We start from the raw sequence: 56,107 nt of genomic DNA on the forward strand, positions 1-56,107 counted from the left end.
CCCGCGCTTGCCGAAGAAGCGATGCGCTCCGTCGATGCGTCGGGAAATCTTGTCGTCCAGATGCCGGATAATGGCGCCAAGATCATCCGGGTCGGCGCGGCGCAGAAGCCAGTTTTGCCTTCGCCGCAACGCATGAAGGTGATTACCGCGTCGCGGGATCGCACGGTTGCCTATATCGTCGCCAAGCCCAACAGCAATTGCGAGAGCGCAGTCGTGCTGCACGGACGCTCTTTCATGTATGGGATCGACCGCGGGGAAACGCCGGTCCTCGACCATGCAGGCTGCGGCTATCAATAGGATTCGTTCAACGCCCGGCCTTTGAGCGGAATTCCACCACGTTTTCGTCCACCAATATCGGCAGAGCGCTGCGGACGCAGTTGCGCCCGCCCTTCTTCGCTTCATAAAGCGCCCCGTCGGCCCGCTTGTAGAGATCGGAAAACACATCGTCGAATTCCATTTCCGCGATACCGAAGCTCACGGTGAATTCAATCCCGCCGTTCCTGCCCGGAATATGGATATCGCGACAGACAAGCCGGGTCTTGTCCGCAAATCTCCATGCGGACTGGATCGTATTGCCCGGCAGAATGATCGCGAATTCCTCGCCGCCAATACGCGCGGCAATCCCACCCTTGGCATTGGCTGCCTTGCGCAATTCGGCGGAGAAAGCGGCGATGACGCGATCTCCCAGCGCATGACCATGTGTATCGTTGATTGCCTTGAAGTGGTCGATGTCGCACAGAACAAGCGACAGAGCCTGCCGCATGCGTTTCGACTTTTCAATTGCAGCCTCGGCGCGAAACTCAAAACCGCGCCGATTGAGCAACGTCGATAGCTGGTCCGTTTCCGAGCGGATCAGCATATTGGCGATCAGCTCCCGCATCAGGCTCAAGAGCAGAAGCAGCCCGCCTGCGACGGAAAGAGCAGCACCGATTGACTGCGAGAACATTGCATAGGTCGTATCGATATAATCAGCCGGTTCAGCACCCGCGCCTCCCGACAGCACGGCGATGACCGGCTTGAACAGGAAGTGGACGGCACTGATACCAAACAGCATCGCCATCAAGGTATCGATACCGTTGCGTTCCACCCGCAGGATCAGCCACACTGCCAGAAGGAGTACGAGGAAATAGGGCGCCTGATAAAGCAGCATGCCGATCATCTGGCTGCGGGCAATGTCATATATGCTGTAGACCGCGGCGAGAGATGCAATGGTCAGCAGACCGAGCGCAATCCACGGCACCGGTCGGGCATACATCCGCGCCAGACCGACGACCAGACAGGACAATGTCAGGTAATAGGTCGAAAAGGCGAGCATATAGCCGAGGCGGGGATTGGGAATGGAAGGCATGGCAAGCTCTGTCAGGAAATAGAGCATTGCGAAAATAAAGCCGAAGGCGAAGACAGGCGCGGCCGCATTATCCCGCGCATAAACGGCAATGCCGAGAAATGCGAAAGCAAACAGACCGGAAACGGTCATGTTGATCAGGAGGATAAAGTCGGCTCCATTCATCGATGCTCTTCCCCGTGCTGGCTGTCAAAGGCTCCCAGACGCCAGCCACCCCATTCCTCCTTACAATCAAAGCGTGAAAAAGCTGCTAATATACAGCCAAAGAAAAACCGCCGGGATGAACCGGCGGTTTGATCTTTCCAGAAGCGCTTCAAAAACGCTTCGTCAGGTGTGAAACCTCAGTTCCACTCGCGAATGTCGACGAAATGTCCGGCAATTGCCGCAGCGGCAGCCATGGCTGGTGACACGAGATGCGTGCGGCCCTTAAAGCCCTGACGTCCTTCGAAGTTACGGTTCGAGGTCGAAGCGCAACGTTCGCCCGGCTTCAGGCGGTCGTCGTTCATGGCCAGGCACATGGAGCAACCCGGCTCGCGCCAGTCAAAACCGGCTTCGATGAAGATCTTGTCCAGACCTTCAGCTTCCGCCTGTTCCTTCACGAGACCCGAGCCCGGCACGATCATGGCATTGACGCCAGCCGCAACCTTCTTGCCAGCGGCCATGCGTGCCGCATCGCGCAGATCTTCGATACGACCATTGGTGCAGGAACCGATGAAGACGCGATCGATCTTGATGTCGGTCATCTTGGTGCCCGGCTTCAGGCCCATATAGTCCAGAGCACGCCACTTGGATGCACGCTTGGTTTCGTCCTTGATCTCGTCCGGGTTCGGAACGATGTCGGTGACGAAGACCACGTCTTCCGGTGAGGAACCCCAGGAAACGACCGGCGAAATCTTAGCGGCATCCAGTTCGACGATCTTGTCGAAATGTGCACCCTCATCCGAATGCAGCGTCTTCCAGTACGAAATCGCCTGTTCCAGCGCTTCGCCCTTCGGCGCGCGCGGCTTGTCCTGCACATAGGCAAAGGTCGTTTCGTCCGGTGCGATCAGACCAGCGCGTGCGCCGCCTTCAATCGACATGTTGCAGACGGTCATGCGACCTTCCATTGACAGCGAGCGAATGGCGCTGCCTGCATATTCGATCACATAACCGGTGCCGCCCGCCGTGCCGATTTCGCCGATGATGGCAAGCGTGATGTCCTTGGCGGTGACGCCGGGAGCCAGTTCGCCCTCGACACGCACCAGCATGTTCTTGGCTTTCTTCTGGATCAGCGTCTGGGTAGCCAGAACGTGTTCCACCTCGGAGGTGCCAATACCATGCGCCAGCGAACCGAAAGCGCCATGCGTGGAGGTGTGGCTATCGCCGCAGACGATGGTCATGCCCGGCAGGGTGAAGCCCTGTTCCGGTCCGACGATGTGCACGACACCCTGACGGCGATCACGCTCGGAATAATATTCAACGTTGAAATCCGCAGCATTCTTGGCCAGAGCTTCGACCTGAATGCGGCTTTCCTCGTTCTTGATACCGTTGATGCGGTCCGGTGAGGTCGGAACATTGTGATCGACCACGGCCAGCGTCTTTTCAGGATGACGCACCTTGCGGCCAGCCATGCGCAGGCCTTCAAAAGCCTGCGGACTCGTCACTTCGTGCACAAGATGGCGATCAATATAAAGGAGGCAGGTTCCGTCTTCCTGCTGATCCACTACATGGTCGTCCCAGATCTTGTCGTAAAGTGTACGCGGCGCGCTCATTGCGAGAGGTCCTTTGAATAGTTCTTAACTTTGGCTGTCATATGCACCCGCCATCACGGTTCGTCAAGAAACTGAAACCGCAACAGGGTGTCGCAGTAACAATCTTGCGAGATATGGGCGGAATTATGCAATATGTTACGCAGCCCGTCGCATTTGGCAAATAAAAAAGGCGACCCGAGGCCGCCTTTTTCAAACAGATTGCTGTGAAGCTTATTCAGCAGCAGCCTTGGCGGCTTCGGCCTTGGCAGCGGCAGCCTTGTCGGCTTCGCGCTCGGCCTTGGTACGGTTGTCTTTCTTTTCAGCAATACGGGCAGCCTTACCGGTAAGGCCACGCAGGTAGTAAAGCTTCGCGCGACGAACCTTGCCGCGGCGAACGAGTTCAACGCCTTCGACGATCGGCGAGTAAACCGGGAATACGCGCTCTACGCCTTCGCCGTACGAAATCTTGCGAACGGTGAAGTTTTCGTTGAGGCCAGCGCCGGAACGGGCAATGCAGACGCCTTCATAGGCCTGCACGCGGGTACGCGTACCTTCGGTAACGCGAACCTGAACGCGAACCGTATCGCCCGGCTGGAAATCTGGAAGCTTGCGCTTTTCTTCGATCTTTGCTGCCTGTTCGGCTTCAAGCTGACGAATGATATCGGTCATCGTCTCTCTCCTTCTTGAATTCTTCTCAAACAGTCAGAGCGCTCTGCACTTGCCGCCAAGCAATCCTTGGCCCTGCGGCTATGCCCTCAATTTCAGGCAGGAGCGGTACACCATTTATTGGTTTAGGACGTTTCGGGCTTTGCCCGAACGAGATATTACAATGTCGGTACTAGCCCGAACTCGCGCGGCAATACACCATTGCCGCCAATGAATCAATATCAGGACAAGAAAATCGCCTCAGATACGGCCCAGATGCGTGTCCTTGAAACCGGTTCCATATTTGAGACCGAAGCCAAGCGCGCGGTCGACGCCGATATGCACGGCCCAGATCAGTGCCATAGCGATGCAGATCTGCCAGTTCATCGCCCAGCCCAGAACTGCGAGAAGCACAACGCCGATCCAGCTATGGGCGATATTATAGACCACCGCGCCGGTGCGCGGCCCCTTCATATAGCCGAAGAAAGACAGATCGGGCGCCAGAATGAGCAGGGCGAAAAGCCACCAGCTTGCACCGCTGACCCAATAGGCTCCCAGCGCCAGCAGCGCGAGGGAAAGACTTTCGAGCCGCTGGATCAGGTTCATTTGCGTTTGCCCTCGCTATAGGCTTCCCAAAGATCGGGACGCCGTTCCTTCGTGATCCGTTCGGCCTGCTCATGCCGCCATTTATCGATTGCGCCATGATTGCCAGAGGTCAGGATTTCGGGAATGGGCCTATCTTCCCAAACCTGCGGACGGGTATAATGCGGATGTTCGAGCAAGCCGGTCTCAAAACTTTCGGTCTCTCCGGATTCGCGATTGCCCATCACGCCCGGCAAAAGCCGCACGATTGCATCAAGCAAAACGATTGCCGCGGTTTCTCCACCCGACAGGATGTAATCGCCGATCGATACTTCCTCGAGATTGCGCGCCTCGATGACGCGCTCGTCCACACCCTCGAAACGACCACAAAGAATGATCGCGCCCGGTCCGTCGGCCAGTTCGCGCACGCGCTTCTGCGTTAGCGGCTTTCCGCGCGGGCTCATCAGCAGCGTCGGACGGCGGCCGTCGGCAACCGAATCCAGCGCGCGGGCGATCACATCCGGCTTCATCACCATGCCAGCGCCACCACCGGATGGCGTGTCATCGACCATACGATGCTTGCCTTCCGCAAAATCGCGAATCTGCACCGCATCGAGCTGCCATTTGGCCTCGCTGAGTGCCTTACCTGCAAGCGAAGTGCCAAGGGGGCCGGGAAACATTTCCGGATAAAGCGTCAGCACCGATGCATGAAAGAAGCCGGGCTCATCATCGACCCTTGAAACGTCGGTCATGACTTCTTCGGCTTTTTCTTTTCGTTCTGCGGGCGTTCATCCTCATCGTCGGCGATCAGTCCGGCGGCATAGGGCTCGACCAGCAGCGTGCCCTTGTCCAGATCGATTTCCGGTACGGCTGCCTCCGTGAAAGGAATAAGCATCGGGCGCTTGCCCTTTTCGCTGAGCTCGATGAGGTCGCCGCCACCGAAATCGAACAGGGCGCTCACCACGCCATAGGTCTTGCCTTCGGCATCCACCGCCAGCAAGCCGATCAGGTCGGTCTGGAAGAACTCATCTTCGTCCAGTTCGTCGTCCGGCAGCTGCGAACGATCAATGAAAAGTTCGGTCCCGTTCAGCGCTTCGGCAGCATTACGATCATTGATGCCCTTGAAGCGCACGACCACAACCGTCTTTGCAGGACGAGCTTCCAGAACCTCGTAACTCTTGCCCTGTTCGTCATAGAGCAGGCCGTATTCGGCAATTGCCAGCGGGTCGCCGGTAAAGGTCTTTACTCTCACTTCGCCACGCGTGCCATGGGCGGCACCAATGACGGCAAGCTGGATCGGGTTTTCTGGACGCGGCATTGCCAACCTTGTTTCTGCTGCTCGAATAGAACTATTTTTCGTTCAATAACCCTTTCGTCAGCGCAATTCACCTCAATTCGTAAGAATAGTGCTTTTCGTCCCGCGAACAACCAGCCGGTAACCTATCGCTGGCAGACTGTCCGTCCATCCAGAATGAACGACCGGCTTGATTATGACAACGAACAGCGAATTTCTGATCCCTGCCCGCGCCGACCTCGCAGCGGCGCGTGAAGAATGGTTGAAGACGCTGAAGGATGCGCGCCGCCTGTCGGAAAACACACTCGAAGCCTATGAGCGCGACACGCGACAGTTCCTCAATTTTCTGACTGGGCATCTGGGCGAACCGCCATCGCTGAAAGATGTTGGCAATCTACGGATCGCCGACCTGCGTTCGTTTCTGGCCAGCCGTCGCAATGAAGGCGTCGGTGCCCGCACGCTGGGCCGCGGGCTTGCCGGTGTGCGCTCGCTTTTACGCCATCTGGAAAAACGCGGCCTGGCCAATGCGGCAGGCGCAAGCGCCATGCGTGCGCCACGCCAGCCGAAATCACTGCCGAAACCATTGACCGTCGAAGACGCCCGGCGCGTGGTTGCAGCCGATGGGCAAATGGCGGAGGAGCCATGGATTGCCGCGCGCAACGCAGCCGTCCTGACCTTGCTCTACGGTTGCGGCCTGCGCATTTCGGAAGCGCTCGGCCTGATGGGTGATGCGCTGTCTGACAGCACTGCCCGTTCGATCACCATTACGGGCAAGGGCAGCAAAGCGCGCCTCGTCCCGCTTCTGTCCATCGTGCATCGCGCCGTTGCACAATATCGAACGCTTTGTCCGTTCGACCTTTCCGCCGACAAACCGCTTTTTCGAGGCGCCAAGGGCGGCGTGCTGCATGCTGCGATCATCCAGCGTGAAATGCAGAAACTGCGTGCTGGTCTCGGCCTGCCCGACAGCGCGACGCCGCATGCGCTGCGCCATTCCTTCGCCACCCATCTTCTGGGGCGAGGCGGTGATCTCAGGACCATCCAGGAGCTGCTTGGCCATGCAAGCCTCTCGACCACACAGGTCTATACCGGCGTGGATACCGAGCGACTGCTGGAAGTCTATGACAAGGCGCATCCGCGCGCTTGAGAAGTCGCTGGCATCGGCAAAAACCGCCCCTATATTACTCTCATGAAAAAGCTGCTTCTCGTTCTCCTCTATGCCTGTCTGGCAGGCACTGTCTCGGCCCGCGCCGACGATGCACCTGCTGCTTGCGCCGTGCACGGCATCAATCTCATTGACGGGTTGGAGGCAAAAGACCCGGCAAGTTGGCAGGAAATACAGCGCGAAGCCGATGCTGTACCCAATCGCAAAGGGCTTCTCTGGAAAATCGATAAAGACGGCGTCGAACCGTCCTATCTCTTTGGCACGATCCATCTTTCCGATCCGCGTGTTTTGACATTGCCGAAAGCTGCCGACGAGGCCTATCGGTCAGCAAGCACTGTCGTCATCGAAACGACGGATATTCTGGACCCGAAGGCTTTCCTGCGTCTCAAGCTCGAACAGCCCGACCTGCTGCTCTTCACTGATGGCAGCACCTTGAAGTCGCATATTCCGCCCGAGCGGCGGGAGGAGATCGAACAGAAGCTTGCAGAACGCGGTATCGTTCTCGACGCGGTTGCAAAAATGAAGCCGTGGGTGCTGACCAGCCTGCTCGCACTTCCAAAATGCGAGAGGGAGCGCAAAAACGATGGCGAGAAATCGCTTGATGAAAGGCTGGCTCTCGACGCACAGGCCGAGGGCCGCAATGTTTTGGGCCTGGAAAGTGCAGCAGAACAACTGGTCGCGATGAACCGGATGCCGCTCGACTTCCATCTCCGCAATCTGGTGGCTACCGTCGACTATGGCGACAAGGTCGAGGATGCCATGGAGACCACGACCGCGCTCTACCTCAAGGGCGAGATTGGCATGATCATGCCGTCGCTCCGAAAGATCGTTCCCGACAGTCTTTCCGAAGCAGACTATGAACTATTTCTAAAATATCTCATTTCCGACCGTAATCAGGTCATGACGGATCGTGCCGTTCCGATCATCGACAAGGGAAATGCCTTTATTGCCGTCGGCGCCCTGCATCTGCCGGGCAAGGACGGAATAATTGAACTGTTACGCGCAAAAGGCTATCGGGTGAGCTCACTATAAAACCTCTAAGCTAGAATATCGCTAGTCGGCTTTCAGATCGGTGATGCTGTTTTCAATGGCCGTTATATTGAGCTCGAGTTCGGCAATCTGTCTCAGTATCGATTTTCCCGGAAGCGCCTCTTCCCGTGCCGCTTCGTCGAGAAGCTTGAACTGTTCATCGCGCAGAAGCGAAGAGAGCTTTTCGAAGCGCTCAATGGTTTTCAGGTTCTCTTTCGACGGCATTATGTCATTCCTCAAATTTCGGCGTGGTTTACGATCGCTCTCAACGACCCGACCTCATCAATGATTTACAGTGATAAAGCCAAGATGGCCAGTTGATCGACCATAGTCCCTATTACCGGATCGCTTCCGTGATTGAATATATATATCAATGTGCAGTTTCGCTTGGGTTAATAGAATCCTCGCCGAATTGCATTGTATAGCTATTAATTCATAGCTCCTCTTATATTAGATTTCTTGGAACTAAGCGCTCTTTCTCGCATTGATATACACCGGGTTTGTTATCGCAACGCATGACAACACACATTTGAGGTGGTCGGAGCACAGATTGGCTCATGTATGACCGCAGTTGCCCGGCCAACCGTCATTTCCCAAACGTCGCTTCGATGACGAAAGGGACCATTGGAGGAGCCCGTTATGGTTGATCCCCTTGATCCACGAAATAGCGACCCGCGCACAACTTCCGATCCGCGCCTGTCAGACCCTCCGGAATGCCGCCACCTCCGCCCCCGCGCGGCGGAAGTGGCTATCTGCTTGGTGCGGTGCTTCTGGCAGCGATCATTATCCTCGCTTACTTCTTCTACCGGAATGGCAGTGGAACGGATACTGCGGCTCCACCTCCTCCGCCGCCGACGACACAGAGTGAGCCTGCCACACCGGCTCCAGCCCCACCGGCACAAAATTAAGCATTAACGAAAAAGGCCCGCATCAGCGGGCCTTTTTATAATCATATGGTTGCAGCCAATTACATATGGATCGGCTTGGCAAAGGTCGCCAATGCGGATTCGCGCACAGCTTCCGACATGGTCGGGTGGGCATGGCAGGTGCGTGCCAGATCTTCCGACGAGCCGCCAAACTCCATCAGAACAGCCAGTTCGTGGATCATTTCACCGGCATTATAGCCGAGGATATGAGCGCCCAGAACGCGGTCCGTTGCCTTGTCAGCAAGGATTTTCACGAAGCCGTCGGTGTGCTGCATGGCGCGTGCACGACCATTGGCCGTGAACGGGAACTTGCCAACCTTGTAGTCGATACCGGCAGCTTTCAGCTCTTCTTCGGTCTTGCCGACCGAAGCGACTTCCGGCTGCGTGTAGACGACGCTCGGAATGACATCGAAATTCACGTGACCGGCCTGACCGGCAATGATTTCGGCAACCGCAATGCCTTCGTCTTCGGCCTTGTGCGCCAGCATCGGACCCTGCACCACGTCGCCGATGGCATAGATGCCTTCGACATTGGTGCGCCAATGGTCGTCGATTGCAACACGGCCGCGATCATCGACATTCACGCCCGCTTCCTGAAGGCCAAGACCATCCGTGTAAGGACGACGGCCGGTCGCGATCAGAACTGCATCAGCTTCAAGCGTTTCAGCCGCGCCACCCTTCACCGGTTCGAAGGTCACCTTCGCGCCCCCGGAATTGGCCTTGCCGGCTTTCTCGACGCCTGTAACCTTGGCGCCGAGCTTGAAGGCAATGCCCTGCTTTTCGAGCAGGCGCTGGAACTGCTTCGACACTTCGCCATCCATGGGCCCGAGCACTTTGTCGAGATACTCGACGACCGTGACCTTCGCACCAAGACGCGCCCAGACGGAACCAAGCTCCAGACCGATCACGCCGCCGCCGACAACGATCAGGCTGCCCGGAACCTTGTCGAAGGAAAGCGCGCCAGTCGAGGAAACGATGACCTTCTCGTCAATATCGACCTTGACGCCCGGAATGCCCGCAACATCGGAACCGGTGGCAATGATGATGTTCTTTGCTTCGATTTCCTCGACCTTGCCGTCTTCAGCGGTCACGGAAACCTTGCCCTTGCCAACGATCTTGCCAGTGCCGATGAAGGCCGTGATCTTGTTCTTCTTGAACAGGAATTCAACGCCCGTGACATTGGCCTTTACGGTCGTGTCCTTGTGCGCCAGCATCTTTCCCAGATTGAGCTTCGGCGTCACTTCCACGCCGAGCGTGTCGAAGGAGTGACCGGCTTCAGCGAAAACTTCCGACGCATGCAGAAGCGCCTTGGAGGGAATGCAGCCGATATTCAGGCAGGTGCCACCGAAGGTCTTGCGCTTCTCCACAACAGCAACGGAAAGACCAAGCTGTGCAGCCTTGATCGCGGCGACATAACCGCCAGGGCCCGTACCGATGACAACCACATCGTATGACATTGAACTATCCTTCTTCAGTCTGTCCTGAACGTTTTTCGAACGCCCCGTTCATCCGGGCCCGTTCTCTCATTCGAAATTATTCACATGCAACCGGTGCCTACAGGGTGCCGGTTATTCCTCGTCTGGTGAACATCCCTGAAAGCGGAATGCTTCCCACTGAAGCGGCTTTTCAGGTTTCGCCGCTCCAAAATCATAACCATCAAGCGCCGTCACCAGATCAGGCAGCAGGATTGCCTGCGCCGCCGGTTCTTCCGCCTTGGGCAGGACATCGGCTTCCGCGCCTTCCTTCAGCGCATAGATGACACTCTGCCAGATACTGCAATCGTCGAGATCTTCCGGATTGGAACCATCGCCCTTGCAGTTGAAGGTCAGCAAGGCATAGGGACGCGCCACGCCTTCTTCCGGCCAGATCACCATGCCGCTCAGCTTGAACTCGGGCTTGTCATTGGCCGTAATGGTGAACTCGTTCGTCGGCGCCGGTGACATTTTCAGGTCGTTCGGCTGCTCCGGGCGGAAGGTCAGCGTATAAGCATCGTCGCGATCGCGATAAATCGCCCGATTCTGGGTGCAGGCCGCCTGAACCGCAGTTGAGAACACGGTGAGCGCAAGCACCGAAACGGCGGCGGTCCTGAAAAGCTTGTTTGCAGCGTGCATCTGTCGGTTCTCCCTGAATGTTCCGGTTGAGTGTTTCCGGCAGCGAATCGAGGTTCAGTAAAACTGAACCTGTTGCTTCTTACATAGCCTTTTCGGTGGCAAGTTTAAGTCCCAGCGCAATGAAGACAACACCGCTGGCCCGATCAATCCATTTCGAGGCGCGCGAGAAGGCCGCCCGCATCTTCGGCGTCGTCATGAAAAGGCTGACGCCGACAAACCAGGAGATGAGCGCAGTCGCCATTACGACACCGTAACCGAGCTTCACCTCAGTTGGCGTATGGGCATGAACGACCGTCGAGAAAATCGACAGAAAGAAGAACACGGCCTTCGGGTTCAGCGCATTGGCGGCAAAGCCGAGGCCGAATGCCTTGGCAAAGCTCTGCTGCTTAGCCGGTTCCTTCGGCGTTGCGTCCACGTCGATCTTTGTGGTTCCAGCCCGCAGCGCCTTGATGCCGATATAGACCAGATAGGCCACACCGCACCATTTGACGATATTGAACAGATAGATCGACTTGGAAATGATGAGCCCGAGGCCCAAAACCGTGTAAGTCACATGCATCATCAGGGCGGCGCCGATGCCGAAGCTCGTGATGATCGCCTCGCGGCGGCCATGCAGCAGCGATTGCCGGATGACCATGGCGAGATCGGCGCCGGGGGAAACAATGGCAAAGACGAAAATCGCCATCAGGGATGCAAGTTCGAACAGATAGGGATGCATCGTGTTTCCTTCATTGCGCGTGTTTCACGCGCAGGCTGTCATCACAGAACCAAAGCCAGAAGCATGATACCGAGCCCCACCAGACTAATGAGCCAGACGAAGGAACGGAAATAGGGAATGCCCGCCAGATAAAGCGGGATATAGACGATGCGGCCGAAAAACCAGAGCCACGCGCCGACAATCCCCCATCCGGACGGATCGCCTTTCAGCACGAGCGCCAGCGCCAGACCGATGAAAGCCGGATAGGTCTCACGGAAATTGGCAGAGGCCCGCTCCGCGCGCCCGGCAAATTTACCGGAGGGTTTCAAACCCTCGTCGCGCGGACCGGCATTCCATCGAGAGCCGAGTTCCTTCGTCGCCGCAAAGCCCTGCAGGAGGATATGAACCACCAGCAGGACAACGCTCAAGCCGACCAACGGCAGAAACGGAGATGCGGAGAAGACGCCCGGCTCCATCGTTCGTCCTTAGAGATCGAGAACCAGACGTTCCGGATCTTCCAGGCTTTCCTTGACGCGCACGAGGAAGGTCACGGCTTCCTTGCCGTCCACGATGCGGTGATCGTAGGACAGGGCAAGATACATCATCGGACGGATCACGATCTGACCGCCGACGACAACCGGACGTTCCTGAATCTTGTGCATGCCAAGGATACCCGACTGCGGAGCGTTCAGGATCGGCGAGGACATCAGCGAACCGTACACGCCGCCATTGGTGATGGTGAACGTGCCGCCCTGCATGTCAGCGACCGAAAGCGTACCGTCGCGTGCTGCCTTGGCAAGACGTCCCAGTTCCTTTTCAACGCCTGCAATCGAAAGCTGGTCGGCGTCACGGATGACCGGAACCACAAGGCCCTTGTCCGTGCCGACGGCCATGCCGACATGGGCGAAGTTCTTGTAAATGATGTCCGTGCCGTCGATCTCGGCGTTAACAGCCGGGATTTCCTTCAGCGCATGGGTCACGGCCTTGGTGAAGAAGCCCATGAAGCCGAGCTTCACGCCATGCTTCTTCTCGAAGACGTCCTTGTACTTGGTGCGCAGTTCCATGACCGCAGACATGTCGACTTCGTTATAGGTCGTCAGCATGGCGGCGGTGTTCTGGGCATCCTTCAGACGCTTGGCGATGGTCTGGCGCAGACGGGTCATCTTCACGCGTTCTTCGCGCGATGCGTCGTCAGCCGACGATGCCGGACGGGCAGCGGCCGGTGCGGCCGGAGCCGGAGCAGCGGAAACACCCTTGGCGATAGCGTCGAGCACGTCGCCCTTCAGCACCTGACCGCGCTTGCCGGAACCGTCCACCTGATCGGCGGAGAGGTTATTTTCAGCAAGCAGCTTGGAGGCAGCCGGGGCAGGCTGCATAGCCGGGCCCGACGAAGCCGAAGCGACAGGTGCTGCTGCCGGTGCGGCAGCAGGCTTGGCTTCTTCCTTCTTCGCAGCAGGAGCCGCAGCGACGGCAGCGCCATCGGTGGAAATCTGGCCGAGAAGCGCATTGACCTCGACAGTGTCGCCTTCCTTGGCCGTGATTTCAGCCAATACGCCAGCAGCAGCAGCCGGAACTTCCACTGTCACCTTGTCGGTTTCCAGTTCCACCAGCGGTTCATCGATGGCGATGGCGTCGCCGACCTTCTTGAACCATTTTCCGATGGTTGCCTCAGTAACGGACTCCCCAAGCGTGGGAACGCGAATTTCGGTGGCCATGGTTTCTTCTTCCGTTGATCTTCAAACTTTAGATTTTGTGTTCAATTCAGGTTGGAGCAGTTCCGAAAAACTGCTCCAGAACTCTAACCCGGATCAGTTACCGAGCGCATCCTCAAGGAAAGCGGCGAGCTGCGCAAGATGCTTCGACATCAGACCCGTTGCAGGCGATGCTGCCGCCGGACGGCCTGCATAGCGCACGCGCTGATGCTTGGCGTCGATATGAGCCAGCACCCATTCCAGATACGGGTCGATGAACGACCATGCGCCCATGTTCTTCGGCTCTTCCTGACACCAGACCATTTCCGCATGGCGGAAGCGTGACAGCTCATTGATGAGTGCCTTGGCCGGAAACGGATAAAGCTGTTCGACACGCAGCAGGTAGACGTCATCGATGCCACGCTTTTCACGCTCTTCGTAAAGATCGTAATAGACCTTGCCCGAGCAGAGAACGACGCGACGGATCTTTGCATCCTTCTGGAGCTTGATGCCTTCGTCCTTGTTGTACTGCGCATCGTCCCACAGCAGACGGTGGAACGAGGATTCGCCCGACAGTTCGTTGAGGGTCGAAACGGCACGCTTGTGACGCAGCAGCGACTTCGGCGTCATCATGATGAGCGGCTTGCGGAAGTCGCGCTTCATCTGGCGGCGCAGAATATGGAAGTAGTTAGCCGGCGTCGTAACGTTGGCCACCTGCATGTTGTCTTCCGCACACATCTGCAACCAGCGTTCCAGACGAGCCGAGGAGTGTTCCGGACCCTGACCTTCATAGCCGTGCGGCAGAAGGCAGACGAGACCGGACATGCGCAGCCACTTGCGTTCGCCCGACGAGATGAACTGGTCGAACACGACCTGTGCACCATTGGCGAAATCGCCGAACTGGGCTTCCCACAGAACCAGAGCGCGCGGGTCGGACAGCGAATAGCCGTATTCGTAGCCCAGCACTGCTTCTTCCGAGAGCATCGAGTTGATGGCCTCGTAGATCGCCTGACCCTTCTGGATATTGTTGAGCGGAATGTAGCGGTTCTGGGTTTCCTGATCGTAGAGAACCGTGTGACGCTGCGAGAAGGTGCCGCGTTCGACGTCCTGACCGGACAGGCGGATCGGGCTGCCTTCAGCAACCAGCGAACCGAATGCCAGCGATTCAGCCGTCGCCCAATCGATCCCTTCGCCCGTTTCCATCATCTTGGCACGGTTGTCGAGGAAGCGCTGGATCGTGCGATGGACGTGGAAGTCCTTCGGTACTTCAACCAGCTTCTTGCCGATTTCCTTGAGCGTCTTCATCGGTACGGCAGTCTTGCCGCGACGCTGTTCGTCGGCATTGTCCGCGGTGCGCAGGCCAGCCCAAGCGCCGTCCAGCCAGTCGGCCTTGTTTGGCTTGTAGCTCTGTCCGGCGTCGAATTCGGTTTCCAGATTTTCGCGCCACTGCGCTTTCATCTGGTCGATTTCTTCCTGCTTGATCAGTCCTTCAGCAATCAGCTTGTCGCTGTAGAGCTGAACCGTGGTCTTGTGTGCACGGATCGCCTTGTACATCAACGGCTGGGTGAAGGACGGCTCGTCGCCTTCGTTGTGACCGAAGCGGCGATAGCAGAACATGTCGATGACCACCGGCTTGTGGAAGGTCATGCGGAATTCGGTCGCAACCTTGGCAGCGAACACCACGGCTTCCGGATCGTCGCCATTGACGTGGAAGATCGGCGCTTCGATCATCTTCGCAACATCCGACGGATAAGGCGACGAACGCGAGAAGGCCGGATTGGTGGTGAAACCGATCTGGTTGTTGATGATGAAATGCAGCGTACCGGCGACGCGGTGCCCCTTCAGGCCCGAAAGGCCGAGGCACTCGGCCACAACACCCTGACCGGCAAAGGCAGCATCGCCATGCAGGAGCAGCGGCAAAACCTTGGCGCGCGTTGCAAGCGGAACCATGTCGTCACGGGTGCGACCAGCCAGCAGGTCCTGCTTGGCACGGGCCTTGCCCATCACGACGGGGTTGACGATTTCGAGGTGCGACGGGTTGGCGGTCAGCGACAGGTGGACCTTGTTGCCGTCGAATTCACGGTCCGACGAAGCGCCCAGATGGTACTTCACGTCGCCCGAGCCTTCCACGTCGTCCGGCGCATAGGAGCCGCCCTTGAATTCGTGGAAGATGGCGCGGTGCGGCTTGCCCATGACCTGGCTAAGCACGTTCAGACGGCCACGATGGGCCATGCCGAAGATGATTTCCTTGACGCCCATGGCGCCGCCGCGCTTGACGATCTGCTCAAGGGCCGGGATCAGCGATTCACCGCCATCGAGGCCGAAACGCTTGGTGCCCTTGTATTTGACGTCGATGAACTGCTCGAAGCCTTCCGCTTCGATCAGCTTCGACAGGATGGCCTTCTTGCCTTCCGGCGTGAAAGCAACCTTTTTATCCGGACCTTCGATGCGTTCCTGAATCCAGGCTTTTTCAGCCGGATCGGAGATATGCATGAATTCGACGCCGATCGTGCCACAGTAGGTACGCTTCAGAATGTCGAGCATTTCCGGCACGGTCGCATATTCGAGGCCGAGCACGTTGTCGATAAAGATCTTGCGGTTGTAGTCGGCAGGCGTGAAACCGTAGTTTTCCGGCTCCAGCTCATTATAGTCGTTCGGCTTTTCGGAGAGACCGAGCGGATCGAGATTGGCGTGCAGATGGCCACGCATGCGGTAGGCGCGGATCATCATGATGGCGCGAACGCTGTCGCGTGCAGCCTGCGTAATCTCTTCGCTGGTAAGAGCCGCGCCGGTAGCACCCTTCGCTTCGCCCTTTGCAGCCTTACCTTTCAGCTTGTCGGTGACGTGCTTTTCAACTTCAGCCCAGTTGCCATCGAGCGCGGAAATCAGTTCGCCATTGGCTGCAATCGGCCAGTTTTTCCTGGTCCAGGACGCGCCTTCAGCGTTTTTCTTCACATCGTCGGCATTGTCGCCCAGCTTCGCGAAGAAATCGCGCCACTGCGGATCGACCGAATTCGGATCGTCCTCATACTTGGCGTACAGCTCCTCGATATAGTCGGCATTGCCGCCATAGAGGAATGAGGTAAGGGCGAAAACGTCGTTGGCTTGTTCTTGCCTTGCCATAGCCTATCCGGAGCAGCGCTCCGTCTCCTTGTCAGTGGCTCATCTTGCGCGGGCCGGAAGTTCGAAACTTCATCCCTCACGCCGCCGGGGAGGAACCGCTACAGACCCCGGCATGACTAAACTCTACGCGTCGGAACGGATATCCGTCCCTCTAAGCCGGATCACATGACCCGTTGTTATGCTAAACCCGGCAGCGGCTTTCGCCGCCGCCGGGATATTCAGACCGATACGCGATCTCAGCCCTTGAGGACTTCGACCAGCGTCTTGCCGAGCTGCGCCGGCGACGGCGACACGCGAATGCCAGCCGATTCCATGGCAGCAATCTTGTCTTCCGCGCCGCCCTTGCCGCCGGAGATCACGGCGCCAGCATGGCCCATGGTGCGTCCGGCAGGAGCCGTACGGCCAGCGATGAAGCCGACCATCGGCTTCTTGCGACCGCGCTTGGCTTCGTCCTTGAGGAACTGGGCCGCATCTTCTTCAGCCGAACCGCCGATTTCACCGATCATGACGATCGACTTGGTTTCGTCGTCGGCCAGGAACATTTCCAGCACGTCGATGAACTCGGTGCCCTTGACCGGATCACCGCCGATACCGACAGCAGTGGTCTGGCCGAGGCCTTCGTTCGAGGTCTGGAACACTGCTTCATAGGTAAGCGTGCCGGAACGGGAAACAACACCCACCGAACCCTTCTTGAAGATATTGCCCGGCATGATGCCGATCTTGCATTCTTCAGGGGTCAGGATGCCTGGGCAGTTTGGTCCGAGCAGGCGCGACTTCGAGCGTTCCAGACGCTCCTTGACGCGAACCATGTCCATGACCGGAATACCTTCGGTGATGCAGACGATGAACGGGATTTCAGCTTCGATGGCTTCGATGATCGCATCGGCAGCACCTGCTGGCGGAACGTAGATCACCGATGCGTCTGCACCTGTGCGTTCCTTGGCTTCGGCAACGGTTGCGAAGATCGGAAGCTTTTCGCCCTTCTGACCTTCCCAGGTTTCGCCACCCTTCTTCGGATGGATACCGCCGACCATCTGCGTGCCGTAGTAGGCAAGCGCCTGTTCGGTGTGGAAGGTGCCGGTCTTGCCGGTCAGGCCCTGTACGAGAACCTTGGTGTCCTTGTTGACGAGAATGGACATGCCTTAATTCCCCTTCACTGCAGCGACGATCTTCTGCGCCGCATCGTCGAGATCGTCGGCCGAAATGACGTTCAGGCCGCTCTCGTTGATGATCTTCTTGCCGAGTTCGACATTGGTGCCTTCGAGACGGACAACCAGAGGAACCTTGAGGCCGACTTCCTTGACCGCAGCGATCACGCCTTCGGCAATGACGTCGCACTTCATGATGCCACCGAAGATGTTGACCAGAATGCCCTGGACAGCCGGATCAGCGGTGATGATCTTGAACGCAGCCGTCACCTTCTCCTTGGAAGCGCCGCCACCAACGTCGAGGAAGTTGGCAGGTTCTGCACCGTAGAGCTTGATGATGTCCATCGTTGCCATGGCAAGGCCTGCGCCGTTGACCATGCAGCCGATATTGCCGTCGAGAGCCACGTAAGCGAGATCGTACTTGGAAGCTTCGATCTCTTTTTCGTCTTCTTCCGACAGATCGCGCAGTTCCTGAATGTCAGGATGACGGAACAGCGCATTGCCGTCGAACGATACCTTGGCGTCGAGAACGCGCACGCGGCCATCGGTCATGACGATCAGCGGGTTGATCTCGAGAAGGCTCATGTCCTTTTCGGTGAACGCCTTGTAGAGGATCGGGAACAGCTTGACGCCGTCTTCGCGAGCCTGACCTTCAAGCTTCAGCGCGTCGGCGAGCTTGCTGGCGTCTTCGTCCGTTACGCCCTTGGCCGGATCGATGGCGACAGTCACGATCTTTTCAGGGGTTTCTTCGGCAACGGCTTCGATGTCCATGCCACCTTCGGTCGAAACGACGAAAGCCGGACGACCAACGGTGCGGTCGATCAGGATCGAGAGATAGAGTTCGCGATCGATGTCGGCGCCGTCCTCGATGTAAAGACGGTTGACCTGCTTGCCGGCAGGGCCGGTCTGCTTGGTGACGAGCGTGTTGCCGAGCATTTCCTTCGCATTGGCAACCACTTCCTCAACCGACTTGGCGAGGCGCACGCCGCCCTTTGCATCGGCTGGCAGTTCCTTGAACTTGCCCTTGCCGCGTCCACCAGCATGGATCTGGCTCTTGACGACATAAAGCGGTCCGGGAAGCGTCTTTGCCCATTCTTCCGCCTGTTCGACGGAATAGACAGCCACACCATTGGCGATCGGTGCGCCGTAGGTGTGAAGCAGGCGCTTGGCCTGGTATTCGTGAATATTCATCTGGTTGTCCTCTACGGATTCCCGACCGATTCAGCGAGCCGGTACGGCCCGAATCTTCGACCGATAATTGACAGCCGGAAAAGGCCGGAGCCGCACAAATGCGACAATCCGGCCTTGTCTGGAATTTTACTTCAGCGACGGAGCGATGCCGATGCAGGCTTCGCAAAGACCGGCGACCGAAGCCACCGACTTGTCGAATTCAGCCTTTTCGTTCTTGTCGAGATCAATTTCAATGATGCGCTCGACGCCATTGGCACCGATCACGGTCGGCACGCCGACATACATGTCCTTGACGCCGTACTGGCCCGTAAGCTGGGCAGCAACTGGCAGGACGCGCTTCTTGTCCTTGAGGTAGGATTCAGCCATCTGGATGGCCGATGCAGCCGGAGCGTAGAAAGCCGAGCCGGTCTTGAGCAGGCCGACGATTTCCGCGCCGCCGTCACGGGTGCGCTGGATGATCTTGTCGAGCTTGTCCTGGCTGGTCCAGCCCATCTTGACGAGATCCGGCAGCGGGATACCGGCAACGGTCGAGTAACGGGCCAGCGGAACCATGCTGTCGCCGTGGCCGCCCAGCACGAATGCCGTGACGTCTTCAACCGAAACGTTGAACTCTTCCGAGAGGAAATAACGGAAGCGGGCGCTGTCGAGAACGCCAGCCATGCCGACAACCTTGTGCGCCGGAAGACCGGAGAACTTCTGCAGCGCCCAGACCATGGCGTCCAGCGGGTTGGTGATGCAGATGACGAAAGCTTCAGGGGCGTATTTCTTGATACCTGCGCCAACCTGTTCCATCACCTTGAGGTTGATGCCCAGAAGGTCGTCGCGGCTCATGCCCGGCTTGCGCGGCACGCCTGCGGTCACGATGACAACGTCTGCGCCTTCAATTGCTGCGTAGTCGTTGGCGCCGGTGTATTTCGCATCAAAACCGTCAACCGGAGAAGATTCGGCGATATCCAGTCCCTTACCCTGCGGGATGCCTTCCGCAATGTCGAAAAGGACGACGTCGCCGAGTTCCTTCAGACCAGCCAGATGGGCGAGCGTGCCGCCGATCATGCCGGAGCCGATGAGGGCAATCTTGTTGCGTGCCATGATTGTTTCTTTCCTCACTTTTGATCCAGAGACGCATCAAGCCATCCGGAATCCTCGCCGGAAACGCTCAAGCGTTGGAACTGCGAGATAGGACTCTTTGGCGATAAACTCAACTCATTATTTTGCGACTAATGTTTTCAATCGGTTAGAATTAATGGTTCTTACGTAAACGTAAGATAATTTGTCAATATCAAGGCAAAACCACCCTCTCCTACCGCCGCGAACCATCCCCGGCGAAGCGGTGAAGGAGCGACTGGCAAGCTGCCAATTCCAACAACGTTGTGCACCTGTTCAAAACCGGCCCCGATTTAAAACTGATGCCGTATCAGAAGTCCGGCACGAACGCGCCACCGCCTTCCGCATGAATTGCGTGAGCAACATAGCCCACCGGGCTTATAAGTCCAGTCTGTGGCAGTCTGATGATGGGGCAGTCTGATGATGATAGCTGGAAGGGTCGACTTCAACCGGCCTTGCCGGGTGGCTCCGCCAGATAGTCCGCGCTCTGCATCTCGAAAAGACGGGAAGCGGTACGATCGAACTCGAAGGCCTCCGTGCCCTTGCTGGCGAGATAGAGCTTTTCCGGTTGGGCTTCAGCCGAAATGAACACCCGCGCGTGGTGATCGTAGAGTACGTCGACCAGCAGAATGAAGCGCTTGGCCTCGTTGCGGCGTGAATAGTCCAACACCGGAACATCATCGATGAACAAGGTCGGATAGTGCTTCACGATGGCGATATAGTCCGAGGCACCAAGCGGCTTCGAACAGAGCGCATCGAAAGTGAAACGCGCCGCACCATGCACGGCACGGGCGACCTCGATGTCGCGTCCCTTGATGCGGATGACGTCGGGCTTTTCGTGCGCGCCGTCCTTTTGCGCCGTCCAGGCCGCATCCATGCGCTTGGCCGTCTCGGAACCAAGCGGCGACAGATAGACCGGCTGGCGATCGAGTTTCTCGAGACGATAATCGGTGCGCGAATCGAGGTTGATCACATCGACATGCTGCTTGAGAATATCGATGAAGGGCAGGAAAAGCTGCCGGTTCAGCCCATCGCGATAAAGATTGTCCGGCGCGACGTTGGACGTCGCCACCAGCACCACCCCACGGGTGAACAAGGCGCTGAACAGGCGCGACAGGATCATCGCATCGGCAATATCCGTCACGGTGAATTCGTCGAAACACAGCACCCACGCCTGTTGGCTCAAGGCATCGGCGACCGGCGGGATCGGATCGTCCTGCTTGGTCTCGCCACGCTTCAACGCCTGACGATGCGCATAGATGCGCTCGTGCACATCGGCCATAAAATCATTGAAATGCGCGCGACGTTTGCGTTCCACCGGAAGAAGCGAAAAGAACATGTCCATCAGCATGGTCTTGCCGCGCCCGACCTCGCCGTGCACGTAAAGCCCCTTGATGACGCTCGTTGCCTCCTTGCGCTTGCCGAACAGCCAGCCGAGCGCGCTCGACTTGCGTGACAGGCGTTTGGTGCAGATTTCCTCGATCAGCCGGTCATAACGGACGGTGAGTTCGAGTTGAGCAGGATCGGCTTCCACATCACCCGCCACGACCATCGCATCGTAATGTTCGCGGACGGAGGGGAAGGCTTTCAGATTACCGTCGAAAGACATGATTGCTTCCGTTCAACCTTTCAATTGCAAAAACGGCGGACCATCTCGCGATGATCCGCCTGTCTTTAAGCGAAAGAATGTCTTAGCGCGAAAGCGACACGGCCTGCCCGCCTGAAGTCTGTCCGTCGAAGCGGCTCTGTCCCGAAGAATAGAGCGACGCGACGGTGCCGCCATTCGCATCATAGAGAACGAGTTGCTTGCCGTTGACGGCCCAGGAAGCGAGATTGCCGAGTTCGCCCGGGCAACGCAGCGGACCAGCGCGATAGCCCTGACCATACTTGGTCTGCGGCGTCGCGATCTTGCAGCTCTGGCCGCCAAGCGATGCGTTCCAGACACCGGCGACGGAGCCTGGCGTCAGATCAGGCGCGGATGCCGGCGGCAGGCTTGCAACCTGTGTGCCGGGCTGTGCATTCGGATCCGTGGTCGGAGCCGTCGGGAACTGCGAAGCATTAGGAGAATTAAGGTTGCCCTTCTGCACCGAGCCTGCCGGAGCCGCATTCACGGGCGGCGGTGGCGGTGGTGGCGAAACCGTATCGAGATTGCCGAACCGGGAGCTCTGGCACCCGGCCAGGACAATGCCAGCCGCCGCGAGGCTGAGCAGACTTGCTTTCGAAATTCCCATCTGGTTCTCCATTTCCGCATTTCTCATCAGGGGTGGGGATGCCCCGGACTTCCTACCGAAGCCCTGCAATGTGACAATATTGGACCGATAAAATGGCTATATGGTTAAAAAAGCAACACCGGCACCTGTCATTTTTGCCCCCAAACCCTTCAAGAATGCTTGAAACCGCTTAATAATCTTGAAACTGGGACAGGAAGGCCACAGTTTCTCCGATATTGGCGCCTCTCCTGCGCGAACATCCGAGCCGCAACTTTTCGCAATCTGTCGCGGGTACTGGCAATTTGCGGGCTTTTCCGCCATATAGACGCTAATTGTCCCATAGGCTTTATCGACCAAAGCCACAGGAAAACGGAACCACGATAGTTATGGCCACCAAGGCAGCCTTCGCCAAGATGAACGGGCTCGGCAATCAGATCATCGTTGCCGACATGCGCGGTCGCGCGGACCGGATAACGCCTGAAGCTGCGATCCGTCTTGCAGGCGACAGCGAAACCGCCTTCGATCAGATCATGGCGATCCACGATCCGCGCACGGCGGGAACCGACAACTATATTGCGATCATCAATTGCGACGGCACGGAAGCGCAGGCTTGCGGCAACGGCACACGCTGCGTCGTTCAGGCGCTGGCCGCCGAGACCGGTCGGCAGGCCTTTACTTTTGAGACCCGCGCCGGAATTCTGACCGCGACCGAACACGAAGACGGCCTGATATCAGTCGATATGGGCAAGCCGCGCTTCGATTGGCAGGACATTCCGCTTGCCGAGGAATTTCGCGATACGCGCATGATCGAACTGCAGGTCGGCCCCATCGACGCGCCGGTTCTGCATTCGCCGTCGGTTGCATCCATGGGCAACCCGCATGCAATCTTCTGGGTCGACCGTGATGTCTGGTCCTATGAGCTGGAAAAATTCGGACCGCTTCTGGAACATCATCCGATCTTTCCGGAGCGCGCCAATATCTCCATAGCCCATGTCACCTCGCCCGAGACAATGGATCTGCGCACATGGGAGCGCGGTGCAGGTCTGACCCGCGCCTGTGGTTCCGCCGCCTGCGCCGCCGCCGTATCGGCAGTGCGCACGCGCCGCACCGGGCGCACAGTCACTGTCAATGTTCCTGGTGGCCCGCTCAAGATCGAATGGCGCGACGACGATCATGTCATGATGACCGGCCCCGCCGAATGGGAATTTTCAGGCACTTTCGATCCTGCAACCGGCGAATGGAGCCGCGACGCCCAGAATGACAAGCCAACTGACAGGGGTGCAGCCTGATGTCGGTGGAAGTCGTAACATTCGGATGCCGTCTCAACACCTATGAATCAGAGGTGATGAAACGCGAAGCCGATGCCGCCGGACTTGGCGAATTGAAGGATGGCGCGATCATCTTCAACACCTGCGCCGTGACGGCGGAAGCCGTGCGACAGGCGCGTCAGGCGATCCGCAAGGCACGCCGCGAAAACCCGGAAGCGCGCATCATCGTCACCGGCTGCGCCGCACAGACCGAAGCGGACAATTTTGCCGCCATGGACGAAGTCGACCTCATTCTTGGCAATGAGGAAAAACTGAAATCCAATTCCTACCGGATGCTGCCGGATTTCGGCGTCAACCAGTTCGAAAAGGTACGCGTCAACGACATTATGGAAGTGCGCGAAACCGCAAGCCATATGGTCGATGCCATCGAAGGTCGCGCGCGCGCTTTCGTGCAGGTGCAGAATGGCTGCGATCATCGCTGCACCTTCTGCATCATTCCTTATGGTCGTGGTAATTCCCGCTCCGTTCCGATGGGCGCGGTGGTGGATCAGGTCAAGCGCCTTGTCGGCAACGGTTATGCCGAAGTGGTGCTGACCGGCGTGGACATGACCTCCTACGGTCCCGATCTTCCGGGAAGCCTGCGTCTCGGCAAGCTGGTGAAGACTGTTCTCAACCAGGTGCCGGATTTGCGGCGCCTGCGTCTTTCCTCCATCGATTCCATCGAAGCCGATGACGATCTGATGGATGCGATTGCCAATGAAAAGCGCCTGATGCCTCATCTGCATCTGTCGCTACAGGCGGGCGACGACATGATCCTGAAGCGCATGAAGCGCCGCCACTTACGCGACGATTCGATCCGCTTCTGCGAAACAGTACGTGGGCTTCGTCCTGACATCGTCTTCGGCGCGGACATCATCGCCGGTTTCCCCACCGAAACCGAAGACATGTTCCGGAATTCGCTGAAGATCGTCGAGGAATGCGGACTGTCCCACCTGCACGTCTTCCCCTACAGCGCACGCGAAGGCACCCCCGCCGCCCGTATGCCGCAGGTGCGGCGCGAAATCGTCAAGGAACGTGCGGCACGCCTGCGCGCGGAAGGCGACCGCGCTTATGAAAAACACCTCGGCGCGCTGAATGGCACCTTGCAGCGCCTTCTCGTCGAGAAGGAAGGTATTGCGCGCACCGAAGGCTTTACACTGGCATCGGTGGACAGCGGTGCACCGGGCGAAATCATCGAACGTATCGTGACAGGGCATGACGGTGAAAAACTCCTCACCCGTCAGGCAGAGCCGCAAGCGGCTTAAAGCTTAAGGGCATCAGATTTCATGGCAATGGGTTTCATCAAGAAAATGTTCTCCTTCGGCAAGAAGGAGGTCGAAGAAAAACCAGTCGAACAACCGGCTCCCGATGCCGTGGAAACGGCTTTAGAAACACAACTTCCTGAAACCGTCGAAGCGCCCAAAGAAATCGAAACAGCCGTCGTTGAAGTGGTCGTTTCCGAACCGGAAGTGCCAGTGATCGCCAGCGAGCCTGAGCCGATTGATGCGCCTGCGTCTGAAACGGTTGAGGAAGAAAAGACTGAACCGGAGCATCCGGTTGCCGAGATCGAAATCCCGATTGAACAGCCTCCGGTGATGGAACCAATCGCGGTCGAAGCACCTGCGCCAGAGCCTGCTATTGAACCCGTTGTCGAACCCGAGTCGGAACCTGCTGTCGAACTCGAACAGCCCGAAGTCGCAAAAGCTCCTGATGCACCTGTGGTAGAGGAAGCGGTCGAACCTGCACCTCAGCCGGAACCAGTGAAGCCCAAGAAGGTCAAAGTCGCCAAGGCCGTCGAGGAACATAAGGAAGAAGCGCCGGTTGAGGCAGCGCCTGAGCCAAAGCTGTCCTGGTTCGAGCGTCTGCGTCGCGGCCTGCTCCGTTCATCGAATTCATTGAGCGAATCCATCGGCGGCATTTTCACCAAGCGCAAGCTCGATGATGACACGCTGCAGGATCTCGAAGACGTGCTGATCCAGGCTGATCTCGGGCTTGAAACCGCCATGCGCGTGACCGATGCACTTGCCTCGGGTCGCTACGGCAAGGACGTGACGGGCGAGGAAGTGCGCACCATCATGGGCGCGGAAATCGAAAAGGTTCTAGGCCCGGTGGCAAAGCCGCTGGAGCTTGACCTGTCACACAAGCCGCATGTCATCCTCGTGGTCGGCGTCAACGGCACCGGCAAAACCACCACCATCGGCAAGCTTGCCGCAAAGCTTACCGCAGGCGGCCTCAAGGTCATGCTGGCGGCAGGCGACACATTCCGCGCAGCAGCAATCGAGCAGTTGCATATCTGGGGCGAACGCACCGGTTCGCCGGTCGTGTCCTCCAAGCTCGGCGCCGATGCGGCAGGGCTTGCCTATGATGCATGGGAAAAGGCCAAGGAAGCCGGCAGCGACGTCCTTATCATCGATACGGCAGGACGGTTGCAGAACAAGGCCGAACTGATGGACGAGCTTGCAAAGATCGTGCGCGTGCTGGGCAAGCATGATCCGGAAGCACCGCATACGGTGCTGCAGACACTTGATGCCACCACCGGCCAGAATGCCCTTAATCAGGTCGAAATCTTCAAGAATATTGCCGGTGTCAACGGTCTGGTCATGACCAAGCTTGACGGCACGGCACGGGGCGGCATTCTTGTCGCCATCTCGGCCAAGCATAAACTGCCGATCTATTTCATCGGCGTCGGCGAAGGTGTCGACGATCTGGAACCCTTTGCGGCCAAGGATTTTGCCCGCGCCATCGCAGGAGTTGCCTGATGGAGCATCCCGTTTTCGAACGCGATCCGTCACAGAAAAGCGAAGCCGAACGCCGAGAAGTCCCGCCGCTGCTCAAGCTGGCGCTGGAACTGGGACCGCTTCTGGTGTTCTTCTTTGCCAATGCGCGTGGCGAAATGCTGATCGAGCGTTTTCCGGTGCTGGCGTCCATCGGCGCACCGATCTTTCTGGCAACGGCACTATTCATGGGCGCGACCGTAATCGCGCTCGCCATTTCATGGACAATGACGCGCACCCTGCCCATCATGCCGCTTGTCTCCGGCATCGTCGTGCTGGTGTTCGGAGCGCTGACGCTCTGGCTGCACAACGAAACCTTCATCAAGATGAAGCCCACCATCGTCAACACGCTGTTTGGTGCGATCCTGCTCGGCGGGCTCTTCTTCGGCAAGTCCCTGCTCGGCTATGTGTTTGATTCGGCCTTCCGTCTCGATGCCGAAGGCTGGCGAAAACTGACGCTGCGTTGGGGGCTGTTCTTCATCTTCCTCGCCGTGGTCAACGAGGTTGTCTGGCGGAATTTCACGACCGATGCCTGGGTATCGTTCAAGGTGTGGGGCATTATGCCCATCACCATTGTCTTCACGCTTTTACAAATGCCGCTTATCCAGAAGCATTCACTGACGGAAGACAACAAGACCGCATCATAACGGGAGGACAGACACCATGAACGGGATCGCAGCACGGCTTGAAATCGAACAGTTCATCTGCCGCAGCGACAATTACGGCGTCCTCATCCACGATCCCCAAAGTGCACTGACAGCATCCATCGATGCGCCCGATGCAGCGGCGATCGAGGCCGCGCTGAAACGGCGCGGCTGGACGCTCGATTTCATCTTCACAACGCATCACCATCTCGATCACGTCGAGGGCAATGATGCGCTGAAGGCGAAATACGGCGTCAGCATCATCGGCCCCAAGGCCGAAGAAACAAAGATTCCCGGCATCGACCGCACGGTGAAGGACGGGGACGAATTCACCTTCGGTCTCTTCCGGGTGAAGGTCATCGCGACGCCCGGCCATACGGCGGGCGAAGTGTCCTATTACCTTCCCGATGCGAAAGCCGTCTTCACGGGTGATACACTGTTCGCTCTCGGCTGCGGACGGCTTTTCGAGGGAACGCCGCTCACCATGTTCCAGTCATTGCAGAAGCTGGTTGCGCTTCCCGGCGACACGGCGGTTTATTGCGGCCACGAATATACCGAAAGCAATGCCCGCTTTGCGCTGACCATCGACCCGGCCAATTCCGCACTCAAGGAGCGCGCCGCCGAGATCGCGCGGCTTCGTGCCGCCGATCGCATGACATTGCCGTCAAGCATCGCGCTTGAAATGGCGACCAATCCCTTCCTGCGCTGGCATGATGCAGGCATTCGCAGCCGCCTCGGCCTGCAGGATGCACCCGACGAAGCCGTGTTTGCCGAAATCCGAAAGCGTAAGGATATGTTCTGACATATGCTATTGCTATTTGAGAGCGCGAATCGTTCCACAGTTCGAGGATAGAAGAATGACGGTGTTTTCCCGTTTCAAGATTGCAGGCTGCGCCGTTTTCCTCGGCCTTTTCCCCATTGGCCTTTCTCTTTTCGCCGTGCCCGTTTCCACAAGCGTCGCGTTTGCCGACGACCTGCTTGATGTCGCACCGAAGCAGACGCCTGCCGAAATCAACAATTTCAAGCTGAGCGAAGATTTCCTGTCGCGCATGGAAAAAGTGCAGGAACAGCTGGGTGGCATGGAACTTTCAGCGACCGAAGAAGAAGGACAGGATGCCACGCCTTCCTTCGACAAGATGGTGAAGAGCGTCGAATCCCGTCCGCAGGTCGTGGAAGTGCTCAAGGCCCAGAACATCACGCCGTCCGATTATATCCTCGGCTATTTCGCCCTGATGAGCAGCCTTGCAGCAGCTGATGCCGAAAGCGAGCCGCAGTTGGTTGATGAGTTGAAGGACATCAATCCCGAGCACCTCGCTTTTGGCAAGCAATATAGCGAACGCATCCGCGTTCTGATCGGCGAGTAACACGGCTCGAAGGAAGAGACACGAACCGGCGGTTTCGCCGGTTCTTTTGTTTTATCGCACCGGTTGCCTCAGAAGCCGCAAAGCATTGATTGTCACAAGAACGGTGGCACCGGTATCGGCCAGAATTGCGGGCCAGAGGCCTGTAATACCCAGCACGGTGGTCACCAGAAAGACAGCCTTCAATCCGAGCGCTATGGCAATATTCTGATGGATATTACGCATGGTTCGCTTGGAAAGGTCGACCATCGCTGCCACATCGCCAACCCGGCCATGCAGAACCGCAGCGTCGGCTGTTTCCAGCGCCACGTCGGTGCCGCCACCCATGGCGATGCCGACATCGGCGGCAGCAAGTGCTGGTGCATCGTTGATGCCATCGCCGACCTTGGCGACGATTAGACCTTCTTTACGCAACTCGCCGACAATACGCTGCTTATCTTCCGGCAGAAGCTCAGCCCGCACTTCGATCCCAAGATCGCGTCCGATTGCTTCCGCCGTGCGGCGATTGTCACCGGTCAGCATGACGGTGCGAATATTGGCCGCTTTCAATTCCTGCAAACCGGCAATGGCATCAGCGCGCGGTTCATCACGCATGGCGATTGCACCGGCAATCTTGCCATTAGCGACAAGGACAGAAACGGTCTTGCCTTCGTCGTTGCAGGCGGCAATGCGGCTCGCCAGTGCATCCGGAATGGCCGCAATATCATTGGCGGCGCGGCGCGACCCCAGAAACAGGTCCATTTCGCCAACCGCCCCAGACACACCCTTGCCGCCATGAGCCTTGCCCTGCGTGATGACAGACAGTTTCAGGCTGCGCTGTTCTGCAGCACCGACAATCGCCAGCGCCAGCGGATGGCTTGAGCCCGCATCCAGAGACGCGGCAAGACGCAGCACTTCATCCTCGGACAAGTCGCCTGCAAGAACATCTGTCACCTTCGGCTTGCCTTCGGTCAGCGTGCCGGTCTTGTCGAAACAGGCCGCCGTGATCTTGCCGATGGTTTCCAGCACAGCGCCCCCCTTCATGAGAAGGCCGCGCCGGGCACCCGACGACAGAGCCGCTGCAATTGCAGCGGGCGTGGAAATGACCAGCGCACAGGGGCAACCGATCAGAAGGATCGCAAGACCCTTGTAAACCCATTCATTCCAGTCACCACCCGCAACAAGCGGCGGCAGAATGGCGACGAGCGCCGCCACAACCACAACGCCCGGCGTGTAATAGGTCGAGAAACGATTGATGAAACGTTCGGTCGGCGCCTTGGCTTCCTGCGCTTCCTCGACCAGCCGCACAACCCGGGCGATGGTATTGTCCTGCGCGGCAGCCGTGACCCGGACCCGCAACACACCATCACCATTGATCGTGCCAGCAAAAACCGTGTCGCCTTCGGCCTTCCCGACCGGGGTGCTTTCACCAGTAACCGGCGCTTCATCGACAGCGCTCTCGCCCGTCAGGATTTCACCATCCGCAGGCATACGGTCGCCGGGGCGCACGGAAATCACATCGCCGACCGCCAGACTGTCGGCGGCAACTTCCGTGGTCGCACCATTTCTCTCAAGGAAGGCAGTCTTCGGCACCAGCGCAGTCAGGGATTGAATGCTGGCACGCGCCTTACCTGCAGCAACGCCTTCCAGAAGCTCACCGACCAGAAACAGAAAAACGACGGCTGCAGCTTCCTCGGTTGCGCCGATAAACATTGCGCCGATGGCGGCAATCGTCATCAGCATCTCGATGGAGAATGGCGTGCCGTTGATGGCCGCCATATAGGCACGCTTGGCAATCGGCACGAGACCGATCAGCATCGCAGCCGTGAAGGCCCAAAGCGCGATGGACGGATAAAGATGTCCGACAATATAGGCCGCGACCAGCCCGCCGCCACAGGCCAGCATCATCTGGCCCTTTTTCGAACGCCACCACGGCTGTGGCTTTGTCGGCCCGGTCGCCTTTGGTGCAGAACCGGCACCGGGGACAACGGTTTTGGCAAGGGCAGTCTTGTAGCCCAGCGCCGTCACTTTGCCCGCGATTTCGTCGCTCTTCGCCGTTCCATCATGATTGACGGTCATTGCGCCATTGGTCACGGAAACGGACACATCCGTCACGCCGGACAGGCGCCGTACGGCAGTATCGATCTTGGCCGCACAGGATGCACAATCCATGCCATCGACCTGAAAGCGGAAACTGTTGGAGGTTACGGCAATAACCTCGTCGTGGGCTTCATGATTGTGTTCATGGGCGTGATCGTGATGATCATGATGGCCGCCGCACGCACTGTGGTCGTGGTCGTGGTCGTGGTCGTGGTCGTGGTCGTGGCGAGAATGATCGTGCGAATGCTCATGCTTCGCCAGAGCTTTTTCCTTGACGGTTTTTTCGGGGGCCATCGGCTCCACACCATAGCCGAGGCTGCGCACCTTGCTTGCGATCTTGTCGAGATCGCCTGTTCCATCATGGCTGACGGTCATCGTGCCTGCCGTGACAGAGACGGACACATCCTCGATACCGCGCACGCGCCGCACGGCAGTATCGATCTTGGTTGCGCAGGATGCGCAATCCATACCGTCGATGCGAAAGCGAATCTGGTTCAATGTTTCACTCATGATCTGCTCTTTTCAGCACTGCTCTTGAATTGTGTTGAGCAAGGTCTACATCCTCTAGTGACTAGAGGAGCAAGCGGAAAATGATCATGAATGTATCGATCGGAGAAGCATCAAAAGCGAGCGGCGTCAAAGTGCCGACGATTCGTTATTACGAGCAGATCGGCCTGCTACCCTCACCGCCGCGCACTGATGGCAATCGCCGCCTCTATGACCGGCAGGATGTCCAGCGGCTGCTTTTCATTCGCCACGCACGCGATCTGGGTTTCGAGGTAGATGCGATCCGCACGCTTCTTGATCTTCAGGATAATCCCGACCAGTCATGTTCGGCGGCCGACGCCATTGCACGCGCACGCTTGAGCGATGTCGAACACCGCATCGCAAAACTGCTATCGCTTAAAACCGAATTGCAGCGCATGCTGGAATGCACTGCACATGGCCGCATCGACCAGTGCCGCGTGATCGAAATCCTCGGCAACCATGAGGAATGCGTGCACCCGAAGCATTAACTGGGACCGGCTGCCGGTCAGTTCACCTTGGAAAAACGGGTGGCTTCGATCTTGAGCGTGCCGATCTGCGTGCCGATTCGCGCCACGACGGGCGCATAGATGCCCGAATTGCCGAGCGATGCGAAGGAAATCGTGATCCGGCTGCGATTGCTCAGATAATCGATAGCCTTCTTGCCCTTCTGATATCCGGAAATCGGAACGAACTTTGCCGAGCAGACGACCGATTCGCCGGTAAAGCCGTCGGTCGTGAACGATTCGGTGCCATTGAAGGAAAGCTTGATCTCCGCGCGGGTCTGACCGTCGAAAACGCTCAGCGACCGGTCACAGACCGCCCGACCGCTCTTTGCAGGTATCATGAGCGCGCTCAGCGGATCGCTCACATTGAGAAGGTCCTGCGGTGATGTTTCCACCCACGGGTCACGCTTTTTCACCGGAGGCTGGTTTTCCGCCGCGACGACATTGCCATTGGCGAAGCGGATCGTCGTGCTCTTGTTCTTGCGGCCATGCTTATAGGCGAGATCGAAGCTCTTCGGCACGACCTTGCCCCCAACGGCGCTCCCGGTAACGTGCACGGTACCGTCCGTATCGTCGAACACACGCGCCAGACCGGAAGTCAGAAAACGGCCATTGAGATTGTAATTGGCGCCATTGACCGTGGTTTCTATGGCAGACCGCGCAATCGAAAGTCCGAAAATGGAAATATCGTATTCGGTCCGATAAAGATCGTTGGCCCTGGCCGGCCCGCTAGCAATCGTTAATCCCGCAAAGATCAGGCCCGTAAAGGTCAACACACCATAATGCGCCAGCCGCTGCCAGACGGGCTTCAACTCATGCGACGGTTCGATCATGCGCGCATTCCTTTCGCTAAAGCACGTCGTGGAAGAGAGAGACCGTTTTCCATAAAGACATGCGTAAAGACAAAAACTCAAAGCAAATTCGCTTTATCCTATCTTGCGACCTGTTTTTCGCCTGGTCGTCTCCTGATGGTTTTCAACCACATTGAAACGCCCAAAAGTTGCGTGGGATTCTTCGATACAGTATCTGTGTAAGCCAAGCAAAACTGGCGAAGTTATGATCGCAAGCTTTCGTGAAGACCGTGCGAAAGCCGGAAAACCGCGTCTTTGCGCGATGGATACGGAATCTCACTTGACTGCAACGGCTGCTGTCACTATAGAAACGCGACTTTCCCAATAGGCCGCCTGTCCGAGATCGCGCGCCAGCAGCATCAAACTGCGTTGATTGCTTGAATTCGGACATTCGGGTCGGGGCCTGAAGAACGTAATTGAAGGTGAGACCAAAATGTCCCGCGCTTGTGAATTGACCGGCAAGTCGGTCCAGTACGGCAACAATGTCAGCCACGCGAACAACAAGACGCGTCGCCGCTTTCTGCCGAACCTCTGCAATGTTACGCTGATGTCCGAAACGCTCGGCCAGAGCTATCGCCTGCGCGTTTCCGCCAACGCTCTGCGTTCGGTTGAACATCGCGGCGGTCTCGATGCGTTCCTCGTCAAGTCTGACGACAAGGAACTTTCGCAGCGCGCTCGCCTGCTGAAGCGTCAGATCGCAAAGAAGCAGGCTGAAGCAGCAGTCGCTGCCTAAGCTTCCGGCCAAAAATTTCGACAAAAAAGGCCGGCTTTTGTCGGCCTTTTTTGCTGGTTCCATCACCCAGGATAAAAAAATGTCAATCGAGACACCTTCTTATTCCCGGCTTATGCCTGCGATACTGGCAATGTGCGTGGCGGTTGCCGCGTCGAACATACTTGTCCAATATCCATTCCAGCATTTTGGCCTCGGTGAAGTGCTGACCTACGGCGCCTTCACCTACCCCATCGCCTTTCTGGTCAATGACCTGACGAATCGCCGCTTCGGCCCCGCTGCCGCGCGCAAGGTCGTCTATGCCGGTTTCGTGCTTGGCGTCATCATGTCGGTCTGGCTCGCCACGCCGCGTATCGCGATTGCCTCCGGCTCCGCTTTCCTTCTCGCACAGCTGATGGACATCACAGTCTTCGACCGCCTGCGTCGCAAGACCTGGTGGAAGGCTCCCTTTGCTGCCGCCATGTTCGGTTCGGTGCTCGATACAATCCTGTTCTTCTCGATTGCCTTCGCAGCCGGCTTCGCCTGGATCGACAAGCTGACCGGAATGCCCGATTCGTCGCTTGCCGAACCAGCATCCTTCCTCGGCCTTGGCGTGCCGCTCTGGGCATCGCTTGCTTTCGGCGACTTCTTCGTGAAGGTCATTATGGGAACGCTGATGCTAATCCCCTATGGCGCAATCCTCGCCGTCTTTGCCCCGACGCTTTACGCGCCAAACCGGACAAACGCTGGCTGATATTCTCGAGGATTCACGATCCGTTGAACGCAACGAAAACCGGTTTTCCTCAATAAATATCCCCTGTATGAACCGCTCTCCGACAGACCGCAGGTTTTTCCTGCGGTCTTTCTTTATCGGAACGGATTTCTATATTACGTATAGAAAGCAAAAGACGCCTGAAATTATTCAAGCGTCGGCTTTCCTATTTCGGTTTGACTATATTTATATTTAGGTAAGGATTGATTAGATGTCCTTGAATAAGGAAAAACTTCCACTCGTCATTGTTACCGGCGCAAGCTCGGGCATTGGCCTTGCCACTGCAAAAATGTTTGCCCATCGCGGTCATCCATTGTTGCTTCTGGCGCGCCGCCTGGACGCGATGGAAAAGCTCAACCTGCCAGACACGCTCTGCAAATCCGTCGACGTCACTGACCGGAAGGCGCTTGTGGCAGCCGTCCGGGAAGCCGAAGCCAAGTTCGGTCCTGCCGATGCTATCATCAATAATGCCGGTGTGATGTTGCTGGGTGAAGTGAACAAGCAGAACCCGGATGAATGGGACCGGATGCTGGAGGTCAATGTCAAAGGCCTTCTCAACGGCATTCATGCTGTCTCGGCTGGCATGGCTGCGCGCAAGCACGGCACAATCATCAACATCAGCTCGGTGGCTGGCCGCAAGACCTTCGCCAATCATGTCGCCTATGTTGGCACGAAGTTCGCCGTGCACGGCATGTCGGAAAACCTGCGCGAAGAACTTTCGCCACATAATGTCCGTGTCGTGACGATCGCGCCGGGCGCCGTGGAAACGGAACTTCTGAGCCATACCAGCGACGCCGGTATCAAGGCCGGTTACGAAGCATGGAAGAAAGAAATGGGCGCGCCTGTGCTTTCAGCCGACGATGTGGCTCGCGCCATTCTCTAAACCTATGAACAGCCCCAGGGCGTGTGCATACGCGAAATCGTTCTGGCTGCAACCAAACAGCAGGCATGAAAAAGGGCGCTTCAAGCGCCCTTTTTCATGCCTGATTTTTATCGTCCGCCAGCGTGGCGCTGTCCCCTGCCCGAGGCTGCAGCACCCTGCTCCTCGAACAGCGAGGCGAGCTGCTCCGTCATCGCGCCTGCCAGTTCTTCCGCATCAACGATGGTGACGGCACGCTGATAATAGCGCGTGACATCATGGCCGATACCGATTGCAATCAACTCCACCGGAGAGCGTGTTTCGATCTCTTCAATCACGGCGCGCAGATGGCGTTCGAGATAGTTGCCCGGATTGACGGAAAGCGTCGAATCGTCGACGGGAGCGCCGTCCGAGATCATCATCAGGATCTTGCGTTGCTCGGGACGCGCCAGCAGCCGCTGATGCGCCCAGATCAGCGCCTCACCGTCGATATTTTCCTTGAGCAGGCCTTCGCGCATCATCAAGCCGAGATTGCGCCGTGCCCGCCGCCAGGGCGCATCGGCGCTCTTGTAGACGATATGGCGCAGATCATTGAGGCGACCCGGATTGGCAGGCTTGCCGCGTCCAAGCCACGCTTCGCGTGACTGGCCACCCTTCCACGCCTTGGTGGTGAAACCGAGAATCTCCACCTTCACGCCGCAACGCTCCAGCGTGCGGGCCAGAATGTCCGCGCAAGTCGCGGCGACCGTGATCGGACGACCACGCATGGAGCCGGAATTGTCCAGAACCAGCGTCACGACCGTATCGCGAAAATCCGTATCGCGCTCCTGCTTATAGGAAAGCGGCTGCGTCGGATCAATGACGATGCGCACCAGACGGGCCGAATCGAGATAGCCCTCTTCCAGATCGAAATCCCAGGAGCGATTCTGCTGCGCCATCAGGCGGCGCTGCAAGCGGTTGGCCAGACGCCCCACCACGCCCTGCAGATTGGCAAGCTGCTTGTCGAGGAAGCTGCGAAGGCGGTCTAGTTCCGCCTCGTCGCAAAGATCAACCGCTTCAACCTCTTCATCGAACTCTCGCGTGAAGACCTTGTAGTCGACATGTTCGGCAAAATTGGCAAAAGGCTGGTTCGGACGGCGTGTATCGCCCGGCGTTTCCGCGTCGATATCGTCGCTGTCATCCATGTCGTCGGCAGAAGCATCGGCGGCATCCATTTCGCCCTGCTCGCCTTCATCGCTCGAACTGTCGGATTCTTCGCTTTCAGCGGAATCGGAACCTTCCTGGCTCTCGTCGCCACCTTCCTCGTTCTCGTCGGAATCCGGCGTCTGCTCGTCGTTCTGCTCTTCTTCGTCGCTCGGTTCTTCCTGCGACAGCTCCTCCGCCATATCCATGGAGGCGAGCATGTCACGCACCGTGCGCGCAAAGGCCTGCTGGTCTTCGAGATTGTCGCCAAGCCGCGCAATGTCGGCTGCGGCCTTCTGCTCGATCCACTCGCGCCACAGCTCGAGCACCTGTCCGGCTTCGGCAGGGGCGGACCGTCCGGTCAGCTTTTCACGCAGCAGAAGCGATACGGCTTCCTCAAGCGGCGCATCTTCCTTGGCGGTAACTGCGGAGAAATTGGCTTTCGAATATTTGTCCGCAAGCATGGTGGTGAGATTATCCGCCATGCCTGCCATGGCGCGGGCGCCGATGGCTTCTACGCGCGCCTGCTCGACAGCGTCGTAAATCGCGCGCGCCTGCTTTCCTTCCGGGGCAAGGGCCGCGTGAATGCGCGGATTGTGACGTGCCTGACGCAGCGCCATGGAATCGCCGAGGCCACGGGTGACGGCGATATCGTGCGCAGTCGGGCGCTTCGGCAGATCGGGAAGACGGGCGCGATTGGCGCTCAACGCCGGGCGGTCGTTGGTGAACGCCACTTCCAGCTCATGCTCACCGGAAATGGCACGGACACAAGCCGTTAGAGCGCGCTTGAATGGTTCGGAATCCACCGGCCCCGGTTTACGCTCGCGCGAATTATCGCCTATTCCTGACTTCTGGCCCGACATATGCCTATCCTGACTTCGCTTTCAAGCAAGGGCGAAGCTCATCGCCCCCGCATCAGACAGTGCGCTGCCGCCGGACATGCTCAGGCGGCAGGCTTCTTCCGCATCAAGCGAGAACGATATTCGCTGCCGATTCGGGCAGCTCTACGCCGAAAGCGCGCTGATAGAACTCGGCCACGATCGGGCGTTCCAGTTCGTCGCACTTGTTGAGGAAGGTCAGGCGGAAGGCAAAGCCGACATCGTTGAAGATCGCGGCGTTTTCGGACCATGTGATGACCGTACGCGGGCTCATGACGGTCGAGAGATCGCCATTGATGAAGGCCTGACGGGTCATGTCGGCCACGCGCACCATCTTGTTCACAATCTCGCGGCCTTCGGCATTCTGGTAATGCTTGGCCTTGGCGAGAACGATATTCACTTCATTGTCGTGCGGCAGATAGTTCAGCGTCGTCACGATGGACCAGCGGTCCATCTGCGCCTGGTTGATCTGCTGGGTGCCGTGATAGAGGCCGGTCGTGTCACCGAGGCCGACGGTGTTGGCAGTGGCGAACAGACGGAAAGCCGGATGCGGATGGATAACGCGGCTCTGGTCGAGCAGGGTCAGACGGCCCGAAGTTTCCAGAATGCGCTGGATCACGAACATCACGTCCGGACGACCCGCATCATATTCGTCGAAAACGAGAGCCACATTGTGCTGATAGGCCCAGGGCAGGATGCCGTCCTTGAATTCGGTGACCTGCATGCCGTCTTTCACGACGATGGCATCCTTGCCGACGAGATCGATACGGCTGACATGGCTGTCGAGGTTGACGCGCACACAAGGCCAGTTGAGGCGGGCTGCGACCTGTTCAATATGGGTCGACTTGCCGGTGCCGTGATAACCGGAAACCATCACGCGGCGGTTATAGGCAAAGCCTGCAAGGATCGCGAGCGTCGTCTGACGGTCGAAAAGATAATCCGGATCAAGCTCCGGCACATAGGAATCGCCTGCCGCATAGGCTGGCACCGTCATGTCGGAATCGATCCCGAACACTTCGCGCACCGAAACCGTTGTATCCGGCAAATTGGCTATATCCCGCTCAACCTTGTTCATCATGCCTCCAGAGCGGCAGGCAGCGACCGGCCGCGAATTAATACCGGCAAGCTACCGACCGGCAACTTTCACCCGTGGGCATGTTTTTCCGGCGAGCCGGACGGTATGCCCCTTCCGTAATTCGTTGCGGGCATCCGTGCTTGCGTCCACGCAATCGCGCGGCAGAAGAATGTCCGTCGGAGCTGTCGGCGACAGCCCCATAGTCGGCCTTTCAGACCCAAACAGGCTTTAGCAAAAACCTGCCTGCTTGAGCAATTGATAAGCCTGAATAACATCGCGAAATCTTTCTTCCGATCCGCGATCACCACCATTCGCATCGGGATGGTGCTGTTTTACCAGCTCTTTATAGCGCGCCTTGATCTTATCGCCAGTCGAATTTGGTTCAAGACCGAGTGTCGCCAGCGCCTTTATCTCGAGCGTACGCGGCTTGCGCTGCGCTTTCTGGCCCGGCGCATGTCCCTTGGCTTCCTTGAAAAGGTTGAAGGGATCGCGGATGCGGTTGTGATAGGAAGCCGAACCGGAACGTACCTTCGCCATGTCCGGCGACGTGCGCGGCTTGGCGGTGGAGTTCGCCGTCGTCGACCATGTCGGCCTATGACCCGTGATCGCATCCTTCTGGAATTTCGCGATATCGCCATCCGAAAGACCAGAGAAGTAATTGAAATTCTTGTTATATTCCCGCACGTGATCAACACAGAAGCGGAAATATTCACCTTCGCGCATGCGTCCGACAGGCGCGCGATGCGTGCCTGGCTTGTCGCACCCGTCCCACTGGCAGCAAGGCCCCGAAGCCTTCGCTTCCGCGGTCTTCTTGGGCTTGATGCGGATACTGTCGAAAAATTTTGAGTTCGTTGTCATCGAATCGAATTATGCGGATTATGAGTTGCTGAACAAGAATTGACATTTCGTCCGGTCTGGCTTTTGGCCATTTCAACTGGGCGAAATTTTGAAGCAGGTTGCTTTCCTGTGCGGATTTGCCCCACCTTTTGCTGCCGAAGCAACGTTATATGAGGCACAGCGTCTATATGGGGAGAAGTGGTCCAAATGTCCATTCACAATAGCAAACAAAGCGCGATGGAAGCGAAACTGACCACGGCTTTCGCTCCCGAACGGCTTGAAGTCATTAATGAAAGCCATCTCCACGCCGGGCATCATCATGAAGAGCGCGGACATCATGAAGTCTATGACGGCACCGGCGAAACACACTTTCGCATCCGTATCGTTGCCCAAGCTTTTGACGGAATGAGTCGCATTCAGCGCCACCGCGCCATTAATGAACTTTTGAAGGAAGAACTGGATAGCGGCGTCCATGCACTTGCACTGGAGCCTTCCGCTCCTGGCGAAGCAACACGGCGCTGAGCAGCTTCACGACTACCCATCACTTGGCATCCGGCCTCGACATGACGTCCCAGACGGGAACGTCTCTTCCCCTGATCAGATCCGGCGTAAACCATGGTCTATATTACAAAGGCGCCCTTTCGGGCGCCTTTGTAATATAGACCAGATAGATCGAACTTTGCGGAGAAAAGAAATTCCAGGATAGTATCTAGTGCAAGTACCAATAGACCAGGACTGTATTTCTCTAATTATAAAGTAGGCCGTAGGCGATTTTCTCCGTAGTTTTCGTATCCAAACATAAGTCATATATAATGAATGCTACCGGATTATTAGCAACCTTATTGTTGCGAAAAACAATTTTATAGAAGCGTATATTCTCAATAATTTCAAATGAATTTTTTTCTATTACTAGTAGTTGTATCCGAGATATATTAGACTAGAATAATATTATAGTATTATGTCGTTTTATTATTACTTATATTTAATACTGAAACGCGCACAAGAAATCGGAAAAAACAACGCCAGCCCGGCCAGATTTTCCGGCCGAAAACTGGCTTTAATCTGGGATTAAAATATTCAGAAACAAAGTGTTAGGTGGAAACTGCTCCCGTGATAGCTTTCAGCGCGGCAGCGCGGCAACTATGGGCGCAGGCTTTCCATCGGCATCAAGTGGCACGATGCGCAGCCGTGTCAGGCGATTCTTTTCCTTCTTCAGGACGGAAAAGCGCTTCCCGTAAAAGGTGAAAGCCTGTTTCACTTCGGGAATGGTCTGGGTCTCATGAATGACCAGACCGGCAATCGTTGTCGCTTCCTCATCCGGCAAAGACCAGTCAAGCGCGCGGTTAATATCGCGAATCGGCAGCGATCCGTCGACAATCACCGAACCATCCGGCTGCAGGCGGACACCCTGGATTTCGATGTCGTGTTCGTCGGCAATATCGCCGACGATTTCTTCCAGAATATCTTCAAGCGTCACCAGCCCCTGCACGTCACCATACTCGTCGACGACGATGGCAATATGCGCCTTCCGGCGGAGAAACGCGTCGAGCTGGTCCTGCAACGTGGTCGTGTCGGGCACGAACCACGGCTTGCGCGCGACCTTCATGATGTCGATGCGCTTGAAATCATTGTCGACGTCGTAAAGCGCGCGCAGCAGGTCCTTGGTGTGGATAATGCCGACAATATTATCGATATCGTCGCGCCAGAGCGGCATACGTGTATGCGGGCTGGCCAGAATATCGCGCACGATCTCATCCGCCGGAGCATCGGCATTGACGGTGCCCATCGAGGTTCGGTGCACCATGACGTCGCTGACTTCCAGCTCCTTGAGGTCGAGCAGGCCGCCCAGCTGGTCACGATCTTCCTTGATGAGCGACTTGTCGCGATGCAGCACCTCGACCGCGCCGCGCAATTCCTCCTGCGGGCTCAACATGGACCGACCGGCGGCAAGATTGATGCCGCAAAGCTTCAAGATCGCGCGCACAATGCGGTTCACCGCACTGGAAATCGGTCCGAGGATCAGGACGACCAGCGACACGCCGCGTGCAACGGCAAGCGAAAACCGGTCTGGACCGGAAATCGCCCAGGATTTCGGCAGCACTTCCGCGAAGATGACCAGAATGACCGTCATTGCCAGCGTGGCATAAGCAACGCCCGCATCGCCGAACAGGTTCAAAAAGATGCTGGTGGCAATGGAGGACGCCAGAATATTGGCGAGGTTGTTGCCGATCAGAAGCGCACCGATCAGCCGGTCGCGGCGACTGATGAGGCGCTGGACCAACCCTGCCCGCTCGTCGCCATTATGTTCGAGCGTGTGCATCCGGGCTCGAGACGCCGCCGTCAGCGCCGTTTCGGACCCGGAAAAGAATGCTGAGAGAATGACGCAGAGCAGGATGATGCCGCACATAACCCAGAGCTCGAAAGCCATCCGCCTTATCCTCTTATTTCGTTTCCAGACGTTCTTTCAAAAATTCCAGCACGGCGGCCGGTGGCACGTCCTTGGCAATAAAGGACTGGCCGATGCCGCGCGTCAGGATGAAGGTGAGCGCACCACGCGCCACTTTCTTGTCCTGCGCAATATAATCCATCAGCTTTTCCGCCGGTGGCAACCCGCCCGGAACATCCGACAGCCTGTATGGCAGCCCGACGGCTTTCAGATGCGCCTCAACGCGCTCCGCATCCTCGATGCCGCACAGGTTCATCTTGACCGAGAAGCGATGGGCCAGCGCCATGCCGATAGCGACACCTTCACCATGCACAAGACGGGTCGAATCGTAGCCCGTTGCCGTTTCCAGCGCGTGGCCGAAAGTATGGCCGAGATTGAGAAGCGCCCGGTCACCGGTTTCGCGCTCGTCGCGCGCAACAACGGCTGCCTTGCAGCGGCAGGATTCAGCGATGGCTTGCGTCCGTGCCGCCCCGCCGGAGAAGACCTCCTGCCAGTTCTGTTCCAGCCATTCAAAAAAGTCCGGACGGTCGATCAGACCATATTTTGCAACTTCGGCATAACCGGCGCGGAATTCACGCGGGCTCAGCGTGTCGAGAACCTCCGTATCGGCCAGAACCAGCTGCGGCTGATAAAAGACACCGACGAGATTTTTACCGTGTGCCGTGTTGATCCCGGTCTTGCCACCGACCGAGGAATCCACCTGCGACAGGAGCGAGGTCGGCATCTGAACGAAATTCATACCACGCCGCACGATACCGGCGACGAAGCCCGAAAGATCGCCAACCACACCGCCGCCAAATGCCACGACCGCGTCGCCGCGCTCCAGCCGCGCCGCCAGTACGGCATTGGTGACGGTTTCCAGCGTACCGAAGGATTTGGACTTTTCGCCCGGCGCAACAATCACCGGCGTCACATCGATACTGGCCTTGGCGAAGCTTGCTGTCAGGCGCTCCAGATGAGCCTTGGCAACATTTTCGTCCGTCACCACCGCCACGCGCACGCCTTTCAGACGCTTCGCCAACTCCTCGCCTGCACGATCCACCAGCCCCTTGCCGATCAGAATATCGTAGGAGCGGTCGCCAAGCGACACGGGAACAGTCGTAACATCCTGGGCGATGGAAGGCGCGTTCATGCGTAGTCTCCAATACATGCGGCGAAGACATCGGCGGCTTGTTCTACCGGACCGATTATGCCTCTAATCTTTCAAGATGATCCGCCAGAACATCGAGCAGTTCCGCAGCGATCACTTCCTTCTTGTCATCCCGCGTCATCAGCTGAAGGTCGGCCAGTGCATAGACAGGATAACGTTCATTCATCAGCCGCAGCATGACGCCGCGCGGATCGCTGTTTTTCAGCAGCGGGCGGTTCTGGCGGCGCGATACGCGCTCCATCAGAATATCGATTTCCGCATTGAGCCAGACGGAAACACCTGCACGACCGATTGCCGTGCGTGTTTCGGCATTCATATAGGCCCCGCCGCCGGTGGCCAGAACCATCGGTCCGTCTTCGAGCAGGCGCATGATGACGCGACGTTCGAGATCGCGGAACTCGACCTCGCCATATGCTTCAAACAATTCAGGAATGGTCATGCGGGAAACCGCTTCGATCTCCGTATCGGCATCGCGAAACGGCAGGCCGAGCAAGGCTGCAGCCTTGCGTCCGACGGTGGATTTGCCTGCACCCATCAGCCCCACGAGCACCACGACTTTCGAACCGAGAAGATCGCGGATCAGCTCCGCTTTCTCATGTAGATTGTTTTGTTTTGTCGTGCTGCTCATTGACCTCGTCCATTTGCTCCGGTTCCACATGAAAAACAGGACGACGTCAATTGCTTTGATTGGTTTTCAGGGCGTGCATGGCCGCAAGCAAGGCTTTTTTGCATGATTGGGCTCTTGTCTCCTCTTTCATTCCTTCTCCTTGCTTTCATTCCTCCTCCTTGCTTTCGTCCCCCCTCCTTGCTTTCGTCCCAATGCCACAGCATAAAAGATGGATGCCTACGCTAACGCGCCTCGTTCTCTTTCTCGCCCTTGTCGCCGCCGTCGTTTATGGCGCGATGTATACACTTGCCAATTTCGTTGAGCCGGACACACGCGAGATCACCGTCGAAATACCGGCTTCGAAGCTGAAACCGGTCACGATTGCGCCTCCGCCAGCTCCCGCAGCCGAGCTTGCCCCTGCGGAGACCGCCGATACGGCGCCCCAATCGCCGCAGACACCGCAGGAATGACAATGCGCGCATCGCTGGCGATCGAGAACTTTCTGGAAATGATGAGCGCCGAACGCGGCGCGGCGGAAAACACGCTTGAATCCTACCGGCGCGATCTTGAGGCGGTGGCAGAGGCGCTGTCGGCCCGAGGCGTCAATCTTGCCGAAGCGGGTGCGGACCATATTCGCAGCGCCATTGATGCCATGGCAACGGAAGGTTTTGCCGCGACATCGCAAGCCCGGCGTCTGTCGGCGCTACGCCAGTTCTTCCGCTTTCTCTATTCGGAAGGTTATCGGCAGGACGATCCAACCGGTACGGTCGATGCGCCGAAAAAGCAGAAGCCTTTGCCGAAAATCATGAGCGTTGAGAACGTCACAAAACTACTCGACCGCGCAGCACTTGAAACCAGCGAAGAAGCGGAACCGGCAGAGCGCTTCAAGGCGCTGCGCCTTCACGCTCTCATTGAAACACTTTATGCCACTGGCATGCGCGTTTCCGAACTTGTTGGTCTGCCGGTCGGCGTCGCGCGCACCGACCACCGCTTCCTACTGGTTCGCGGCAAGGGCTCCAAGGAACGCATGGTCCCGCTTTCGCCCAAGGCACGTGAGGCGTTGCAGCGCTTTCTCGCCTTGCGGGATTCCCTGCCTGGCAGCGACGACAATCCGTGGCTTTTTCCGGCTTTTTCGGAAAGCGGCCACCTGGCGCGCCAGGTTTTTGCACGCGAACTGAAAGGGCTTGCCGCGCGGGCGGGATTGTCGGCGGCAGCCGTTTCACCGCACGTGCTCCGCCATGCCTTTGCCAGCCATCTGCTGCAGAACGGTGCCGATCTGCGTACCGTGCAGCAATTGCTCGGCCACGCCGACATTTCAACGACGCAAATCTATACGCATGTGCTGGAGGAAAGACTGCATAAGCTTGTCAGCGAGCATCATCCGCTTGCCGATTAGCCTCTGTCCGGTTATGAGAAAGTCGAAAATTTGCAAGATGAGCCAGTAGTGAATATGTAAAGCGCCGTAAAACAGCCTTTTTCAGGCTCGCAATAGCGCTAATCCCTTTGGAAAAAGCACGAACAGTCAGGCCCGATGTACAACTATCTCGACTTTGAAAAACCCGTCGCCGACCTTGAAGGCCAGATTCTTGAGCTCAAGAAGCTCGCGCAGGAACAAGGCAGCGTCGAGATGAGCGACGAGATTCGTCGCCTCGAGAAGCGTTCGGCCGATGCGCTGAAGGACATCTATCGCAAGCTGACCCCGTGGCAGAAGACACAGATCGCCCGCCATCCGGACCGTCCGCATTGCCTGGAATATATTGACCGGCTGTTCACCGAATTCACTCCGCTCGCCGGTGACCGCAAGTTTGCCAATGACGAAGCTCTCCAGACTGGTTTTGGCCGCTTCAACGGTCAGGCCGTTGCGATCATCGGGCAGGAAAAAGGCTCTGACACCAAGACGCGCCTGAAGCACAATTTCGGCTCGGCCCGTCCGGAAGGCTATCGCAAGGCCGTCCGCATCATGGAAATGGCAGACCGTTTCCAACTGCCGCTCATCACTTTCGTCGACACGGCAGGCGCCTATCCGGGTGTCAGCGCCGAAGAACGCGGCCAGGCTGAAGCCATTGCGCGCTCGACGGCAGAATGCCTCCGGCTGCGCGTCCCGGTCATCTCGATCATCATCGGTGAAGGCGGTTCGGGTGGCGCAATCGCCATCGCCGTTGCAAACCGCGTCTATATGCTTGAGCATTCAATCTATTCGGTGATCTCGCCCGAAGGTGCTGCGTCGATCCTCTGGCACGATTCCACCCGCGCCAAGGATGCCGCCTCAAGCATGCGTATCACCGCACAGGACCTGTTTGACCTGAAGGTCATTGACGGTGTCATTCCTGAACCTATGGGTGGTGCGCATCGCGGCAAGGAAGCCGTCATCGATGCAGCTGGCGATATCATCACAGCATCGCTGCGCTCGATGAAGGATATCGACGGCGAAACGCTGAAACAGGAACGCCGCCAGAAATTCCTCGAAATCGGTCGCAACATCTGATTTTCACCGCGAATTGGAGCGCATCCCGAAAAGTGTAATACGGTTTTCGGAGTAAGATGCGCGGTTCAGAACAAAAAGAAGACCCGTCCGGGAGGCCTCGCGCCTCCCGGATTTGCATCATGCTGCAAATTCGGCCATATTGCCGACGCGCTGGATTTCAAAGCATGTCGCGGAAAAGTGGAAACCGGTTTTCCGGAACCGACATGCTCCAGAAAATAAACAGCTAAAGCGCATCGCAAAGATATGATAGAACGCGACGCGCTTTAGCTATCTGAGCAAGGATTTATAAACGATACCGTAAGGTTTCAGTTTTAAAATTCAACGTTCAGGAAATTGGCTTTTGCTCATAAAGTCTCTGGCGTAGCTCTAACAGACTCGATGCGACATGAAGATCAGAACCGCAATTCTAGGCTCCGTAATGGCAACCGCGCTCCTCGCGGGCTGTCAGGGTTCGTCCGTATCCGATCTAAGCCTCCGGGCTGAGAAACCACTTCCCGAGAAAGTCGTTGCCAAGATGAAGGCGAAAGGCATGAACCGCACCTCGCCAATCATGGTACGCATTTTCAAGGAAGAAGGCACGCTCGAGGTCTGGAAGCAGAAGAACAACGGCAAGTACGACCAGATCGCGTCCTACGACATCTGCAAATGGTCGGGCAAGCTCGGGCCGAAATATATCGAGGGTGACCGTCAGGCGCCGGAAGGTTTCTACAACGTCCGCCCCGCCCAGATGAACCCGAATTCGAGCTATTATCTCTCGTTCAACATCGGTTTCCCCAACGCCTATGACCGCGCCAATGGCCGCACGGGCCAGCACCTGATGGTGCATGGCGCATGCTCGTCGTCGGGCTGTTACTCGATGACCGACGAACAGGTTGCCGAGATTTACGCCTTCGGTCGCGACGCCTTCAAGGGCGGCCAGCGCGACTTCCAGATTCAGGCATTTCCGTTCCGTATGACGGCTGCCAACATGGCGCGTTACAAGAGCGACCCGAATTATTCCTTCTGGAAGATGCTGAAGCAGGGCTACGACTCTTTCGAGGTCACCAAGGTGCCACCGAAGGTCGATGTTTGCGAAAAGCGCTATGTGTTCAACGTCGCGACACCGGACGGCCAGCCTCTGTCCGCAACGGACGCCTGCCCACCATCGGCTGGCGGCGAGGCCATGTCCTATGCGTCTTACGAAAAGACCTACCAGTCGGCATTCAGCGCCAGCCAGAAGGCACCGGCACCGTCCATTCAGGGCATCGCCGAAGCCAAGCTCGTCTCCGCCTGGAGCGCTGCCCGTGCACGCGGCGAAAAGGTAACACGGGAACCGCCGTCACTCACCGCTTCTTCCGCTGAAAAGGCGGGCGCACCGGACATTCGCCCGGCAACGCCAGCCGCACAGCCGACAGCCATTGCTGCAACGCCGCAACCGGCTGCTGTTCCGGCTCAGCCGACGACACAGACCGCAGCTGTGCCCGCACCACAGCCAAACCCGGCTGCAGCGCAGGCTGCTCAGTCTGTTTCACCCCAGGTCTCTCCAATGACGACCGCCAGCACGGTGGCGCAGAATGTCGAACAGCCGGCAGCTGTCGCAGCCCCCGAGCCGAAGAAGCCATGGTGGAAGATCATCGGGAACTGATGGCCTTGCAGGATGACATTCCTGTCTACGACCTGAGGGGGCTTAAATGCCCCCTTCCGGTTTTGAAAACCCGCAATCGCCTGGAAAAAATGCCGAGCGAAGCGCTTCTCTGGGTGGAAGCGACCGATCCGCTGTCCGGCATCGACATCCCGCATTTCTGCACGCAGGAAGGCCACGCCCTGGTCGCGCAGGAGCACCAAGGGACGTTGCATCGCTTCCTTATTCGCAAGAAATAAGTATCAGCTCCGGGGCGAAAAACCCGGAATAGCCAGCGGATTTTCCATCAGCGCGGCACGGTCTGGCCTATCGAGCGCAGGGCGCCCCAAAAACGCATCAAAAAGCTCGCGAACATAGGTTTCCGGCAGATCCTTCACGATCATCACCAGAAGCGTTTCGCGTTTATCCTGCGGCCATTGCGGCAGGCGCGCTGGCGGATGGAAAATCTTCTGCACCCCATGAATGACGACAGGGCGATCCGGGTCTTCGGCAATCTGCACGATCCCTTTCACACGCAGAAGCTTCTCCCCATGCGTTGAACGCAGAAGATCCAGAAACATGTCGAAGGTCGATAGCGGGATCGGCGCATCGTGACGAAGCGAAAAGGACCGGATCGCATCGTCATGGTGATGGTGTTCGTGGTGATGATGATGGTCGTGATCGCAATCCGGCCCGCAAACATGGTCATGCCCATGGGAACGCCCATGATGGGAGTGGTCATGATGACCATCCTCATAGGCTTCCGCCTTGAGCCAGCGCTGCACGTCCGCCGATTTCGTTTCCGGATTATAGAGACCGCATTCAAAAAGCGCCGCATAACCCGTGCGCTGTTCACCGGCTTCCAGAATGTCTGCGCCGGGATTGAGCGCATGAAGACGCGCCTTCAATGCCGCCAGTCCTGACTGCGCTTCCAGCAGATCGGTTTTGGTCAGCACGATGCGGTCGGCCATTGCCGCCTGCTTGACGGCTTCCTCGTGATTGTCGAGCGTCGCCATGCCGTTGACGGCATCCACGGTCGCCAGAACACCGTCCAGCCTGAAAGCCTGCATGAGCACCGGATGCCCCATGATCGAATGCAGCACCGGCGCCGGATCGGCGAGCCCGGTGGTTTCGATGATGACGCGCTTCAACGCCTTGATGCGCCCGGTCTGGAGACGGTCGATCAGGTCGGCCAGCGTATCCACCAGCTCGCCGCGCACCGTGCAGCACAGGCAGCCGTCGGAAAGCTCGATCACGCCCTCGCTCGCCTGCTCAACCAGCAGATGATCAATGCTGATCTCGCCGAACTCGTTGATGATGACCGCCGTATCGCTCAGCGCCGGATCTTTCAGAAGCCGGTTGAGAAGCGTCGTCTTGCCTGAACCAAGAAAACCGGTCAGCACGGAAACGGGAATGGGATTCGGCATATCAGTTGATCGCGGTGGTATTGGCACCGGCGGAACGCTGCGGACGCGGCATTGGCACCGGAATCTGCGAAATGTCGAGCTGGCTCGGGCGGGTCGTCGGACCCGGTTCGGAAACCAGACCGACGCGAACCGGAACCGGATCGCGATCCATCGCATGGATATAAGGCGAATTGATTTTCAGCTTGCCCTCGACATCGCGACCGTCCCAGCGATCGGCCATGGCCTGCTGGCTGCAGATAGCCTTGCGCATATCGACGGCCTGATTGAGATTTCCGCCGGCTGCGGGGCGCAAGGTCGCCAATGTAGCGCCACCGCTCGCATTTGCCCTGAAAGCGTCAGTCATCAGCTGTGCTGCCTGAACCGCGCGCGCTTCCTGCCGGTCCGCACCGAGAACAATCGCCAGCACCGTCCGGCCATTGCGCGTTGCCGAACTTGCTAGGTTGAAGCCGGATGCGCAGACGAAGCCGGTCTTCATCCCGTCCGCCCCGTCATAGCGGCCAAGCAAAATGTTGTAATTGGCCTGAACTTTCTTGCCCGCGCCCGGATCGATCGCCTCGGTCGCAAAATAATGCGCATACTGCGGAAATTCACGACGCAACTGCACGGCCAGAACCGCCAGATCGCGTGCCGTCGTATAATTATTGGGATTATGCAAGCCGTTCGGATTGGCGAAATGCGAGCCGACCATACCGATACGCTGCGCTTCCGCATTCATGCGCTGCACGAAACCGGATTCCGTTCCGCCCACGGCCTCGGCAACGGCCACCGCAACATCATTGGCCGACTTAACCAGCATGATCTTCAACGCCGTATCGAGCGTCATGACCGATCCCGGCTTGTAGCCCATCTTGCTCGGCGGTTCCTTGGCGGCGTTCACCGTCATGCGCACCGGCGAATCCAGCGTCATCTGGCCCGACTGAAGCGCACGGAATGCCACATAGGCCGTCATCATCTTGGTCAGGGAAGCGGGATACCAGCGCTGAAAAGCTTCCTGCTGCTGGTAGACCTTGCCGGTTGCCACATCCACTGCGATCGAGGGATTAGCGGCGGCGGACGCCAGTGCGGTCGCGGACAAGCCAACAGCTGCAAACCAGATTTTCAATGATTTCGACATCATTCCGTAGTTCCAATCGAAATAGCCTGCAACTTCTGCGGGTTCGAATTGCTCTATAATGGGAGATTAACGCTTTCTTTATCTATGCCATGTGGCGATGAAAAGGCAAACAGGGATTGCCCGCTTTCACCGAAACGTCATATTCTGCTTCCTTCAAATCACGCCCAATCCGGGGAGCCATCAGAAAATGCCAGTGTTGAATCGTGCCGTTGAAACGCAAGCGGAAATTGCCGCATGGCGCCGAAAACTGCACCAGAATCCTGAACTTCTCTACGACGTGCACGAAACTGCACAATTTGTCGAAGACAAGCTGAAATCCTTCGGTTGCGATCTTGTGGAAACAGGCGTCGGACGCACAGGCGTGGTCGGCATCATCAAGGGTCGCCATGGCGATGGGCCGGCAATTGGCCTGCGCGCCGACATGGATGCCCTGCCCATCACCGAAACGAGCGGTGTCGAATGGGTCTCGCAAAATCCCGGCAAGGCGCATTCCTGCGGCCATGACGGACACACCTCAATGCTACTGGGCGCAGCGCAATATCTCGCGGAGACCCGCAATTTCCGCGGCTCGGTCGCGCTTCTGTTCCAGCCTGCCGAAGAAGGCGGCGCCGGTGGCCTCGCCATGGTCGAGGACGGCGTGATGGACCGTTTCAACATTTCGGAAGTCTACGGCATCCACAATATGCCGGGCCTGCCGGTCGGACAGTTCGCGATGCGAAAAGGCCCGATCATGGCCGCAACCGACGAATTTGACCTTTTCATTACCGGGCGCGGCGGCCACGCAGCGCAGCCGCATCGCACCATCGATCCGATTCTGGCAGGTTCCCAGCTGATGATCGCCCTTCAGGGCATTGTTTCGCGCAATGTCGATCCGCTTGATTCACTTGTGATCTCGGTGACGAAGTTCGTTGCAGGCGAAGCTTATAATGTGATCCCGGAAAAGGCGACGTTGTCGGGCACCGTCCGCACGCTCAAGAAGGAAACCCGTGCCTTTGCCGAACGCCGTATCCGTGAAGCTGCCGCCGGTATCGCAGCCGCCACCGGTGCGGAAATCACCGTGCGCTACAAGAACAATTATCCGGTCACCTTCAACCACGATGCACAGACGGAGTTTGCCGCCCGCGTCGCCAGCGCTGTGGCGGGCGAAGGCAAAGTGGATGAGAGTGTCGAGCCGATGATGGCGGCGGAAGATTTTTCTTACATGCTGGAAGCGCGCCCCGGCGCCTATATCTTCCTCGGGAATGGCGATACGCCCGGCCTTCACCACCCGGCCTATGACTTCAATGACGATGCCATTCCCTATGGCGTCAGCTATTTTGTAGCGGTAGCGGAAACGGCGCTTGCCGCCTGATACCTGAATAAATCCGCCTGCCCCGCTTTTTGCGGGGTTGGCGACCAGCATGAAAAACAGTATGTGTCTGAAAGCATTCGCAATGCTGGAATCACCGGCGAATGCTCATCGGTTGGTCCCGTAGCTCAGTAGGATAGAGCGACAGATTCCTAATCTGTAGGTCACAGGTTCGATTCCTGTCGGGATCACCACCGCATTTCACCCCTCATACGGCCAGTTGGCCTGCGAGAAGACACCACCATCGACCCAGATCGTCTGGCCGGTAACAAAACGCGCCGCATCGGAAGCAAAGAACAGGACCGGGCCGGAAATGTCCTCCGCTGTTCCCACCCTGCGCAGCGGCGTGATGCGTGCCCAGGTGCCGGCATAGTCGGGCTGTTCTTCTGCCGTGCGTTCATTGAGGATCGCGCCGGGGGCCACGCAATTCACCCGGATGCCGTGCGGCCCAAGCTCCACCGCCGAAGCCTTGGTGAACTGCTCTATGCCGCCCTTCGATGCCGTGTAGGAAACCAGTTTCGGAAAGGCGAGCTTGTTGCAGCCTGATCCGATATTGACGATGGCGCCGCCCTTGTCGGCCTCCACCATGCGCTTCGCGGCAGCCTGCGTATTGAGGAAGCAGCCTTTCAGATTGGTGCGGATGACATCGTCCCAACCATCCTCGGAAAGTTCCAGCAAGGGTGCCCAGGTCTGGATGCCTGCATTGTTGACCAGCACATCGGGCGCATCACCGAACCAGTCGCAGACCTCATCGAAGAAGGCTTCGACCTCGACACGTCTCCCGACATCGCAGCCAAGCCCCAGCGCCTGACCGCCCGCCTCTTCGATGGCTTCGACGAGCGATTGTGCAGCTTCGTCATCGTGCTTGTAGCTGAAGGCCACCGTGTAGCCCGCATCGGCAAAAGCACAAACGAGATGCCTTCCGATGCCGGTACTCCCGCCCGTGACGACTGCAAACTCACCCATGCCAAATCCCTCCCGGAAGTATTCCCGGTCACGAATTTAATAGGTTTTCAGCGATGGTAAACCGGCAAAAAACAAAATAGCTTCCGTATAAATGCGAGGAGAGAAAATGAACCCTGACATCAAGGAAGCCAATGGCGCGTGCCACTGCGGAACGGTGCGCTTTCGTGTTAAACTTTCGGATGGCCTTAACACTGCGCGGCGCTGCACCTGCTCCTATTGCCGGATGCGCGGAGCCGTCGCCGTTTCGGCTGATCTTGATGGGCTGGAAGTGCTTGAAGGTAAAGAGGCGCTGACGCTCTACCAATTCAATACCGGCGTCGCGAAACATTATTTCTGCTCGAAATGCGGAATTTACACCTTCCACCAGCGCCGTTCTAATCCGCGCCAGTTCGGCGTGAATGCGGCTTGTCTGGAGGGTGTATCACCATTCGATTTTGCGGTCGTCGAGGTGAATGACGGCGTGAACCACCCCTCCGACAATCCGAAGCGAAAAGGCTCGGATGTCGTGGGCTATCTGCGTTTTGAACCGGTCGTTGACGGGGACTAAATCCGCGCGCGCCGCTTGTGCTCGTTCTTCTCCCATGAAAACAGAACTGGCGGCAGCGGATCAAGACCGCGAATAATATCCGCACCCTTTTCGCCGATCATGATGGTCGGCGCATTGGTGTTGCAGGACGGAACGCGCGGCATGATCGAGCTATCGCATACCCGCAAGCCTTCGAGCCCCCGCACTTTCAGATCGAGATCTACAACCGCCATTGCACCGGTTCCCATCTTGCAGGTGCCGACCGGATGATGATCAGTCTTGGCATTGGCACAGGCATAATCGAACAGGTCATCGTCACTGACGACCTTCGCGCCCGGCAGGCGTTCGGCCATAACATAGGGCTTCAACGCATCCTGCTGCATGATTTCGCGCGCGATCTTCAAACCCTCAAGGGACATTTTGCGATCATGCGGATCGCTCCAGTAATTGGGGTCGATCAGCGGTGCCGCAGCCGGGTCGCTGGAAGCGAGCCGCACCGTTCCACGCGAGCGCGGATGCAGATAGGCGGAATTGAGTGTCACACCCGCATTTTTGAGTTTTTCGACACCTGCCTCGATCCCCGAACCAAGCCCCAGATGGAACTGAATATCCGGCGAACGGGCATCCGGATCGGCATACCAGAAACCGCCGGTTTCAAAGAGGCTCGATGTCACCGGACCGGAGCGCAGCAGAATATATTGCAGCCCCGCTCCCAGTGTCCGATGGAGCTTTGCCACGCCATCATAGGTGTGATCGCCGGTGCATTCGGCAATGACAAAGAGATCAAGATGATCTTGCAAGTTTTCGCCCACACCCGGCAGATCATGCTTCACGTTTACGCCGAGTTTTTTCAGATGGTCGGCAGGACCGATGCCCGATTGCAGCAGAAGTTTCGGCGAACCGATGGCGCCGGATGAAACAATCACCTCGCGGTTTGCGCGCAAGACCTCGCCGCTCATCAGCGTGACCCCGGTTACGCGGGTCTTTTCCAGCTCGATGTTGCGTACCGGCGCATTCATGCGCACGCTCAGGTTCTTGCGATCTTTGATCGTGGATAAATAGGCAAGCGACGCGGAGGAACGGCGGCGATTGCGTTGCGTGAGCTGATAAAAGCCGACGCCCGCCTGTTCGCGACCGTTGAAATCCGGATTATACGGAATGCCCAGTTCCTGACCCGCGCGGATATAGGCATCACAGATCGGCAGTGGCGCGGATGGCATCGAAACGCCAAGCGGCCCGCCATAGGAATGAAAATCATCGTTGAAGCGCTGATTGTCTTCGGCGCGTTTGAAATAGGGCAGCACATGGCGATAATCCCAGCCGGTACAGCCATCTTCGCCTGCCCAGAGATCATAATCGGCTGCATTACCGCGCGTATAAATCTGCGCATTGATCGAGGAGCCACCACCGATGACTTTCGCCTGCGTGTATCGAAGCACGCGATTTTTCAGGTGCTTCTGGGAAACGGTTTCCCAGCCCCAGCTCGCCACGCCCTTGGTCATCCTGGCAAAGCCGGCAGGCATGTGAAACAGTGGATTCCAGTCGCTTCCTCCGGCTTCCAGCAGCAAGACTTTCACCGAAGCATCTTCGCTCAGACGATTGGCGAGAACACAACCGGCAGGCCCGCCGCCAACGATGATATAATCGTAATCCATCACGCCGTTCCTAAAGCTTCGCAATCGACAGGCCACCATCGGCATTGATCGCCGAGCCCGTCGCAAAAATGAAATCACCGCCTGCAAGCCCGGCCACAATAGCGCCGACATCGCCTGCCTCGCCCCAGCGTTTCATCGGCACCAGACCGGCTTCGATCAGCCCGTCATAACGCTCGGCAACTTTGGCTGTCATATCGGTGCGGATGATACCGGGGCGCACCTCGAACACACCAATCCGCGCTTCAGCCAGACGCAACGCAAGCCCCTGCACGAAGGCGGTCAACCCAGCCTTGCTGATGCAGTAATCAAGCCGCTCCGGCGAAGTCATCACTGACGAAACCGAACTGATCGTCACGATACTGCGTGGGAAACGCACTTCGGTTGCGGCAAGCATGGCCTTCACCACCGCTTGCGTAAAAAACACCGTACCGCGCAGGTTCACATCAATAACCGTGTCAAAATTCTCAGGTTTCAGCCCGAGAAAATCGCCGCGCTCGACCGAGCCCATACCTGCATTGTTGACCAGACAATCGATGCCGCCAAATTCCTTCAGCACCGCGGAGACAGTTGCCTCATGCATTCCAACGGCAGCCAGATCGCTTTCAAAGAAAACCACCTTTCCGCCAAGCGCGCGCAATTCATGGATGACGGCATCGTCACGCTCGCGGTCGGTAATCGCCAGATCGAACCCCTTGGCGGCCAGAGTGCGGGCAATGCCAAGCCCGATGCCACGCCGCCCACCGGTTACCAGTGCAACAGGTCGTTGATGGTTCATGCCAGCACCTCCCGGTTAAGACTGTCCGCCACGCGCAACGCCTGTGCGGCGATGGTCAGCGCCGGATTGACCGCCGCCGATGTCGGCAGGAACGACGCATCAACCACATAGAGATTGGGATGATCGTAAGCGCGGCAATATGGATCAAGCGGCGCCGTCGCCGGATCGTTGCCGATACGCACAGTGCCGCATTGATGCGATGGCGTACGCCGGTCAAAAGCCCGTGACAGCACCACCGGAAAACCTGCCTGCCTGAGTGCTGATTTGAGCTTATCGACCAGCATCAGATGCGCTTTCCAGTTGCTGCGCACCCAATGCAGAATGATGCGGTCGCTATCCACTGTCACGCGGCTATCCGGCGATGGCAGGTCTTCGCTCATCGCATAAAAATCGATCGTATGACGCGCAATGCGGTTCAGCAGCCATTCCGGCACGCGGGGCATATTGGCTTTCAGGATTTCGCCCGACACTCGGCCAAGCAGTTGCACATTGCCAAGCGGCGGTCCGCCTGCTCCATCCGACAGATAGTAATCATTGAAACCGAAAGTCTTCTGGTGGATGGAATCGTTGCGATAGCGCGGGTCGAAAGCAATCACCGCGCTGGAATTGTGGTTCATGAAATTGCGGCCCACCTGATCCGAGCGATTGGCAAGGCCGGAGCGTAGCAGAAGCGCTGCTGACTGAACTGCGCCAGCGGATAGAATAACGAGCTTGGGGCGCAGAACCAGCGTTTCGCCATTCTTCACATAATGAACTGCGGTGATCGCCTTGCCATCCGGCCCGGTTTCCAGCCGCGTCACCCTCGCTTGAGTTTCAAGCCGCACATCAGGATGTTTGAGGGCAGCCGCAAGCGAACAGGATTCCGCATCCATCTTGCCGTCATCGCTATTGGGAAATGCATCCCATGGCGTTTTAGCCTTTGCCAGCCAACGGTCGATATCGACACCCAACGGCAAGGAAGCCGGGTGAAGTCCCGCTTTCTTTAATCGGGCACGCACATCGGCCATTGGCCGTTCGTCACGGATCGCCGGATAGGGATAGGACTTTGAATGTTCCGGTTCGGTCGGATCATCGCCCAGCTCACCCCGCACCTGAAAAAGCTGCTCGGCACGGCTATACCACGGCTCCAGCTCCTCATAGGCGAATGGCCATGCCGGAGACACACCTTCCAGATGCGTCATCTCGGCAAAATCCTCGCGGCGATAACGGATCAGCACCGCGCCAAAGAACTTGGAATTACCGCCAACATTATAATAATTTCCGGGATTAAACGGCTTGCCATCTGTCTCGTACCAGAACTCTTTCGGGCGAAAAAATCCACCTTGGAAAATGGCGCGCGGGTTGCGGTTTTCTGGCCTGTCCGGCAAGCGCTCTCCTGCCTCAAGAATAAGAATGTCGGCACCTGACGCGGCAAGACCGGCGGCCATTGTCGCGCCGCCGATACCCGATCCGATGATGACGATATCCGGCTGTCCTCCCAAAGCCGCCTCCCTTACTTTGCTTGCGGCATCCACCAGCCGGTGCGCGCACCGATATGCATGTTGAGCGTCTTGGTTTCGGTATAGTCCTCCACCGCATGACGGCCCAGCTCGCGGCCCAGACCCGACTGACGATAACCGCCGAAAGGCAGTTCCGGCGTGCCATCCATGAAGGTGTTCATC

55 protein-coding genes, 1 tRNA gene and 1 pseudogene (2 of these 57 cut by a window edge) are annotated in these 56,107 nt (G+C 57.6%); 23 read left to right on the plus strand and 34 right to left on the minus strand.

What is annotated here, in order from left to right; genetic code table 11:
• Window positions 1-297: the 3' portion of a hypothetical protein gene (locus FG152_RS03370; protein ID WP_010657577.1), read on the plus strand. It extends 63 nt beyond the left edge of the window; the window shows 297 of its 360 coding nt (coding positions 64-360); its start codon lies off the left edge, out of view; the stop codon is at window positions 295-297.
• Window positions 298-304: 7 nt separating this feature from the next.
• Here the strand turns inward: FG152_RS03370 and FG152_RS03375 are convergent, their stop codons facing one another.
• From FG152_RS03375 to rimM, 6 genes are all read right to left on the minus strand, one after another.
• On the minus strand, window positions 305-1,510 hold the full coding sequence (locus FG152_RS03375; RefSeq protein WP_010657578.1) for a GGDEF domain-containing protein: 1,206 nt from the start codon (window positions 1,508-1,510) through the stop codon (window positions 305-307).
• A 176-nt stretch (window positions 1,511-1,686) separates the two neighbouring features.
• Window positions 1,687-3,096, minus strand: a complete 1,410-nt coding sequence (gene leuC / locus FG152_RS03380) for a 3-isopropylmalate dehydratase large subunit (protein ID WP_010657579.1) — start codon at window positions 3,094-3,096, stop codon at window positions 1,687-1,689.
• Window positions 3,097-3,306: 210 nt separating this feature from the next.
• Window positions 3,307-3,744, minus strand: coding sequence for a 50S ribosomal protein L19 (rplS, locus tag FG152_RS03385; RefSeq protein ID WP_006467977.1), 438 nt, complete (start codon window positions 3,742-3,744; stop codon window positions 3,307-3,309).
• Window positions 3,745-3,981: 237 nt separating this feature from the next.
• On the minus strand, window positions 3,982-4,326 hold the full coding sequence (locus FG152_RS03390) for a DUF4260 domain-containing protein (protein WP_012091140.1): 345 nt from the start codon (window positions 4,324-4,326) through the stop codon (window positions 3,982-3,984).
• On the minus strand, window positions 4,323-5,054 hold the full coding sequence (gene trmD / locus FG152_RS03395; protein ID WP_029929674.1) for a tRNA (guanosine(37)-N1)-methyltransferase TrmD: 732 nt from the start codon (window positions 5,052-5,054) through the stop codon (window positions 4,323-4,325). The genes FG152_RS03390 and trmD overlap by 4 nt, the downstream gene beginning before the upstream one ends.
• A complete protein-coding gene (gene rimM, locus FG152_RS03400; protein WP_010657582.1) occupies window positions 5,051-5,620 on the minus strand; it encodes a ribosome maturation factor RimM in 570 nt (189 codons plus the stop codon). Before rimM ends, trmD begins: the two co-directional genes overlap by 4 nt.
• Window positions 5,621-5,792: 172 nt before the next feature.
• Here rimM and FG152_RS03405 point away from each other — a divergent pair, with 172 nt between their 5' ends.
• On the plus strand, window positions 5,793-6,740 hold the full coding sequence (locus FG152_RS03405) for a tyrosine recombinase XerC (RefSeq protein ID WP_454622993.1): 948 nt from the start codon (window positions 5,793-5,795) through the stop codon (window positions 6,738-6,740).
• Between the two features lie 42 nt (window positions 6,741-6,782).
• A complete protein-coding gene (locus FG152_RS03410) occupies window positions 6,783-7,790 on the plus strand; it encodes a TraB/GumN family protein (protein WP_029929670.1) in 1,008 nt (335 codons plus the stop codon).
• A gap of 21 nt (window positions 7,791-7,811) precedes the next feature.
• On the opposite strand, the gene FG152_RS03415 is transcribed toward FG152_RS03410, so the two are convergent.
• Window positions 7,812-8,012 (minus strand): hypothetical protein, encoded by a 201-nt coding sequence (locus FG152_RS03415; protein ID WP_010657585.1) that lies wholly within the window; start codon window positions 8,010-8,012, stop codon window positions 7,812-7,814.
• A gap of 488 nt (window positions 8,013-8,500) precedes the next feature.
• Between FG152_RS03415 and FG152_RS03420 the strand changes: the two genes are divergently transcribed.
• Entirely contained in the window at window positions 8,501-8,695 is a 195-nt protein-coding gene (locus FG152_RS03420) for a hypothetical protein (RefSeq protein WP_498985277.1), read from the plus strand.
• 59 nt (window positions 8,696-8,754) lie between these two features.
• Here the strand turns inward: FG152_RS03420 and lpdA are convergent, their stop codons facing one another.
• From lpdA to FG152_RS03475, 11 genes are all read right to left on the minus strand, one after another.
• Window positions 8,755-10,170, minus strand: coding sequence for a dihydrolipoyl dehydrogenase (gene lpdA / locus FG152_RS03425; protein ID WP_012091134.1), 1,416 nt, complete (start codon window positions 10,168-10,170; stop codon window positions 8,755-8,757).
• Between the two features lie 111 nt (window positions 10,171-10,281).
• Window positions 10,282-10,824 carry a hypothetical protein gene (locus tag FG152_RS03430; RefSeq protein ID WP_012091133.1) on the minus strand — a complete coding sequence of 181 codons (543 nt, stop codon included), beginning with the start codon at window positions 10,822-10,824 and terminating at the stop codon, window positions 10,282-10,284.
• Between the two features lie 79 nt (window positions 10,825-10,903).
• Window positions 10,904-11,542 carry a LysE family transporter gene (locus FG152_RS03435; protein WP_029929669.1) on the minus strand — a complete coding sequence of 213 codons (639 nt, stop codon included), beginning with the start codon at window positions 11,540-11,542 and terminating at the stop codon, window positions 10,904-10,906.
• A 41-nt stretch (window positions 11,543-11,583) separates the two neighbouring features.
• Entirely contained in the window at window positions 11,584-11,997 is a 414-nt protein-coding gene (locus tag FG152_RS03440) for an MAPEG family protein (protein WP_012091131.1), read from the minus strand.
• Window positions 11,998-12,006: 9 nt separating this feature from the next.
• Complete coding sequence (gene odhB / locus FG152_RS03445) at window positions 12,007-13,236, minus strand: 2-oxoglutarate dehydrogenase complex dihydrolipoyllysine-residue succinyltransferase (RefSeq protein ID WP_012091130.1); 1,230 nt, start codon at window positions 13,234-13,236, stop codon at window positions 12,007-12,009.
• Between the two features lie 93 nt (window positions 13,237-13,329).
• The gene (locus FG152_RS03450) at window positions 13,330-16,335 is read right to left on the minus strand and encodes a 2-oxoglutarate dehydrogenase E1 component (protein ID WP_010657592.1); all 3,006 of its coding nucleotides are present in this window, start codon (window positions 16,333-16,335) and stop codon (window positions 13,330-13,332) included.
• 236 nt (window positions 16,336-16,571) lie between these two features.
• A complete protein-coding gene (gene sucD / locus FG152_RS03455; protein ID WP_010657593.1) occupies window positions 16,572-17,474 on the minus strand; it encodes a succinate--CoA ligase subunit alpha in 903 nt (300 codons plus the stop codon).
• A gap of 3 nt (window positions 17,475-17,477) precedes the next feature.
• Entirely contained in the window at window positions 17,478-18,674 is a 1,197-nt protein-coding gene (sucC, locus tag FG152_RS03460) for an ADP-forming succinate--CoA ligase subunit beta (RefSeq protein ID WP_010657594.1), read from the minus strand.
• Between the two features lie 126 nt (window positions 18,675-18,800).
• Window positions 18,801-19,763 (minus strand): malate dehydrogenase, encoded by a 963-nt coding sequence (gene mdh, locus FG152_RS03465; protein WP_010657595.1) that lies wholly within the window; start codon window positions 19,761-19,763, stop codon window positions 18,801-18,803.
• A 460-nt stretch (window positions 19,764-20,223) separates the two neighbouring features.
• The gene (gene zapE, locus FG152_RS03470; protein WP_029929667.1) at window positions 20,224-21,387 is read right to left on the minus strand and encodes a cell division protein ZapE; all 1,164 of its coding nucleotides are present in this window, start codon (window positions 21,385-21,387) and stop codon (window positions 20,224-20,226) included.
• A gap of 82 nt (window positions 21,388-21,469) precedes the next feature.
• Complete coding sequence (locus FG152_RS03475; protein WP_010657597.1) at window positions 21,470-22,009, minus strand: protease inhibitor Inh/omp19 family protein; 540 nt, start codon at window positions 22,007-22,009, stop codon at window positions 21,470-21,472.
• Window positions 22,010-22,374: 365 nt separating this feature from the next.
• Here FG152_RS03475 and dapF point away from each other — a divergent pair, with 365 nt between their 5' ends.
• The 6 genes from dapF to FG152_RS03505 are packed head-to-tail and all read left to right on the plus strand — an operon-like array spanning window position 22,375 to window position 28,077.
• A complete protein-coding gene (gene dapF, locus FG152_RS03480) occupies window positions 22,375-23,277 on the plus strand; it encodes a diaminopimelate epimerase (RefSeq protein WP_029929664.1) in 903 nt (300 codons plus the stop codon).
• Window positions 23,277-24,560 carry a tRNA (N(6)-L-threonylcarbamoyladenosine(37)-C(2))-methylthiotransferase MtaB gene (gene mtaB, locus FG152_RS03485; protein WP_010657599.1) on the plus strand — a complete coding sequence of 428 codons (1,284 nt, stop codon included), beginning with the start codon at window positions 23,277-23,279 and terminating at the stop codon, window positions 24,558-24,560. Before dapF ends, mtaB begins: the two co-directional genes overlap by 1 nt.
• 21 nt (window positions 24,561-24,581) lie before the next feature.
• Window positions 24,582-26,054 (plus strand): signal recognition particle-docking protein FtsY, encoded by a 1,473-nt coding sequence (gene ftsY / locus FG152_RS03490; protein ID WP_029929662.1) that lies wholly within the window; start codon window positions 24,582-24,584, stop codon window positions 26,052-26,054.
• Entirely contained in the window at window positions 26,054-26,716 is a 663-nt protein-coding gene (locus tag FG152_RS03495; protein ID WP_498985283.1) for a septation protein A, read from the plus strand. Before ftsY ends, FG152_RS03495 begins: the two co-directional genes overlap by 1 nt.
• Window positions 26,717-26,732: 16 nt before the next feature.
• Window positions 26,733-27,515, plus strand: a complete 783-nt coding sequence (gloB, locus tag FG152_RS03500; protein ID WP_029929659.1) for a hydroxyacylglutathione hydrolase — start codon at window positions 26,733-26,735, stop codon at window positions 27,513-27,515.
• A 55-nt stretch (window positions 27,516-27,570) separates the two neighbouring features.
• Window positions 27,571-28,077: a hypothetical protein gene (locus FG152_RS03505; protein ID WP_029929656.1), complete on the plus strand. Its 507-nt coding sequence runs from the start codon at window positions 27,571-27,573 to the stop codon at window positions 28,075-28,077.
• A 51-nt stretch (window positions 28,078-28,128) separates the two neighbouring features.
• Here FG152_RS03505 and FG152_RS03510 read toward each other — a convergent pair whose 3' ends face one another.
• Window positions 28,129-30,663: a heavy metal translocating P-type ATPase gene (locus tag FG152_RS03510; protein ID WP_151664575.1), complete on the minus strand. Its 2,535-nt coding sequence runs from the start codon at window positions 30,661-30,663 to the stop codon at window positions 28,129-28,131.
• Between the two features lie 80 nt (window positions 30,664-30,743).
• On the opposite strand from FG152_RS03510, the gene FG152_RS03515 reads away from it, so the two are divergent.
• Window positions 30,744-31,169: a MerR family transcriptional regulator gene (locus tag FG152_RS03515; protein WP_012091121.1), complete on the plus strand. Its 426-nt coding sequence runs from the start codon at window positions 30,744-30,746 to the stop codon at window positions 31,167-31,169.
• Between the two features lie 17 nt (window positions 31,170-31,186).
• On the opposite strand, the gene FG152_RS03520 is transcribed toward FG152_RS03515, so the two are convergent.
• Window positions 31,187-32,017, minus strand: a complete 831-nt coding sequence (locus FG152_RS03520; RefSeq protein ID WP_498985286.1) for a DUF3108 domain-containing protein — start codon at window positions 32,015-32,017, stop codon at window positions 31,187-31,189.
• Between the two features lie 451 nt (window positions 32,018-32,468).
• Here FG152_RS03520 and rpmB point away from each other — a divergent pair, with 451 nt between their 5' ends.
• From rpmB to FG152_RS03535, 3 genes and pseudogenes are all read left to right on the plus strand, one after another.
• Window positions 32,469-32,768: a 50S ribosomal protein L28 gene (gene rpmB / locus FG152_RS03525; protein ID WP_010657607.1), complete on the plus strand. Its 300-nt coding sequence runs from the start codon at window positions 32,469-32,471 to the stop codon at window positions 32,766-32,768.
• A 79-nt stretch (window positions 32,769-32,847) separates the two neighbouring features.
• Entirely contained in the window at window positions 32,848-33,498 is a 651-nt protein-coding gene (locus FG152_RS03530) for a queuosine precursor transporter (RefSeq protein ID WP_029929650.1), read from the plus strand.
• Between the two features lie 229 nt (window positions 33,499-33,727).
• A pseudogene (locus FG152_RS03535) lies at window positions 33,728-34,468 on the plus strand (SDR family oxidoreductase).
• Window positions 34,469-34,506: 38 nt separating this feature from the next.
• Here FG152_RS03535 and cobT read toward each other — a convergent pair.
• The 4 genes from cobT to FG152_RS03555 form a co-directional block, all read right to left on the minus strand.
• Window positions 34,507-36,420: a cobaltochelatase subunit CobT gene (cobT, locus tag FG152_RS03540; protein ID WP_029929646.1), complete on the minus strand. Its 1,914-nt coding sequence runs from the start codon at window positions 36,418-36,420 to the stop codon at window positions 34,507-34,509.
• Window positions 36,421-36,523: 103 nt separating this feature from the next.
• Complete coding sequence (gene cobS, locus FG152_RS03545; RefSeq protein WP_010657611.1) at window positions 36,524-37,510, minus strand: cobaltochelatase subunit CobS; 987 nt, start codon at window positions 37,508-37,510, stop codon at window positions 36,524-36,526.
• A 228-nt stretch (window positions 37,511-37,738) separates the two neighbouring features.
• Entirely contained in the window at window positions 37,739-38,368 is a 630-nt protein-coding gene (locus tag FG152_RS03550) for a J domain-containing protein (protein ID WP_010657612.1), read from the minus strand.
• Window positions 38,365-38,562: a hypothetical protein gene (locus tag FG152_RS03555; RefSeq protein ID WP_080514313.1), complete on the minus strand. Its 198-nt coding sequence runs from the start codon at window positions 38,560-38,562 to the stop codon at window positions 38,365-38,367. Before FG152_RS03555 ends, FG152_RS03550 begins: the two co-directional genes overlap by 4 nt.
• On the opposite strand from FG152_RS03555, the gene FG152_RS03560 reads away from it, so the two are divergent.
• Window positions 38,555-38,869 carry a BolA family protein gene (locus tag FG152_RS03560; RefSeq protein ID WP_029929644.1) on the plus strand — a complete coding sequence of 105 codons (315 nt, stop codon included), beginning with the start codon at window positions 38,555-38,557 and terminating at the stop codon, window positions 38,867-38,869. The two genes, FG152_RS03555 and FG152_RS03560, sit on opposite strands and share 8 nt — an antisense overlap.
• A gap of 598 nt (window positions 38,870-39,467) precedes the next feature.
• On the opposite strand, the gene FG152_RS03565 is transcribed toward FG152_RS03560, so the two are convergent.
• The 3 genes from FG152_RS03565 to FG152_RS03575 are packed head-to-tail and all read right to left on the minus strand — an operon-like array spanning window position 39,468 to window position 42,571.
• On the minus strand, window positions 39,468-40,775 hold the full coding sequence (locus FG152_RS03565; RefSeq protein WP_010657614.1) for an HlyC/CorC family transporter: 1,308 nt from the start codon (window positions 40,773-40,775) through the stop codon (window positions 39,468-39,470).
• Between the two features lie 13 nt (window positions 40,776-40,788).
• Window positions 40,789-41,925, minus strand: coding sequence for a 3-dehydroquinate synthase (aroB, locus tag FG152_RS03570; protein WP_010657615.1), 1,137 nt, complete (start codon window positions 41,923-41,925; stop codon window positions 40,789-40,791).
• Window positions 41,926-41,980: 55 nt separating this feature from the next.
• On the minus strand, window positions 41,981-42,571 hold the full coding sequence (locus tag FG152_RS03575; protein WP_029929641.1) for a shikimate kinase: 591 nt from the start codon (window positions 42,569-42,571) through the stop codon (window positions 41,981-41,983).
• 212 nt (window positions 42,572-42,783) lie between these two features.
• Between FG152_RS03575 and FG152_RS03580 the strand changes: the two genes are divergently transcribed.
• The 5 genes from FG152_RS03580 (at window position 42,784) to FG152_RS03600 (ending at window position 46,895) form a co-directional block, all read left to right on the plus strand.
• Complete coding sequence (locus FG152_RS03580; protein ID WP_010657617.1) at window positions 42,784-43,020, plus strand: hypothetical protein; 237 nt, start codon at window positions 42,784-42,786, stop codon at window positions 43,018-43,020.
• Between the two features lie 2 nt (window positions 43,021-43,022).
• Window positions 43,023-43,946, plus strand: a complete 924-nt coding sequence (gene xerD / locus FG152_RS03585) for a site-specific tyrosine recombinase XerD (RefSeq protein ID WP_010657618.1) — start codon at window positions 43,023-43,025, stop codon at window positions 43,944-43,946.
• Between the two features lie 135 nt (window positions 43,947-44,081).
• A complete protein-coding gene (locus tag FG152_RS03590) occupies window positions 44,082-45,035 on the plus strand; it encodes an acetyl-CoA carboxylase carboxyltransferase subunit alpha (protein ID WP_010657619.1) in 954 nt (317 codons plus the stop codon).
• Between the two features lie 385 nt (window positions 45,036-45,420).
• Complete coding sequence (locus FG152_RS03595) at window positions 45,421-46,659, plus strand: hypothetical protein (RefSeq protein WP_498985290.1); 1,239 nt, start codon at window positions 45,421-45,423, stop codon at window positions 46,657-46,659.
• Window positions 46,638-46,895, plus strand: a complete 258-nt coding sequence (locus FG152_RS03600; RefSeq protein WP_036596460.1) for a sulfurtransferase TusA family protein — start codon at window positions 46,638-46,640, stop codon at window positions 46,893-46,895. The genes FG152_RS03595 and FG152_RS03600 overlap by 22 nt, the downstream gene beginning before the upstream one ends.
• A gap of 3 nt (window positions 46,896-46,898) precedes the next feature.
• On the opposite strand, the gene FG152_RS03605 is transcribed toward FG152_RS03600, so the two are convergent.
• Window positions 46,899-48,062 (minus strand): CobW family GTP-binding protein, encoded by a 1,164-nt coding sequence (locus tag FG152_RS03605; protein ID WP_043061753.1) that lies wholly within the window; start codon window positions 48,060-48,062, stop codon window positions 46,899-46,901.
• A 1-nt stretch (window position 48,063) separates the two neighbouring features.
• On the minus strand, window positions 48,064-49,179 hold the full coding sequence (locus tag FG152_RS03610) for a D-alanyl-D-alanine carboxypeptidase family protein (protein ID WP_012091110.1): 1,116 nt from the start codon (window positions 49,177-49,179) through the stop codon (window positions 48,064-48,066).
• 184 nt (window positions 49,180-49,363) lie between these two features.
• Here FG152_RS03610 and FG152_RS03615 point away from each other — a divergent pair, with 184 nt between their 5' ends.
• Together FG152_RS03615 and FG152_RS03620 are read left to right on the plus strand one after the other, a co-directional pair.
• Window positions 49,364-50,527, plus strand: a complete 1,164-nt coding sequence (locus FG152_RS03615; RefSeq protein ID WP_029929632.1) for a M20 aminoacylase family protein — start codon at window positions 49,364-49,366, stop codon at window positions 50,525-50,527.
• Window positions 50,528-50,641: 114 nt separating this feature from the next.
• Window positions 50,642-50,718: transfer RNA gene (locus FG152_RS03620), tRNA-Arg, on the plus strand.
• Between the two features lie 7 nt (window positions 50,719-50,725).
• On the opposite strand, the gene FG152_RS03625 is transcribed toward FG152_RS03620, so the two are convergent.
• Window positions 50,726-51,490, minus strand: a complete 765-nt coding sequence (locus FG152_RS03625) for an SDR family NAD(P)-dependent oxidoreductase (RefSeq protein WP_029926353.1) — start codon at window positions 51,488-51,490, stop codon at window positions 50,726-50,728.
• A gap of 106 nt (window positions 51,491-51,596) precedes the next feature.
• On the opposite strand from FG152_RS03625, the gene FG152_RS03630 reads away from it, so the two are divergent.
• Complete coding sequence (locus FG152_RS03630) at window positions 51,597-52,037, plus strand: GFA family protein (RefSeq protein WP_029926351.1); 441 nt, start codon at window positions 51,597-51,599, stop codon at window positions 52,035-52,037.
• Here the strand turns inward: FG152_RS03630 and FG152_RS03635 are convergent.
• The 4 genes in view from FG152_RS03635 to FG152_RS03650 are tightly spaced (at most 11 nt apart) and all read right to left on the minus strand, a layout consistent with a single transcriptional unit that may run on beyond the window.
• Window positions 52,034-53,671: a GMC family oxidoreductase gene (locus FG152_RS03635; protein ID WP_498985293.1), complete on the minus strand. Its 1,638-nt coding sequence runs from the start codon at window positions 53,669-53,671 to the stop codon at window positions 52,034-52,036. The two genes, FG152_RS03630 and FG152_RS03635, sit on opposite strands and share 4 nt — an antisense overlap.
• A 10-nt stretch (window positions 53,672-53,681) precedes the next feature.
• Window positions 53,682-54,446, minus strand: coding sequence for a 3-ketoacyl-ACP reductase (locus FG152_RS03640; protein ID WP_029926347.1), 765 nt, complete (start codon window positions 54,444-54,446; stop codon window positions 53,682-53,684).
• Window positions 54,443-55,927, minus strand: coding sequence for an FAD-dependent oxidoreductase (locus FG152_RS03645; RefSeq protein ID WP_498985294.1), 1,485 nt, complete (start codon window positions 55,925-55,927; stop codon window positions 54,443-54,445). Before FG152_RS03645 ends, FG152_RS03640 begins: the two co-directional genes overlap by 4 nt.
• Window positions 55,928-55,938: 11 nt before the next feature.
• Window positions 55,939-56,107, minus strand: the final stretch of a protein-coding gene (locus FG152_RS03650; RefSeq protein WP_036595900.1) for an aldehyde dehydrogenase family protein. The gene runs 1,352 nt beyond the window's last position; the window shows 169 of its 1,521 coding nt (coding positions 1,353-1,521); the start codon falls outside the window, past its right edge; it ends in the stop codon at window positions 55,939-55,941.

Origin of the sequence: Ochrobactrum sp. XJ1, from assembly GCF_024701725.1 — a bacterium.
GTDB classification, from domain to species: Bacteria; Pseudomonadota; Alphaproteobacteria; order Rhizobiales; family Rhizobiaceae; genus Brucella; species Brucella anthropi.

Excerpts from the sequence above, each read along its gene's own strand:
- FG152_RS03375 (WP_010657578.1), bottom strand. The coding sequence starts at position 1,510 with ATGAATGGAGCCGACTTTATCCTCCTGATCAACATGACCGTTTCCGGT.
- leuC (WP_010657579.1), bottom strand. The coding sequence starts at position 3,096 with ATGAGCGCGCCGCGTACACTTTACGACAAGATCTGGGACGACCATGTA.
- rplS (WP_006467977.1), bottom strand. The coding sequence starts at position 3,744 with ATGACCGATATCATTCGTCAGCTTGAAGCCGAACAGGCAGCAAAGATC.
- FG152_RS03390 (WP_012091140.1), bottom strand. The coding sequence starts at position 4,326 with ATGAACCTGATCCAGCGGCTCGAAAGTCTTTCCCTCGCGCTGCTGGCG.
- trmD (WP_029929674.1), bottom strand. The coding sequence starts at position 5,054 with ATGACCGACGTTTCAAGGGTCGATGATGAGCCCGGCTTCTTTCATGCA.
- rimM (WP_010657582.1), bottom strand. The coding sequence starts at position 5,620 with ATGCCGCGTCCAGAAAACCCGATCCAGCTTGCCGTCATTGGTGCCGCC.
- FG152_RS03405 (WP_454622993.1), top strand. The coding sequence starts at position 5,793 with ATGACAACGAACAGCGAATTTCTGATCCCTGCCCGCGCCGACCTCGCA.
- FG152_RS03410 (WP_029929670.1), top strand. The coding sequence starts at position 6,783 with ATGAAAAAGCTGCTTCTCGTTCTCCTCTATGCCTGTCTGGCAGGCACT.
- FG152_RS03415 (WP_010657585.1), bottom strand. The coding sequence starts at position 8,012 with ATGCCGTCGAAAGAGAACCTGAAAACCATTGAGCGCTTCGAAAAGCTC.
- FG152_RS03420 (WP_498985277.1), top strand. The coding sequence starts at position 8,501 with ATGCCGCCACCTCCGCCCCCGCGCGGCGGAAGTGGCTATCTGCTTGGT.
- lpdA (WP_012091134.1), bottom strand. The coding sequence starts at position 10,170 with ATGTCATACGATGTGGTTGTCATCGGTACGGGCCCTGGCGGTTATGTC.
- FG152_RS03430 (WP_012091133.1), bottom strand. The coding sequence starts at position 10,824 with ATGCACGCTGCAAACAAGCTTTTCAGGACCGCCGCCGTTTCGGTGCTT.
- FG152_RS03435 (WP_029929669.1), bottom strand. The coding sequence starts at position 11,542 with ATGCATCCCTATCTGTTCGAACTTGCATCCCTGATGGCGATTTTCGTC.
- FG152_RS03440 (WP_012091131.1), bottom strand. The coding sequence starts at position 11,997 with ATGGAGCCGGGCGTCTTCTCCGCATCTCCGTTTCTGCCGTTGGTCGGC.
- odhB (WP_012091130.1), bottom strand. The coding sequence starts at position 13,236 with ATGGCCACCGAAATTCGCGTTCCCACGCTTGGGGAGTCCGTTACTGAG.
- FG152_RS03450 (WP_010657592.1), bottom strand. The coding sequence starts at position 16,335 with ATGGCAAGGCAAGAACAAGCCAACGACGTTTTCGCCCTTACCTCATTC.
- sucD (WP_010657593.1), bottom strand. The coding sequence starts at position 17,474 with ATGTCCATTCTCGTCAACAAGGACACCAAGGTTCTCGTACAGGGCCTG.
- sucC (WP_010657594.1), bottom strand. The coding sequence starts at position 18,674 with ATGAATATTCACGAATACCAGGCCAAGCGCCTGCTTCACACCTACGGC.
- mdh (WP_010657595.1), bottom strand. The coding sequence starts at position 19,763 with ATGGCACGCAACAAGATTGCCCTCATCGGCTCCGGCATGATCGGCGGC.
- zapE (WP_029929667.1), bottom strand. The coding sequence starts at position 21,387 with ATGTCTTTCGACGGTAATCTGAAAGCCTTCCCCTCCGTCCGCGAACAT.
- FG152_RS03475 (WP_010657597.1), bottom strand. The coding sequence starts at position 22,009 with ATGGGAATTTCGAAAGCAAGTCTGCTCAGCCTCGCGGCGGCTGGCATT.
- dapF (WP_029929664.1), top strand. The coding sequence starts at position 22,375 with ATGGCCACCAAGGCAGCCTTCGCCAAGATGAACGGGCTCGGCAATCAG.
- mtaB (WP_010657599.1), top strand. The coding sequence starts at position 23,277 with ATGTCGGTGGAAGTCGTAACATTCGGATGCCGTCTCAACACCTATGAA.
- ftsY (WP_029929662.1), top strand. The coding sequence starts at position 24,582 with ATGGCAATGGGTTTCATCAAGAAAATGTTCTCCTTCGGCAAGAAGGAG.
- FG152_RS03495 (WP_498985283.1), top strand. The coding sequence starts at position 26,054 with ATGGAGCATCCCGTTTTCGAACGCGATCCGTCACAGAAAAGCGAAGCC.
- gloB (WP_029929659.1), top strand. The coding sequence starts at position 26,733 with ATGAACGGGATCGCAGCACGGCTTGAAATCGAACAGTTCATCTGCCGC.
- FG152_RS03505 (WP_029929656.1), top strand. The coding sequence starts at position 27,571 with ATGACGGTGTTTTCCCGTTTCAAGATTGCAGGCTGCGCCGTTTTCCTC.
- FG152_RS03510 (WP_151664575.1), bottom strand. The coding sequence starts at position 30,663 with ATGAGTGAAACATTGAACCAGATTCGCTTTCGCATCGACGGTATGGAT.
- FG152_RS03515 (WP_012091121.1), top strand. The coding sequence starts at position 30,744 with ATGATCATGAATGTATCGATCGGAGAAGCATCAAAAGCGAGCGGCGTC.
- FG152_RS03520 (WP_498985286.1), bottom strand. The coding sequence starts at position 32,017 with ATGATCGAACCGTCGCATGAGTTGAAGCCCGTCTGGCAGCGGCTGGCG.
- rpmB (WP_010657607.1), top strand. The coding sequence starts at position 32,469 with ATGTCCCGCGCTTGTGAATTGACCGGCAAGTCGGTCCAGTACGGCAAC.
- FG152_RS03530 (WP_029929650.1), top strand. The coding sequence starts at position 32,848 with ATGTCAATCGAGACACCTTCTTATTCCCGGCTTATGCCTGCGATACTG.
- cobT (WP_029929646.1), bottom strand. The coding sequence starts at position 36,420 with ATGTCGGGCCAGAAGTCAGGAATAGGCGATAATTCGCGCGAGCGTAAA.
- cobS (WP_010657611.1), bottom strand. The coding sequence starts at position 37,510 with ATGAACAAGGTTGAGCGGGATATAGCCAATTTGCCGGATACAACGGTT.
- FG152_RS03550 (WP_010657612.1), bottom strand. The coding sequence starts at position 38,368 with ATGACAACGAACTCAAAATTTTTCGACAGTATCCGCATCAAGCCCAAG.
- FG152_RS03560 (WP_029929644.1), top strand. The coding sequence starts at position 38,555 with ATGTCCATTCACAATAGCAAACAAAGCGCGATGGAAGCGAAACTGACC.
- FG152_RS03555 (WP_080514313.1), bottom strand. The coding sequence starts at position 38,562 with ATGGACATTTGGACCACTTCTCCCCATATAGACGCTGTGCCTCATATA.
- FG152_RS03565 (WP_010657614.1), bottom strand. The coding sequence starts at position 40,775 with ATGGCTTTCGAGCTCTGGGTTATGTGCGGCATCATCCTGCTCTGCGTC.
- aroB (WP_010657615.1), bottom strand. The coding sequence starts at position 41,925 with ATGAACGCGCCTTCCATCGCCCAGGATGTTACGACTGTTCCCGTGTCG.
- FG152_RS03575 (WP_029929641.1), bottom strand. The coding sequence starts at position 42,571 with ATGAGCAGCACGACAAAACAAAACAATCTACATGAGAAAGCGGAGCTG.
- FG152_RS03580 (WP_010657617.1), top strand. The coding sequence starts at position 42,784 with ATGCCTACGCTAACGCGCCTCGTTCTCTTTCTCGCCCTTGTCGCCGCC.
- xerD (WP_010657618.1), top strand. The coding sequence starts at position 43,023 with ATGCGCGCATCGCTGGCGATCGAGAACTTTCTGGAAATGATGAGCGCC.
- FG152_RS03590 (WP_010657619.1), top strand. The coding sequence starts at position 44,082 with ATGTACAACTATCTCGACTTTGAAAAACCCGTCGCCGACCTTGAAGGC.
- FG152_RS03595 (WP_498985290.1), top strand. The coding sequence starts at position 45,421 with ATGAAGATCAGAACCGCAATTCTAGGCTCCGTAATGGCAACCGCGCTC.
- FG152_RS03605 (WP_043061753.1), bottom strand. The coding sequence starts at position 48,062 with ATGCCGAATCCCATTCCCGTTTCCGTGCTGACCGGTTTTCTTGGTTCA.
- FG152_RS03610 (WP_012091110.1), bottom strand. The coding sequence starts at position 49,179 with ATGATGTCGAAATCATTGAAAATCTGGTTTGCAGCTGTTGGCTTGTCC.
- FG152_RS03615 (WP_029929632.1), top strand. The coding sequence starts at position 49,364 with ATGCCAGTGTTGAATCGTGCCGTTGAAACGCAAGCGGAAATTGCCGCA.
- FG152_RS03625 (WP_029926353.1), bottom strand. The coding sequence starts at position 51,490 with ATGGGTGAGTTTGCAGTCGTCACGGGCGGGAGTACCGGCATCGGAAGG.
- FG152_RS03630 (WP_029926351.1), top strand. The coding sequence starts at position 51,597 with ATGAACCCTGACATCAAGGAAGCCAATGGCGCGTGCCACTGCGGAACG.
- FG152_RS03635 (WP_498985293.1), bottom strand. The coding sequence starts at position 53,671 with ATGGATTACGATTATATCATCGTTGGCGGCGGGCCTGCCGGTTGTGTT.
- FG152_RS03640 (WP_029926347.1), bottom strand. The coding sequence starts at position 54,446 with ATGAACCATCAACGACCTGTTGCACTGGTAACCGGTGGGCGGCGTGGC.